Origin of the sequence: Lederbergia panacisoli, assembly GCF_024626525.1 — a bacterium.
GTDB lineage: Bacteria > Bacillota > Bacilli > Bacillales > Bacillaceae_C > Lederbergia > Lederbergia panacisoli.
This window is the reverse complement of the sequence record NZ_JANJGU010000001.1, coordinates 519,043-576,713: the sequence shown is the minus strand read 5'-3', so window position 1 is coordinate 576,713 and position 57,671 is coordinate 519,043. Positions and strand designations below refer to the sequence as shown.

Genomic DNA, 57,671 nt, shown 5'->3' with positions numbered 1-57,671 from the left:
CGCCGAAAGTAATAGGTCCGATTTTTAAAAATGTCAAAAAGATTTGCAAGACTAATTTCCAGTTTGGACTCATATGTCTATCACCTTATGTTTTTTCATTAGTTATATATTAACACACTTTTGTCCATTTTGGTAAAAAGTATTATTATAATAGAAAATGAGATAAGGAGTTTAAAATGAAACCAAATATTTTAATGATTATGGTAGATCAAATGCGATTTGATTGTTTGAGCTCGGCAGGACATCCAATTGTTGAAACACCTAATATTGATCAGTTGGCTCATGAAGGTGTTACGTTTACAAATGCATACTCAGCAACGCCTACATGCATTCCCGCACGTGCAGCGGTTTTAACGGGAATGTCGCAAAAATCACACGGAAGAGTAGGGTATCAGGATCGAGTTTCATGGGATTATCCTCATATGCTTCCCGAAGAAATGAGTAAAGCAGGCTACCATACTCAATGTGTGGGGAAAATGCATGTTTATCCTTCAAGGAATTTATGCGGTTTTCATAATGTAGTACTTCACGATGGATACTTACATCATAGTCGCTTTAAAAACACGCCTTATCAAGAGTCATTTGAACAAACCGATGATTATTTACCGTGGCTCCGTGAGCGCCTTGGCGGACACAAAGATTTAACGGATATTGGATTGGATTGTAATGCGTCGGCCATGAGTCGTCCATGGCATTTGCCTGAGGAATATCACCCGACAAATTGGGTTGTCACTCAATCTATCGACTTTTTAAGACGCCGTGATCCTAGGAAACCATTTTTCTTAAAAATGTCATTCGTGAGGCCGCATCCACCATTCGATCCACCGAAAACATATTTTGATTATTATATGAGTATGGAAATGGACGAGCCAGTTATAGGAGATTGGGTTAAAAAGGATGATAATGGAGATGGATTGCTCCCAACATCAAGAAGGGGAATTGTTCCTAAACAACGACTAAGAAGAGCAAGAGCTGCGTATTATGCATTAATTGCCCATATTGACGATCAAATTGGCAGATTCATTCAGTCTTTAATTGAATATCAACTTTATCATAATACCGTCATTTTATTTGTTTCAGATCATGGTGAACTTCTTGGAGACCATAACTTTCTAGCAAAATCACTTGCTTATGAAGGCAGTGCAAAAGTGCCTTTCATTCTGTCTGATCCAGGTAATCTTCTTGGCATAAAAAAAGGAACAACTTGTGACAAAGTTGTGGAACTTAGAGATATTATGCCAACATTACTAAATGCCGCGGATTCAGAAATTCCTGAAACGGTAGAAGGGAAAAGTGTGATTCCATTAGCTAAAGGTCAGGATGCCGGCTGGAGAGAATATATACATGGAGAACATACATATGGGGATTTATCACATCATTTTATCGTCAATGGAAAAGAAAAATATATTTGGTATTCTCAAACAGGAGAAGAGCAGTTTTTTGATCTTGAAGAGGATCCGCAGGAACTGAATAATGTGATTCATAATAATAAAAGAATTTCACGTTTACGAAGAATACTTATAAAAGAACTAGCGGGGCGTGAAGAAGGATATTCAGATGGTACAGAATTGATTGTAGGATGTAAATCAAAATCAATACTAGAATCTAATTAAAACAAAAATTCGCCGATAAAAGTTATTTAAACATTTATCGGTGAATCGCTTTCGTAAGTCCTAGGGCAGATTCGAACTTCTGAACGAGACTAAGTGGCACAAGTCAAAAGCGTGGTATTTGCGGTCATTGAAATACCTTAGAGTTGATCAATTTCCGAACTTTAGACCATTTCGACCGATTTCATTATTTCGCTCATAACATCAATGGAAGGATTTTATTTGTTGGCACGTTATCGAAGCGTACTCAAGACACTATTGTCAACTCCATTAACTGCCCCACATTTAATTAAGCTCCTAATCTCTGCGGCTCCTTCGAGTAAGGACTTTCGGTTACCGACTCGAATAACTGCCCGATCTTTTTGTTTTGCGATAGGAGTTGCTCGTACCTGTTAAATGGGTTAACGACGTTCATACCTAGTTAAAGCCATCTTACCTCGTGTCTCCGCCTCTAGTGCTGGCTCGTTTGCCACATTGATTAGCAGCGTCTGTGTCATTGAAAAAGACGGAGCTATTGCCCCGCCTTATTATAGTAGCCCTTCTCGGAGTCTAACGGCAACAATATGAGAACGCATGACCCCGTCGAGTTTCAATAGTACCTTCCATACCAAGCCGAGCCGTTTGCCGTAGTGACACGGATTGTAGCACTTTTTTACTTAACAATCCCTAAATTAATAGCCAATAAGAAAGTTATTGAATGATAAAATATCTACTCAAATGGAAGGATCCCGTTTTCTCTTGCAAGCTTAATCGAAACCCTTCTTGAATTGCTATCTTTAGGTTGATTATTCATACTAAAGTATTTCTCAAATTGGGAAGTACCAACTTCTATTGCTTTTTTGAAATCACTGTTTCCTAGACAAGTCGCTTCAATATATATCCACATACTTGTTACATTAACTGCCAAAAACGCGTGTCCTGGTATCAATACTAATTCTACTTCATGTTTACATGCTTCGTAAGTACTAGCTAATAATAATGACAAGTCAATGCAATTCCCTGATTTCAATCTCAGTGTCGTGCTAGGTAAACTAACTCTTTGGGTGTCATTCATGTTTTCTAACGAGAAATTGAAAGATCTAGTTACATATGACATATCTTTTGATAATACATTATATATAGCTTCTAATTCTTTCATTATTTTGTCAAAGTTATTTGATAATGTACCCATAATATTTCCAACTAACTTTGATGCTTCTGATATTATCCTTTCAATCTCTCTAGTGTGAGGTGTACAGTAACATGCTAACAATTGATAAAGGTAAGTCTTAAAAGAATAACCCCTGTCTTGGAAATTATAGATGAAACTTTCAACTGGATGTACAATTATTTCATGTGTTTCTGAATAAACTCTATTATGGTTTTCATAAATATTAATTTCTAAGCTTTCTGTTGTTATTTCATTAATTTCTACTATCTTCTTGTCATCTAATGTAGGAAGAATAGGAAGACACTTATATTCATGAGGTCGTAAATTTAGATTTAGTTCATACTTTTTAGAAAGCCCTTGTATTTTAGCTATTAATTTTACCTTTCGAACTTTATTTGATGAATTTATTAAGTTAACGTATGCAGGTGCATATTTGCCTTCATACAATCTTTTCATTGATTTATATAGACCAGTCATTAATGGAAACTTTGAAACTTTTGAATTTACAACAAATCCATTATCTACTTTTAATATTAAATTATGATGAAATATACAATATCTATCGTAGTGGAACTTACTATCCACTCCTAAAAGATCATTTTCATAATACCCTCCGCCCTCAATAAAGTTCATATTACTTTCGAGCGGTATTACAAATAACTGTTCATCTCTCATTTTTTTTGGAATAATCAATGTGTATTTCGAATCTTCTTCTACAATTAAATCATCCCATAATATAAGTTTATAATCTAAATAATTGACTAATTTAAAAGGAAAATATAATCCAAACGGGATTTTAACCTGTTGCTTCTTCCTATCAATTATTAAGTTACTATAACTAATATTTAATGTTAATTTATAATCCTTATTTATAATAAGCTCAGTCCATATAGTGTCGTTTTTGCCAAAGAACCCTTCACCTTCAACTACTCTACCAATAATTACATCTTCCTGAAACTCTTCTTTTTCTTTGACATTAATATAATCATTTTTAGCAAACGAAAATGGTTGCCAAGTTCTAAAGTGATAGGATGATATATCGTACCTCATAAATGGGTGATTATCTATGCTGAATGAGTTATGGATAACATTTGATGAGCCGTGTTCAAATGTATAAATTTGAAGAATCGGAACCAGACCTCTTAAATTATCACCATTTTCGGCAATTTTCCATTCGTCTTTCAAATACTCTTCCTTATTTACTTTTGTAAATTCTTTGATTTTAAAAATTAAATCGACTTCTATATGATTTGGCTCAAATACATTAACTTGACAAAGAGAAACTTCGCAATATAACTGATTAAAAATATTTGGTAAAAACATATCTTCGACAAACTTATGTGTATGTCCATCATAAACGCGGGTGAGTTCTAATCCTTTTATAAGCGGAGCATGAGATGCCTCTTTAGGAAAGTTCACACAGTTAGTATCACATAAATCCCAAGACCGTAATTTCTTACAGCAATCTATACAAAAAGCACCATTTGAATTCCGTTGCAAACAGTATGGTATAGATTCTTTAATCTTACAAGCTGTGCATTCCATTCTTTTCCTCCTCATACATTTCAAGCTACAGTTTGATTTTATAAAATAAGAGTCATTACTATAATACCATTAAGAAACGCCGACCTTAGTATTCTCGACGTATAAAAATTATATAAAAATACGTAGATTCCCCGCTACTTTTTCCTTATCCAAGTGATAAGTTACTGTGTCCGAGTGCCTTAGATATCTCCGTTATATTGGCTCCCAACTCTTTAATATGGTATCCAAAGATCATTGTATAAAAAACTATAATGTCTAGTTAGTTGCAACATCAGAGGAGCATACAGAAAGACTCTTCCTTGTGGACAATGACTAAAATACAACATAAAAAAACTAGGTCCGTCATTTAATATAATACTTCCAAAACAAGGACTAAAGATGTTAAGCGTGCTGGGGGTGGGTGCTGCATTTTATAAATCTCATGAATTTGAAGGTTATAATAATATAAATGTTTATACAACATCTCAGGGTAAAGTGCCAGGGGCTAAAATTAGCTATACCACAACATGGCTATGTTTGATGATTTGAAAAAAAGGCAAGAATGGTCTTGATAGGAGAAATAGTTGATAAAGATTTCCTTTCCTTCATTTGTCGTTTGTATAACTATGATGAAGTTGAAGATGGTCCGCAAGAAGATGCAAAAAAGAAGTAGCTACCTATAAAGAGATCGTTTAGCCACTGGTCAACCATTACCACCTCCACCTGTGTTAAAGGGATCTACTGTCATTGGTAGGGTTGGTTTTGCTGATATAAGAGATATTTGCTCAGTTGGTTTGATATTTTAAACGGAAAGCGTTACAGGATACAACATACCTTTATTCATCATATGACTATAAAAATTCATGAGATTAATCCAGAGCTTTTAATATTGCCAAACAATAAGGATTGTGCACAATCGTTTTATGATAAAACTATCAACCGGATAGAGTCGACAACTGGTACATTGAACAATTAAAAACGTTTCACATTAAGAAAATCGCATTTGAACTCGAATATAGCTTGTTGGAAATGAATTACGTTAAACGAGATATACTTTTGAATATTGGGGATATAGCTGTGTCAATCGCATTAGAAATAGTATGTTTTAGTTGGAGGTTGACATGTTGAGTTGAAGGCGAGTCATGCAACTGAGTTAGCGTATTCAGAAGGATATTATTAAAATAATATAGTCATATCGACCTTGATTAACTATAATTACACTTTGGGGTGATATGATTGAAATGGAATCTATTTAAAAGGAATAAAAGATGTACAAGTTCTATAAGCTATGAACGTTTTGCATTGCATTTTGGAGTAGTATGTGGTTGTATTACTATCCTAGGTTTAGGGTTAGCTATTATCACTTATTTTCATACACTTAAACCACATTTGATTTTTGCTAACTTAAAAAAAGAAACAATCCTATTACAAGAAAAAAACAAAAATCTGGAAAATAAAAATCTGAGTTTGGCAGAAGAAAAAGCTTTTTATTTGAAAGAAATCTCTGAATTGGAAAAACAAAGAAATAATCTGATGGATGATTATCAGGAAACAAAATCTAATTTAGCGAAAATGGATGTTGAATTATTAGATGCAAATGCTGCAAAAATTATGATGCCATTAGTAAATGCCATTATTTATAAACAAGCATTTTTTAATGAACCTATAGACGTTAAAAGTTTAGCTAACTCTGCAATAGATAATTATGTTAAAGATAGTTCAAGTTTGAGTGAAAATGAAAAAGTAGTTGTGGAGAAATTGAAGCAGTTTATAGATGAGAAAATTAACTCTAGTTCTGATTCTATTGATTTGCTGGAATATATGACCTATATCCATGGTATTGAATAGAAGTTTTATTACAGTAGTTTAAGAAGTAGATAACATTATTGTCCGAGAAACACTTCTTCAGTCAATATGACTTTCTTATAAAAGTCATATCCGAATGGACAGAGCTTATTAGCGCACCGTTTAGAGTTGAGCTAAACAGTGTAGCTAGTGAGCCTTTTGTATATACTGTGGACTCTGGTGAAGAGCGTGCCAAACATGTCAAAAAAGAAATTCGAGTTGTTAATAAAGACATAGGCAGTTATTTTCGTTATCAAACAAATTGACAACATTGATAATACAGAAGGACAGAAAACTATGATAACGTGTATCCCCGCATGGTAAGACGAGTTAAACAAGAACTTTGTCCCGGACAAACGCTATATAAACAAAAAGGTTCAACTTGAATTAATTAATGCCTTGAAATAGATTGGAAGAGTAGTATAAATTTAGTGGAAAACTTAGTAAAAATCAATCCGACCCCAAACTGCCCTCGTAAACAATTTTTCCTTACTATACTAAAGTGTATATGAAAAAAATAAAAAAGCCAATCCTATATGTATCTTTAGGTTTGGCGATTTATCATGTACGTCCCAGGAGAGATTCGAACTCCCGACCGTACGCTTAGAAGGCGTATGCTCTATCCAGCTGAGCTACCTTATATATCGCTATTCATCCACGTTCATGTATAACGGTCACTTTTCGAACTTAGACCGATTGACTTATTTCCTATTATAATAGTACATGCTTTTCAATTCAATAATATAATTTACGCTGTGACTATTCATGAATTAATGGCTTTTCCCTCCCAGATAGAACGGCGTATACCATTCATAAATAAAGTGCTATCAAGCTAAAATAAGCCCTTCAACCATTGGTATTATTACGTTCATGGCTAAAAGGCATATTTATTTATGCTGCTGCGTGTGTAATGAGGGGAAAACTCGAATAAATATAGCATCCTTATTTTAAAGTTTGAATCATGATTTTTTGAATAACTAATCCAATTAATAGACCTGGAATCAAAAATAACATTGGCAACCATACAGGACCGAATAACACACCAAATAGCTTTAATCTTGATGAATAAATCAATCCTGTAGTCACAAAGTATGCTCCAAATACAAAGGGAAGAAACGAATAGTGTTTTTTTGCTCCCCCCGCATCTTTAAAAGCATCCCATATAGAAAAAAAGTAAAGACAAGGATAAAACATAAGCCATTCATAATTAACATGGTTAATAGCTGATTGAATATCACCTTGAAAGCTATAAATAATCACTTTGTTAAAATTTGATTGAACGTTGATTAAAAATTCTAATCCAATTAAAAGTAGTCCTTTTAGAAACTTACCATTTAAAAGTTGTCCGAATCCAGGTAACGCAATACTCCAAAGGACTTTTTCAATTCGTCTTTCTTTTGACATTATATTCACATCTTTTTGGCTAATTCATCTCGGTGTTTTTGAACTCCTTACTATTCAGGAGAACTTGTATTATTAAAGTAATCTCATCTTGATTATTTAGTTAATTTGTTCCTATCCTGCATTGAAGGAGGTTCTTCAAGCCAACCATTTTTCGCCATGATTTTACCACCGTCCTGCCCATAAGTTAATATGTCTTTTGCTTCACTAACCATTTTTAATGGGAGGTCACTTCGTAAACTAAATGCTGTTCCAAGAGCACTGCTTCCTAAACCAAAACTGCAAAATAGACTGGTACAGTACAACATTAATTTATCTGAAAAAGGAGCTACCTTTGAGTCTGTTGCATTTGCCCCCCACGTTGAAGGTGGTTGAATATCACTCTGAAGAAATAATTGAGTATTGTCAGTTACAATTTTTTTTGCCAATTCCTTTCCTTTTATGAAGTATTTTTTTACTTCAGGTTCATTTGCCACTTGTGCGAACCCCGTTATCAATTGCATTCCAATAATATTTGATTCAATTGAATGGTATAGATGTGCTACTTCAACTGTATTCAATGCTCGCTTTTCAGAAAACAAGTTAAAACCACTCATATAATTAGTTCCATCAGCAAACTCAACTGTTTTTGGCATAGTTAAAGCAGGAGGGCGTGGTAAAACATCTTTCTCTTGCAAATAGTCCACGCATTCATCGTAAACATTTTGAGTAAATGAAGTTAATTCCTTATAAAGAAGCACGATATCTTTGCGATAGGCCATATTTATATGGAGAGTATGTAATCCCATACTTATTTCTTTGAGAAGACGAAGAAACATAATATCAAACATATTGTCATACAGCTTAGGCACACCAATATTAACATCTTGCTCTGTGTATCCGATTGGAATAACAGCACCTTCATTTTTGAGGATGTTTTTTATATCTTCAAGATAGTTAATAATTTTCTTATGAGTATTTTGCATAATCTCTTTAGCTCGATTATCCTCTGCTTGTTCAATAAAATATTCAAGCATTCTCTGTATCATTGTTTTTTGCTGATAGGTCATCCACAATGTCCCTAATTCACTAGAACTTAAAGCCTGTTGCTGAGTCATGATATAAGCCTCCATTTTTTGTATTTACTACAAATAATAGTAATTGAAAGTAATACCTCTAATGCTTAGTTATTCTTTCCAAATAACCGTATATTATGCTAGAAGCTAGGGGTATTCTCCCTAGCTCTTTTTATATTCTCTCGGACTAGAGGGAGCGGCTCATACTAATTTTTCTATACAACGCTATAACGGTCCTATTTTGGCTCTCCCATGATTCGTTTCTCAAAATTGGTACCTTGTATGTCCTTTCCATTTCATCCATCAAGTCGGCTAATTTGCGGCTTTTGAGCGGCTCTTTTGATACACCGTGAATGATTTCCTCATATGCTTGGTTTATTTCTGAAAGTGACCGCATATTAGAGCCCCTCCTTGTTCAAGTTGTGCGATTCCTTTCCTTATTGCTGCGGCTAATCGTTCTTTCCTGTCTCTATCCCCGAAAACATTAAACCGTAGTAAATAATCAAGGTCTCTTTCGTCTGCGACTTCCCATGAAAACGTAATAACTGGAATGGCCACAATAAAACTATCTGAATAAATATCCTTAGTAACGTACATAATCGCTTCTGTTTCGTTATCAAATACTGAATGTTTGATGTCGATTGCTATTGTTTTCATGCTTCGTCCTCCTATAATACAAATTCATTCAAACTGTCTTCGATTTCTTCCTGAGTGATACCGATATACCGCTTCGTGATTTCTGGCTTTGAGTGATTCAGGATTTCTTGCAGCTTAGCAATGTCTTTCGTCTGCTTATAAAACCAGTAACCGAATGTTTTACGCATGGTATGGGTTCCAATGCCATCCTCCATATCAACCATCTTCCCAGCCTTTACAAGTTGCCTGTATGCCTGCGTGGTTGTTATATGACTATTTCCTTGGCGGCTGGGGAAAAGCCATTCTGCGCCTTCCAATGTCTTTATATAAGCCTGTATTTCATCATAGATATTTGTAAGCTGTATCACTCTTGGCTTTTTGGTCTTTCCTTCTTTAACCGTAATTTTCTTCTTTCCCTTTATCTGCTTTATTTTGAGTTTCACAAGGTCACCAACCCGCAACCCTGTATTGATGCCAATTAGAAAGAGAATGTAATCCCGCTGGCCGCACCATTTCTTTAAGCTCCATTTCATATCTTCCAGTTTTTCTTTGCTTCTGATGGGTTGAACATCATATACCTCTGCTTTTGTTGTCATTTTTTCTCCCATCTCCTTTCAAGTCAGTAAAATCAATAAAATGAGTGTATGATTTTTTTATATAAAAATGAGATAGCACCAAAAAGGGCACTATCCCAGTAATACCAAGTAAATGGGTGTATGATTTTGGCTATTTTCTTACACTGAAATAAACCTAATAGGAGACTTACCATTCAGGTAGTCCCCCAGCATTTTCTTATAGGTATCCTTTTTCTTTTAAACTGATGTATTTCTCTGCTCCTATCACAAGGTGGTCCAAAATTTCTATACCCACTATTTTTCCTACCTCTGCAAGGCGCTTAGTCACTTCTATATCTTCCCTTGAAGGTGCAGGCTGCCCTGATGGATGATTATGAGCAACGATGGCACTTGCACAACATCTTTTAATCAACGGTATGAAAGTCTCACGAGGATGCACAATTGAAGCATTTAAGGAACCTTTGAACACCGTTTGCCTAAACATAATTTCATTTTTGGTGTTAAGTCCTAACACTACAAATTCCTCACGTGCAAGGTACTGCATGTCCCTAAGATAATCGTAGGCATCCTGTGGGCTTCTAATTACAAATCTTTCTTCTGCCGTACTAGGGTTTAATCTGGCTAACTTCAATGCTGCTATAATTTGCTGAGCTTTTACTTTTCCGATTCCTTTGATTGATAGCAACTCTTCCTCTGTAACATCCAATAATTCCTGAAAAGAAGCGAAACGGCTGAAAATTTCACTTACAATGTAGCTGTCGTCCTTTTCACGGATAGTAGTAGATAATAATTGTTTAAAAGTTAATTTATCAAATGTTTTCATTAGTAATTCCTCCAATTAATTGAAATAAAAAAAGGAGAGACGAATGTATGTCTCTCCCATTGATTGATTTCATATTTTTTTGTATGATGTACCTACTTAGTTTTTTTGTGATGAGTCCGTTCCAGCGGCTCATCTTTTTTTGCACAAAAATAGCCCTCAAATGCAAAACGCACTCTAAGGGCTTCATTCCAGTATGCTTTTTTTAGCTAACATATACTTTCCTCCATTATCAGATATCCTTCACATGCCTTTCACATTGAATTCACCTCCTTTAAATAGCTGCATTTCCTTAAGTTTGGATAAGCATCACCTCCTTTCATTATTCATTAAAAATATATAGTCAAAAAACTTCTAAAAAGTAGAAAAAACCCTTTACAGTCCTGTATTAAGTGGTTACGTTATTTCTGTAAGCGAGGTAATGCCCTTCCCTCTCCTAGCCGCTCTTAACTGGGCGGCAACTCCTTAAAAATAAACTGTAAAGCAAAGGATATGATAAATGTGTATGCTAATGAAGCAATGCAAGAATTAGAGTTGTTAAACCTCCTAAAACAGCCGATTATTGATGCTGCAAGTCTCCCAATTCACCGACAATTAAAGGTAAAGCGAGTTCATGACAACTTCACACAAACAGAACTAGCAGCCATTATCGGTATGGGCGTAAGTACGATATCTGAGATTGAGAACGGCAAACGCAGAGTGCCTTACAAGTACCTTGAGCGTGTTAAACAGTACCTGTATTGCGAAATGTACCACGATAAGGAATTCATTGGTCCTGTTAGCCAAGATTGGTAGAAAGGATGATTGTATATGGCTGATTGGAGAAATCTTCATAGTGGCAATATAGCTGGTGCTGAATCCATGAATAAGGCAATGAGTAAATTCATGAAAGGGAATCTAATGTTCGCCGCCATTGATGTACCTATGAATATGGCTGCTGGTGATGACTTTTCAACTGCTGCATTAAGAAGCGGTGCTTCTGCTGCTTTATGGGCTACTGCACCATGGGTTATGGGTACTCATTTGGCTGCTACTACTCTACCAATGGTAGCAGCGGCGATTAAAAACACTCATAAACAAAAGGTCAATGAATGGAATCGGCAACATATGCAGGGAATCGTGGGCGGTAACTACCAAGACACCCGCCAAGCCCTTACAATGCGTCAGGCTGCCGTTCAAGCCATTCAAGGCTCTAAACTGAATGCTCGTAGTGCATTAGGCGGGGAAGCCCGAATTCTTGCCCAAGGCTGGCATAAATAAAGAAAGGATGATTAAACATGATGGATTGGAAAGATATTGTTTCAAGATTTGAACGTCAACTAGATAACCCAGACCTTTCGAATGGTGAAAGAGAATGCTTAGAACACAGGATAAAGTGGCTTATGTTGCTTAACAGGGATAAACCTACCTATCACCCTTCAAACGGTACAGACTTACTTCTAGAAGCCCACAAAGACCCCAATTATAGATGTACTCCCCGTTCCCTTTTACAAGGATGATTTCACCTTATAGCTTACCGACACTTTTTAAGGTGAAGGGTTTCCCCTTTTGAGGTTTGGCTCTGAGGTCGGGTTTGGGCAGCGCCCAAGGTCTTGAAGGGGTAAGGTGGGCACTGCGGCGACCTCATTCCCCTCACACCTATTAGACTAGAAAAGCGGCGAGAAGCCCTATTCATGCCCTTTTGAGTATGTGGTCGTCGGTAAGATTACCGCAATGGGTGGTGAGTGGCTTTGTCAATGGCTCGGTTTTTTCAGTGAAGCGTTTTGAAAAAACTTGTGAAGCGAAGCGGAACAACCATTTACTAAGACATGGTCGAAGCTTCTCTTTTGGGTTCTATGGTGTTGGCGTGTGTACTACATAAGCGGATACCCACCACATATGGAGCATGGTAGGCAGCCGAAGGACATCCGAAGGTTTTTAACCTTCTCACAGGTACCCCCTGGGCATGAAACTCCATCGGAACCCTTCACAGCTATATTATTGCTCACAGATATTGGGAGTATTTTTTAGCTCCTATGGTGAAATTACTTCTACTTTCAGTACGAGACTTGGCTTCTCCACAGTAGCCTACCATGTTTGTAGAAAGTCGATTGACTAACTGTATATGGCGAATGGCTATCTGATTGGAAGATGTGTCCTACTCCATTTAAAGGTACTTAAAGATGCCTTTAATGATGAATAACTGGCGAGGAATAGAGTATGTCCTCCCTATTTTTATCTATTTGTTTTGAACAGACCTTCCCAATAATAATCCATTGGGTTTCTAATTGTAGTGACTCTTTCATTCTCTAGGTATCTTTATGCTAAGAAGTAACTCTCCAATGCCTAATTAATATCAAACAATTAACTAAGCCTTTAAAAGTAACTATGAGAGGTACAGCTACCTAAATCGGTAGATTACTTGTTTAGTTGCTCTGTACCATATAATGTTACATCGTAGTGAAAAGCTATCTTCACTTATTAGATAGTTGCACAATTGAATAAATGGTTGCACTTATTTTAAGAAACATGAAATTTATTTCTTAAGTAGTTAACCCCTCTGGATACTCCAGACTTCACTGTTCCTTCCTTTGTTGCGCATTCAACAGCTATCTCTCGGTGTGTCTTACCCTCGTAATAATGTTTGTTCATGTACTCAGCATATTGTGTATTATTTTCTTTCACAATCTGAATCAATGTATCATATGTTTGTTCTGCTAGCGGCCCACCATATTTATCTGCCAGTGTGCTTGTTGGAATCATGCTTGTTTTCATCTGATGCTTTTTATAATCCAAAGATAATATTTTTACCTTTTCATACCTTTTTTGCTTCTCAACCACTTTTCTTCTGTATTTAAAATGCTTTATTTTGGTCAAATACCAATGCCGCATCATTCTAGGTAGCATCTTCTTTATATGCATGATAAATTTCCAAAATAATTCATTATCGGTTTCTTTTACTGCGCTTCCTTCCTTTAAAAATGGCTTTATTAGCTCATTAACCATGAAAAAAGCCTCTTGGAACGCATCTTCCTTATACTGATTGAAATCTCCATCATAAACCCCATTCAGATTGCTGACAATGGCATTATGAATACAGTATTGAACCGCAATGTTATCATATACGGATTCAGGACTTGGTTTATTGATTCTTCCTGTATATGAAGTATCAAAAAGGTAACTTAATTGAAGCAATTCCTTTTTTGCAAGCTCATCAGCAGCATTCTGCAAGCCATATTCCAATGAAACTTTATCAAGGCGATGTTGAACTACTTGTTGTTGCATTAATAGTAGACTATCCGTTGACCCTATTTTCAGAATGCCTGAAGTTCCATTTCTTTCAATATTAAGGTGTACCCTCATTAGTTGCTTTATAAAGATAGTCATTCCTTTGCAAAAGTTTTCAACAGCTTTCATGAATTTTTCATCTTCAGTTTTCATATTAACCCCTCTTTATATAAGGTACTTTATAACAATATTATAAAACACTTGCCTTTTATGTCAATTAATATTATTCTTTATTTAGAGGTGATGGATATGTCATTAAATGAAGGAAGAACGATTGCAAACGAGGAGCTGAAGCTTCTTTCTGCAATGAATAATGCTCAAAGGTTAAAGTATATTCGATTGGAATTAAACAAACTGTTCCCAAAGGAGTTTTCCAAAAAACGTGTAGTGGAAAATAGTGAGGTTCTATCCTATCAAGGGCTTCATTATTTAGAGGAAAAACAACCAGAACCAACAATGAATACCCTTAAAGGCTTAGCAAATTTTTATGGTGTTCCAGTCGAAGTCTTTTCCGATGATTATTATGCTAATAATCCTGTACCCTTTTTCATTGGAAAAAGTATGGTGGAAATATCAGATACTACTTTCCACCACCCTGATTACGAACTTACTATTGATATTAATGTTCGAAGGGAAGGAAAAGAACTTATAGACTTCCAAGACTTTTCAGTACCAGAAACAATACACCTTAAACTCAGCTATCCTGAATTATACGGATTAGTAAAACTTATTGAGTATCAAACTCATATTATCAACGACAAGATTAGTATGGGCAAAAGGGCGCAGTTGGCATTACAACAACTTGCGAGAAAGGAGTAGAGGAAAAATGAAGGAATTAACCATTTATTTAGACGGTGCCTGTTCTGGGAACCCTGGACCAGGAGGATGGGCAGCAATCATTGTTAATAAGGAAGATGGGAAAGAGGTCGCCTTATCTTCCTATATTAAGGAAAGTACCAATAACAGAATGCATCTATTTGCATGTATTGAAGTCCTAAAGAAGCTTAAAGAGGAGCATAAAATAACATTGTTTTGTTGTTCAAAATACATTGTTGATTGCTTTGTAAACAGTTGGCATGTTAGGTGGATTCAAAAAGGTTGGAAGAATGCCAAGGGGAAAAGGATAGAAAATCAGGACTTATGGATGGAACTACTTGAACTGATACAGCACCATGAAATCCAGTTTTTATTTATAGGTGCTGACGGCAACAATCCATATATTGAGGAATGTGACAGATTGGCCAAACTCGCAATTCAACAGCAATGTGATTTAAATATTGATGTGCATAGCATGGCTAAACTTTTTTAACTTACAACAGTAGAGTATACAAATACAAACAACTTAGTAGCGGGGAAAATATATGATTGATTTAATAAAAGGCGTACCCATTTCATCCCATCACATTATTGATGCAATAACATCGGAATCTCCTCAGTTCATCGCTGAGAAAGATAATAAGATTGAATTTGCCCGTAGCTTTCCTAATATGATGTACACATTATGGGGCTATATTTGCACTTATAGGACATTTCCTTCTCAACACACATTTGTTTCCTATTATTTCCTTGTACATTTTGAAGCATTAAAAGGATATGATGAGACAGCCGTTACAGCCCGCCTGTTCCGCTCTTATCCTTCCCTAGCAAGAGAGATTCACTTTTTTCAATTAGTAAGGGAATCCAATATTTTTGATGATGTTTCCTACTGTTCTTATGATGATGTAAATTGTGGAATTGATTTTAAAGTAATGCTTGGCGGCAACGAATACAACATTTTATGTTATGTGGAGACTCAACGCTCTTTATGGTTTCGTAAAAAGAAAGACTTTCGACACAAGAATCCAATCATGAATGCGATTGAAATGCCGCTAGACCTATCAAAGGGTAAAAAGATTGGTAATTGGATTGTATATGATAATGCACAAGTTGAACTCCTTCTGAACAAGGTAATCAACTATGCATGGATTCATTACGAGCAGCATCCATTGGAACTACTGTCCAGTTAGACATAAAAGCCCACTCCTTACAAATGGAAAAGCCACCTGATGCATTTAACACTTCTCAGATGGCTTTCCTATCTTATCTTTTATAACGCTAGTGGCGGGCTAATTAATCATTTTCATCGTCCCCTAAATATGAACGAAGGTTATTTGCCACTTCATCAACATCCAAGTGCAGGTATTTTGTAGTTACAGATAAATCACTATGCCCCAATGCCTTAGATATCATTGCAATGTTTGCCCCTTTATCAAGCAATGATTTCGCAAATCCCCTTCTTAAAGCATGAGGATTGATATTTTTTAAACCATACATCTTGGAATATTTATTTAGCCGCTTCTGGATATTATTATGAGTTGGGGAGGTTGAAATAACATCACCGTATTTTGTAATAAATACCAAGCTATTTTTCTTACCATATGCATTTCTAATCACGGCATTCTGTTTTATAAGTATACCTAACAGTTGTTTCAGTAAGTCATTAAAAGGCAATTTAATTTGCTGATGATTTTTCATTATGCTACCTTCTAAATTTAGCACATTGTTGTTGAAGTCTATATGACGTTCTTCAAGTTGAGTCAATGTACCAATTCGAATACCTGTTTTATACATCACTAGGACGGCCACAGCATCCCTTAATTGAATGAAATTACTAAGGTCTAGTAAAGAGAGCAATACATTAACTTCACGCTCTGTGGCGCCTTCTTTAACCTTTTGGTCAATCTTAATATTAATGGTCTTCCAAAACTTTATTTGAATCCAACCATTATCAAAACAGCGGGAAAGGAAAGCCTTTAGACATTTCAATCGAATTAATTTTGTCTGATTACTAACGTTCATACTATCTAACCATTTATATATGGCGGCGGCGGTAATATCCTCAACATATTTTACATTTGTTATGCTTTGAAAATGCTCTACATGAAGAACATAATCACTTATGGTTCGGCTCCTATTGCCACTTACCTTCATTTGCCTTTTAATGGTATCAAGAGCATCAGAAATCAACATGGCGCCGTTATTTACCTCATGCTGTTTTGTTTTTGCTTTCGCTTTTTTAGCGGGTGAACTAGTTTCAGTTAATCCACCTAATAATCCTCTTACATCAACTTCAACATCTAATAATCCTTTTCTTTTGGTCACAACAAAAAACCTCCTATATCGAAAGTGATATAAGTCAATAACGGGTGTAATTTCTTAGGTGACCGTTGTACTGACCGTTTCACTATGCGATGTAAAAGGTTGATTTGGCGGGCTTTATCGCCCTTTTCATTAGCGTCCCAGGAGAGATTCGAACTCCCGACCCACAGCTTAGAAGGCTGTTGCTCTATCCTGCTGAGCTACTGGGACAATTAATTAAGACATTTTTCATTATAGGAAGGATGCGAAATAAAGTCAATAGAAAAATTAAAAAAAGAAGTAATTTGTTTTCTTTTCCATGATTTGTTAAACTATTTTCAATTATTTATGATGGGCGGTACTATCATGAAACGAGATCAAAGTGATCACGAAACAGGTAAAGTTATACCATTCCCGGGTTTAAAACAAAGATATTATGAAAAAGGGATTGCTTGTTTAGAAGCGCATAATTTTGATGAAGCGGTACAATTACTCCGTCGGGCCAAGGAAATGAGTGATCCAGATCCTCATATCAATTCAGCTTTTCTTGCAGCCTTATACGAAAACGGAGATTACGCGGAAGCGAGAATTGTAGCTGAGGAAGTTTTGCGAGAAGGAATCGGTAATTATTTTGAAATCATTGATGTCTATTTAATGATTTTAATTCAATTAAATGAGCATCAATACGTAATTGATACGATAGAGGCTTTATTTGATGAAAAAGAAGTGCCAGCACATAAGGCTGAGCATTTTTTAACTCTTTTACAATTAAGTAAAAAAGTTGTTGAAAATGGTAAACATGATTATTCCGATGAATTTTCAATGGACCCAGGTATTTTTAATAGTACTGACTTGTATGAGCAAACAATCCAATTGGGTAGTCTCGCTGATAAAAATATTCATCCTTATTTAGATTCATTAATTAATATGCTTTCAGACAATAGTACACACCCTTTTCTAAAAACGATTGTGCTAAATGTATTACGTGAAAATAAAATTGAAAAAGTCGTGTATGTAAAAAAACTAACATTTGAAGGTGAATTTATTCCGGCTAATCTTTTACAAGTTCATGATATTCCTTTATTTGTAGAAATAAATAAAAACCTTGAATACCACTTGGGAGATCACAATCCAGTATTGTTAGAACAGCTAAAAGAAATGAATGACAGGCACGCTTTTATTCTTTATCCATTTGAATTAGGTAAGACTGATCCAAAATTATGGGCTGCAGCTTATCGTTGTATGGGATATGAGTTGTATGGAGAACAATGGAATAAAGAAAAAATAGCGAATAATTTCGGGGTGAATAGTGAAGAAATGGTTAATGCTTTTTCCTATTTATTAACTTTAGAAGAAATTTCTTCGCCTATTCTATGACTACAATTGTTGAAAGGATTCAAGCTGTGGTATAATATAATGGTTATGCCGAACTGTGGATACATAATCCGAAAGTGGTTTTACATACGGCAGTTTCTATAAAATAGAAAATTAAGAAACGATTATATATTGTTGGAGGTAATGAATATGAGCGCAAAATGGGAAAAGCTTGAAGGAAATAAAGGTGTTTTAACAGTAGAAGTAGATGTTGAAACAGTAACAAATGGTCTAGAGGTTGCATTTAAAAAAGTGTCCAAGCAAGTAAATATTCCAGGATTTCGTAAAGGTAGAATTCCAAGATCAATGTTTGAAAAACGCTTTGGAGTGGAAAGTCTATACCAAGATGCACTAGATGCAATTTTGCCGGATGCATACATAGCGGCTATTGAAGACACAGGCATTGAGCCAATTGATCGCCCTGACATCGAGATTGAGCAAATGGAAAAAGGGAAAGAACTTATTTTTAAAGCGACTGTTCAAGTAAAGCCTGAAGTGAAGCTAGGTGAATATAAAGGTCTTGAAGCGGAAAAAATGAACACTGACGTTACAGATGAAGATGTTGACGCTGAATTAACAAGACTCCAAGAACGCCAAGCTGAGCTAGTCGTAAAAGAAGAAGGCGAAGTTGCTCAAGGAGATACGGTTGTCATTGACTTTGATGGTTATGTTGATGGGGAACCATTTGAAGGAGGTAAATCTGAAAATTACTCTCTAGAAATTGGATCAGGTTCATTTATCCCAGGCTTTGAAGATCAATTGGTTGGCTTAAAGGCTGGCGAAGAGAAAGATGTAGAAGTAACATTCCCTGAAGAGTACCATGCAGAGGAATTAGCTGGAAAACCAGCCGTATTTAAGGTTAAAGTTCATGAAATTAAATCGAAAGAGCTGCCTGAACTTGATGATGAATTTGCGAAAGATGTGGATGAAGAAGCAGAAACTCTTGATGATTTGAAAGCATCCATTAAAAATCGCTTAACTGAGAGCAAGAAAAACGAAGCAGAGCAAAAACTCCGCGACGAGCTTGTAGAGAAAGCAACTGAAAATGCTGAAGTTGAAATTCCAGAAATCATGGTGGAAACTGAAGTTGACAGAATGATGCAGGAGTTTGAACAACGTTTACAAATGCAAGGAATGAATCTTGATCTTTACTTCCAGTTCTCAGGCCAAGACAAAGATGCTCTACGCGCTCAAATGAAAGAAGATGCAGAAAAACGCGTGCGTACAAACTTAACGTTAGAAGCTATCGCTAAGGCAGAAAATATTGAAGTTGGCGAAGAATCCGTTAACGAAGAAATGAATAAAATGGCTGAAGCTTACCAAATGGATCTTGAAGAAATTAAGAAACTTCTTAGCGGAAACTTGGAAAACGTCAAAGCAGACTTAAAAGTTCAAAAAGCAGTTGAATTTCTTGTTGAAAACAGCAAAACTGGTGCATAATAATAACTAACACTAACATAAGATATAAGACTCAAGATAAACAAGGCACGGTAATGTTCGTGCCTTGTTTTATCCAAAGCGAATACATAACTGGAATAAATATGGATGTTTTTTGAATGTTTTTTACGGGTTTTAATCGGAATAATATGTTACAATGCATTACATAACTATTGACATTTCGATGAATGTAGTAGTTGTAGCTTTTAAAAGGGGTGAGATTCAATGTTTAAGTTTAATGAGGAAAAAGGGCAACTTAAATGTTCCTTTTGTGGAAAAACACAAGAACAGGTCCGCAAATTAGTTGCTGGCCCTGGTGTATATATATGTGACGAATGTATTGAACTATGTACTGAAATAGTTGAGGAAGAGCTTGGAACTGAAGAAGAAGTAGAATTTAAGGATGTACCGAAACCTCTGGAAATACGTGAAATATTAAAGGAATACGTAATTGGCCAAGATCAAGCAAAAAAATCTCTCGCCGTAGCTGTTTATAATCATTATAAAAGGATTAATTCCAACAGTAAGATTGATGATGTAGAGCTTGCGAAAAGTAATATTTGTTTAATTGGTCCTACAGGGAGCGGGAAAACACTTCTTGCCCAAACATTGGCACGAATTCTTAATGTGCCGTTTGCCATTGCTGATGCGACTTCCTTAACAGAAGCAGGGTATGTTGGTGAGGATGTAGAAAATATTCTGCTTAAGTTAATTCAAGCAGCAGATTATGACGTTGAAAAGGCTGAAAGAGGGATTATTTATATCGATGAAATCGATAAGATTGCCCGTAAATCTGAAAATCCTTCCATTACACGTGATGTGTCAGGCGAAGGAGTTCAGCAAGCCTTATTGAAAATATTAGAGGGAACTGTGGCGAGCGTACCTCCACAAGGCGGCCGCAAACATCCTCATCAGGAATTTATCCAAATTGATACAACTAATATTTTGTTCATTTGTGGTGGTGCCTTTGATGGTGTAGAACAAATTATTAAACGTAGATTGGGCCAAAAGGTCATTGGATTTGGATCGGATGTTAAGCAGGAAGAAGTAAGCAGTAAAGGATTGCTTACGAAAGTCCTTCCTGAAGATTTACTTCGATTTGGCTTAATTCCGGAATTTATCGGACGTTTGCCGGTAATTGCAAGTTTGGAGCAATTAGATGAAGAAGCGTTGATTGAAATTTTAACTAAGCCTAAAAATGCGCTTGTTAAACAATATCAAAAGATGCTTGAACTTGATAATGTAGAACTTGAGTTTGAAGACGAGGCCCTTCATGAAATTGCGAAAAAGGCAATCGAAAGAAAAACTGGTGCACGCGGTCTTCGCTCCATTATCGAGACAATAATGCTTGATGTAATGTTTGAGTTGCTATCACGTGATGATATTACAAAATGTATCATTACAAAAGATTCAGTAGTCAATAACAAACCGCCAAAACTTGTTCTTGAAGATGGAACAATCATAAAAGGTACAGAAAAAACATCTGCATAATAAATGTGGAAATTCTGGATTTTTTCACAAATAAAGAGGATGCCTCAAAAGTATTACTTTTAGGGGCATCCCTTTTTTTGTATTATTTTTTGAAAAATGTCCGCTGATTTTCGTTCCAGTTGCTTCGCTTTCCGTTGGGGTTAAGCGATTTTCGTCTCGATTCGAACCCAATCAGGACTGAAATCATTGGATAAATGTTTTTGAGTCTCGATTCGAACCCAATCGGGACTGAAATCATTGGAAAACCGTTTTTGAGCCTCGATTCAAACCTCATCAAGACCAAAACTACGGGAAAAACTGCTTTTTAATAGTACTCTCACAGTACCCGTGCTAAGGCTTCAGCCGGGTCTCACCGTTTGGGTTTTTTTAGAAGTGGAAAAAACTCGGTTTATTCCCATTCCGTGACGGAAATACTAATCACTATGTGAATCAGTGTTTCTAGGAGGCAATGCGATGAATTGGACAGTGCTTGTTTTGATGATACAGCTATTTTTTGGAATCGTAATCGGGATGTATTTTTTTAATCTACTTAAGAATCAGCGCTCCCAAAAAGTGACCATTGATAAAGAATCAAAAAAGGAAATGGAACAATTAAGAAAAATGCGGGGTATTCGTTTGTCTGAGCCATTAGCGGAAAGGGTTCGTCCAGCGAGCTTTTCCGATATTGTTGGACAGCAAGATGGAATAAAGGCGTTAAAGGCTGCGCTTTGTGGTCCGAACCCACAGCATGTCATTATTTATGGACCTCCAGGGGTTGGAAAAACAGCTGCGGCAAGATTGGTCCTGGAGGAGGCAAAAAGGAATCAACGTTCTCCTTTTCGGCCCGACTCTGTCTTTGTAGAATTAGACGCGACAACCGCAAGATTTGATGAAAGAGGGATAGCTGATCCGTTAATCGGTTCGGTCCATGATCCTATTTATCAAGGAGCAGGAGCGATGGGGCAGGCGGGGATTCCGCAGCCAAAGCAAGGAGCGGTGACGAATGCGCATGGAGGGGTTCTTTTCATCGATGAAATTGGGGAATTGCATCCTATCCAAATGAATAAATTATTAAAAGTCCTAGAAGATCGAAAAGTTTTCTTGGAAAGTGCTTATTATAGTGAAGAAAACTCACAAATCCCTGCTCATATTCATGATATTTTTAAACGGGGGCTGCCAGCAGACTTTCGTCTTATTGGCGCTACAACGAGAACACCTAATGAAATACCGCCAGCTATCAGATCCCGTTGCATGGAAGTATTTTTCAAAGAATTGGAACAGCAAGAAGTTATCGCAATAGCCAAAAATGCAACGAATAAAATACAATTAGATATTAAAGACACTGGTCTTTCCATATTATCCTCTTATGCTAGAAATGGAAGGGAAGCCGTCAATATGATGCAAATTGCTGCTGGACTGGCAATCACTGAAGATAGGGAATATATACGGGATGAAGATATTGAGTGGGTTATTCGTTCTAGTCAGATGACGCCACGATATGAAAAGATGATTTCACAAAATCCAGAGGTTGGTATTGTGAATGGGCTGGCAGTTTCTGGACCTAATAGTGGTATGCTGCTTGACATTGAAGTAACGGTTTTTCCGTCCGATAACGGATCTATAAATATAAACGGAATTATAGAGGAAGAAAGCATTAATGGACAAGGAAAATCTGTGAAGAGAAAAAGTATGGCAAAAGGCTCCGTGGAAAATGTCATTACAGTCCTAAAAACGATGGGGGTACCGGCCAATCAATATGATATACATATTAATTTCCCGGGAGGTATACCGATTGATGGTCCTTCGGCTGGAATCGCTATGGCAGTAGGCATTTATTCAGCCATTTATAAAATACCAGTGAAAAATACGATTGCCATGACAGGAGAACTCGGACTACATGGCGATGTCAAACCTGTTGGTGGTGTGTTCTCGAAAGTAAAAGCCGCTAAAAATGCTGGTGCAAAAACGGTCATCATTCCTTTTGATAATAATCAATCGAGCTTAAAAGAAATTGAAGATATTATTGTTATTCCTGTCAAAAAACTTGAGACTGTTTTGGAAGAAGCATTATTGAAGCATCCGAATCATCACGAAATGATGTCACCAAGTATACTTAGTCCACAAAATAAAAAAAGCGTTTGATGTTATACAAAGCCTCTTTCTCGACATTGTACATCTCAATAGGCTAAAATTGAAAAAAGACTCTAAGGAAATGTGAATTTTTTATTTCGCTTGAGCGCTTCCAGTGTACTTCTTAGGTCACATACAACAAGATTAATTATGCTGATGTAACCGAAGTAAACTGCTTCGCTCAGGCTTTTTCAATTATGGAGGTGTAGATTTGAAGAAACAAACTGAGCCGCTTGTTCCTCTTCTGCCATTAAGAGGGATGCTTGTATACCCGACGATGGTGCTTCATTTAGATGTTGGACGTGCGCAATCTGTACAAGCATTGGAGCAAGCAATGCTTAATGATCATTTGATTTTCTTAGCAACGCAAAAAGATGTGTCCATAGATGAACCAGAAGAAGACGATATTTATAAAATGGGGACATTAACAAAGGTTAAGCAAATGTTAAAGCTCCCCAACGGTACAATTCGAGTATTGGTAGAAGGGCTAACACGTGCAAAGTTTACTTCATTAAGTAACCAAGGAACATATTATGCAGCAACATTAGAGCTTTTTGACAATGAAATTGAGCCGGACATTGAAATCCAAGCGTTAATGAGGACGATGCTTGAGTATTTTGAGCAATATATAAAACTTTCCAAAAAGATTACGGCTGAAACATTAGCAACTGTTGCAGATATTGAGGAGCCAGGAAGAATGGCCGATATTATCGCTTCCCATCTACCTTTAAAGCTCCAAGATAAACAACAAATTCTAGAAACTATTGACGTAAAACAACGCCTTAGCAATATTATTAAAATCATTCATAACGAAAGAGAAGTCCTAAATTTAGAAAAGAAAATTGGTCAGCGTGTTAAGCAATCGATGGAAAGAACACAAAAAGAATACTATTTGCGTGAGCAAATGAAAGCCATTCAAAAGGAACTTGGAGATAAAGAAGGAAAAACGGGCGAAATTGCTGATTTAACTGAAAAAATTGAAGCAGCGAATATGCCTGAACATGCAAAAAAGACAGCTTATAAAGAGCTTGATCGATACGAAAAAATTCCTTCCACATCTGCGGAAAGCTCCGTAATTCGCACTTACATTGACTGGCTCGTATCTTTGCCTTGGACAAAAGCTACAAAAGATGATTTGAGTATTCAAAAAGCAGAAAAAATTCTTGAACGTGATCATTTTGGACTTGAAAAGGTAAAAGAGCGGGTACTTGAATATTTAGCGGTTCAGCAGCTGACAAAATCGTTAAGAAGTCCAATTCTTTGTTTAGTCGGTCCTCCTGGAGTAGGGAAGACAAGTTTGGCTAGATCTATTGCCGAGTCGATGGGACGGAATTTTGTCCGAGTATCTTTGGGCGGCGTTAGGGATGAATCTGAAATTCGTGGACATAGAAGAACGTATGTAGGTGCCATGCCAGGAAGAATCATTCAAGGTATGAAAAAATCAGGCACAATTAATCCGGTGTTTTTATTGGATGAAATTGATAAAATGTCGAATGATTTTCGTGGTGACCCTTCATCCGCTATGTTAGAGGTTCTTGATCCAGCCCAAAATAGTACATTTAGCGACCACTATATTGAAGAAACATATGATCTTTCTAAAGTAATGTTTTTAGCAACGGCCAATGATTTAGCAACTATTCCAGGACCTTTACGTGATCGAATGGAAATCATTACAATAGCCGGGTATACGGAGTTGGAAAAAATTCATATCGCGAAGGAACATCTACTTCCTAGGCAGGTCATTGAGCATGGATTAACAAAAAACCAGCTGCAAATGAGAGATGAAGCCGTCAAACATTTAGTTCGTTATTATACACGTGAGGCTGGTGTGCGCGAGCTAGAACGACAACTTGCCTCCATTTGCCGAAAAGCTGCCAAAATAATCGTATCTGGTGAACGAAAAAGAGTAATTGTCACAAGTGCCTATTTGGAAGAAATGCTTGGGAAAAAGAAATACACATACGGACAGGCGGAATTGGAAGACCAAGTTGGAGTTGCAACAGGACTTGCCTATACCGCTGTTGGGGGAGATACATTGCAAATTGAAGTATCCCTTGCCCCCGGTAAAGGAAAACTTGTTCTCACTGGAAAATTGGGAGATGTCATGAAGGAATCTGCTCAAGCTGCATTTAGCTATGTTCGCTCAAAAGCAGAGGAGTTAAAACTAGAAAAAGACTTCCACGAAACATGTGACATTCATATCCATGTTCCAGAAGGGGCTGTTCCTAAGGATGGTCCGTCGGCAGGGATTACAATCGCTACAGCATTAGTCTCTGCCCTTACAGGACGCCCAATTCGAAAAGAAGTTGGGATGACTGGAGAAATTACGCTTCGGGGCAGAGTGTTGCCTATCGGTGGGTTAAAAGAAAAAACATTAAGTGCACACAGAGCAGGATTGACGACCATCATTTTGCCGAAAGAAAACGAAAAGGATATTGATGATATTCCAGAAAGTGTTCGTGGTGATTTGAAATTTGTTCCTGTATCACATATGGATGAAGTGCTCAATACAGCACTTGCAGGAGAGTAAAAATGAAAGTAAATCAAGTAGAACTAGTCATTAGTGCAGTAAAACCTGAGCAATATCCTAGTGAGGGCCTTCCGGAATTTGCCCTTGCTGGAAGATCGAACGTCGGAAAGTCGTCATTTATAAATAAAATGATTAATAGAAAAAGCATGGCAAGAACCTCATCAAAGCCTGGAAAAACACAAACGCTAAATTTTTACAAAATAGAAGAATCTCTATATTTTGTCGATGTTCCGGGCTACGGGTATGCTAAGGTTTCAAAAAAAGAGCGGGAAGCATGGGGGCAGATGATTGAAACATATTTTACATCAAGGGAAGAGTTGTTGGCTGTTCTTTTGATTGTTGATCTGCGCCACCCTCCAACAAATGATGATGTGATGATGTATGACTTTCTAAAACATTATGAGCTCAAATGTTTAGTTGTTGCAACAAAAGCGGATAAAATTCCCCGCGGCAAATGGGATAAACATAAAAAAATAGTGAAAGAAACACTTGACCTTGATCCAAACGATGAGATTGTTGTTTTTTCCTCTGAAACTGGACTTGGTAAAGACGAGACATGGAATATATTAAGTAATATTTCTAAAAGATAAAAAAACGGGCATTTAGAGAATTTTCTCTAATGCCCGTTCTATTTTTTCTTTTTCATAAATAAAAAATAGGCTCCTACAATTATAAAAAAATATGGCTGAAAGTTGCTAATATTAGTGATATTATGTCCTTTACTCACTGCCCAATCTACTAATCTCTCGAAAAAAAGTAATACAACGGATACGGAAAGGAAAAGTAAGCCTTGGAAAAGACCCGTTCCTGTTTTAACATATTTTAGTAATAATCCTACCGCAATTAAAAGTAGAAAAATACCGACATGATCCGGCCAGGCTTCGAGTTTATTGGCTATATGAAAATGAAGCCCTAATCCCGTTAAAATTACTCCAGGGAGTATCGATTCATAATCTTTTCCAAAATATCCATTGGCAAGAAAGCCAATTCCTACGATGACGAGCAGCGTCGGCCATGTGTAAAATCCTTGAAAAGGGGAAAAATTATATTGCTGAAATAGAAAATAGATGCCAAATCCGATTAATGTGACTCCTGAAAGATAAGATTGTTTTTTCATAATATTGACACCAATCCTGTAAACTTGTATTTCTTCAACCCATTTGTTATGTTACATAAGAATAAATCAATTATGTTTTTAATATAACACACCTTTCAAGATCTGTTCACATCTTTTTAGAATTCTTCTAATCTGACGTGGTATAATAGACGATAAGAGCAATAAATCTGGAGGTGCAAGAATTTAATGCACATCATTGAAGTAGGACTCAATTATAAAACGGCTCCAGTTGAAATAAGGGAAAGGCTTGCTTTTTCTGAAACGGACTTGCCTTTAGCCATGACAACGTTAAAAAGAAAAAAAAGTATTTTGGAAAATATGATTGTTTCCACTTGTAATCGTACGGAAGTATATGCGGTTGTGGACCAATTGCATACTGGACGCTACTATATAAAACAATTTTTATCAGAATGGTTTAATGTGGATCAAGAGGAATTTGTAGACCACTTATATATTCATGAACATGAATCTGCTGTAGAGCACCTTTTTAATGTGACTTGTGGTTTGAATTCAATGGTTCTTGGGGAGACGCAAATACTTGGCCAAATTAGAAATAGTTTCCTCATCGCCCAAGAAAAAGGTGTTACTGGCACTATTTTTAATCATTTAGCAAAGCAGGCGATAACGGTTGCTAAGCGTGCACATTCGGAGACGGATATAGGTGCCAATGCTGTTTCTGTTAGTTACGCCGCAGTAGAACTGGCTAAAAAGGTGTTTGGTAATTTAAAGGATAAACATGTCCTTGTTATTGGTGCAGGTAAAATGGGCGAGCTTGCGATAAAAAATCTTTATTCCAATGGTGCTACAAAGGTGACTGTTGTAAATAGGACATTCGAAAAAGCACAGTCGCTAGCCGAACAGTTTTCTGGTAAGGCTAAAAAGCTTACTGAGCTGCAATGTGCGCTGATAGAAGCGGATATAGTCATAAGCTCCACTGGTGCGAATGGCTATGTAATCGATAAAAACATGCTTGCCAATATGGAGAAAATTCGAAGAGGGCGTCCTTTATTTCTTATGGATATTGCTGTCCCTAGAGATATTGATCCAGCTGTTTCCGAATTGGATAGTGCCTTTTTATATGATATAGATGATCTTGAAGGAATTGTTGAAGCCAATATGGTGGAAAGAAAAAAAGCCGCTGAAAAAATCTCGTCCATGATTGATTCAGAAATAACTTCCTTTAATGAGTGGGTTAATACACTTGGGGTCGTTCCTGTCATCTCAGCACTGCGTGAAAAAGCGAATGCCATCCAACTAAATACGATGGAAAGTATTGAGCGAAAATTACCGGATTTAACTGACCGCGAGCGGAAAATAATTAATAAACATACAAAAAGCATTATTAATCAGCTGTTAAAGGATCCTATTTTACAAGTGAAGGAATTTTCAGGGGAACCTATGGCGGCTGAAAAAATCGCTTTATTTAAACAAATATTTGATTTAGAAGCTTCTAGTAGTGGACAAGCAGAACAACGAGAGAAGCATCCAGTGTCTTTCCCGCTTCCTACTTTCCAATCCTAAGAGGACGTGTGAAATGATAGAGCTAATGATGTTGAGATTGCCGGAAATTGTTATTGTTATATATGCTTTATCTATTTTATTGTACTTTTTTGATTTTCTTGAACACAATCGGAAGGCAAATCGACTTGCCTTCCTGCTTCTTTCGATTGTTTGGATTCTTCAAACAATTTTTTTATGTCTATATATGTTGGAAACAGGAAGATTTCCTGTGCTTACATTATTTGAAGGTCTTTATTTTTATTCTTGGGTGCTCATAACACTCTCCCTTATGATCCATCGAATATTAAAGGTGGATTTCACAGTATTTTTTACGAATGTTCTCGGGTTTACGATTATGGCCATCCATGCGTTTGCTCCGATCCAACGGCCGGCAATGGCAGAACTGCTTATTTCGGAATTATTATTTATTCATATTACAATGGCTATATTATCATACGGTGCATTTACATTATCCTTTGTCTTTTCGGCACTCTATTTGCTTCAGTATAAATTGCTAAAAGGAAAGATATGGATACAACGTCTTTGGCGCTTGAGTGATTTGGCTAATTTAGAGAAAATATCTTATGTATTAAACTTAATTGGGATACCTATGCTTCTTTTAAGCCTTATTCTTGGTTTGCAATGGGCTTTTATGAAACTTTCATTCTTTCAATGGTATGATCCAAAAATCATTGGTTCCTTTTTCGTGTTATTGATTTACAGTTTAGTCTTATATTTGTATAGAAAAAAGCAAATGTACGGAAAAACGCTCGCTTTATGGAACACAGCAGCGTTTCTTATTGTATTGGTTAATTTTATTTTCATAAGTCGATTATCAAATTTTCATATATGGTATGAGTAATTTATAAAAAGGCAGGAGATCATTTCATGCGAAAAATCATCATTGGCTCAAGAAGAAGTAAACTGGCATTAACACAGACAAACTGGGTTCGTGAACAACTGGAAAAGCTAGGGGCTCCTTTTGAATTTGAGGTAAAAGAAATTGTGACGAAAGGTGATCGCATTCTTGACGTAACCCTATCAAAGGTGGGAGGAAAGGGTCTTTTCGTTAAAGAAATAGAACAAGCCATGATTGATGGTGAAATTGATATGGCCGTTCATAGCATGAAGGATATGCCTGCTGTTCTTCCAGATGGACTAGTCATCGGTTGTATTCCTGAAAGAGAAGACCCGCGTGACGTGTTGATCTCAAAGGACCATATTAAGCTTAAAGATCTTCCAGCAGGTGCAAAAATAGGTACGAGCAGTTTAAGAAGAAGTGCTCAAATTTTGGCAATACGTCCTGATTTGGAAATTAAATGGATTCGTGGAAATATAGAAACCCGTTTAAGTAAGCTTGAAACAGAGGATTACGATGCTATTATCTTAGCTGCTGCTGGACTTTCCCGTATGGGGTGGAGTACAGACATAGCAACCGAATTTTTGGAGCCTGAAAATTGTCTGCCTGCTATTGGACAAGGGGCGCTTGGGATCGAATGCCGATCGAATGATCTAGAGTTGCTTGAGCATTTGGCGAAACTAACATCTGATATTACTGCTCGTGCTGTTGAAGCTGAACGTGTCTTTTTGCATGAAATGGAAGGAAGTTGCCAAGTGCCAATAGCGGGATACGGAAGAATTCTGGATAATAATGAGATTGAGCTTACCACTCTCGTCGCATCTCCTGATGGAAAAATAGTGTACAAAGAAAAAGTCACTGGGTGGGAACCACGGTTAGTTGGCGAAAAAGCTTCCAAACTTTTAATTGATCAAGGAGCAAAGGATTTGATTGATCAAGTAAAGGACGAATTGGAAAAATGAAAAGTAAAGAGCTTCCGTTAAAAGGCAAGCATGTTCTCATCACACGTGGTGGTGACCAAGGCGATAAGTTTTGTATGGATGTTGCATCAATGGGAGGGATACCTCACATGGTCCCTCTAATTGATTTTCGTGCACATCATGATCAAAATGCAGCTATTTTTATTAAAAATATGAATCAATATGAATGGATTATTTTCACGAGTAAAAATGGCGTTCATTATTTTTTTCAACAAATAAATGGCAAAGCCAATGAACACATATTTCATAAAGGCAATATCCAATTTGCAGTTGTTGGTGAAAAAACGAGGGAAGCTCTTAGTCGTTATCGGCTTCCTTCCCGTTTTATGCCGAATGTGTATACTGCTGAAGATTTTGCCCGTGAGTTTTTTAATCAAGGATTAACTGGGAAGAAAGTTTTGATTCCAAAAGGGAATCTTGCAAGTAATATTATTGCGGAAAGTTTCAGGACAAGGGGATTTACCGCAGATGAATGGATTGTATATGAAACGTATTATCCAACGAAAGAAACGGATAAGCTGCTCCATTTTTTGGAAGATGATTTGCTTGATGTAGCTGCTTTTACAAGTCCGTCTACATTCAATCATTTTATAAAAATTGTGGGTCAGCATCATCTTGAGCCGCATGCCAAAAAGCTGTTATTTGCTGCAATTGGCACTGTAACAAAAAGAACGATTGAACAAGCAGGTTACTCTACACATATTTGTCCCAAAAATTTTACGATTGACGATATGTTCCATGAGATATGTATATTTTTTCAACAAGCAAGTCTAGGAAAGGAATGATAAGCAATGGGAAAACTTGAATTTAAAAGGCATCGGAGATTACGACATTCCGCAAATATTAGATCGATGGTACGCGAAACACATTTACATGTGGAGGACTTTATTTATCCGCTCTTTATTGTAGAAGGAGTAAATGAAAAAAATGAAGTTTCTTCCATGCCGGGCGTTTTTCAAATTTCCTTGGATCTATTAAAGGAGGAACTAGATGAGATTGTTAACCTCGGCATAAAATCGGTTATTTTATTCGGGGTTCCGAAAGAAAAGGATGACTGTGGAACAGGAGCGTTCCATGATCATGGGATTGTCCAGGAAGCAACGAGGGAAGTAAAAAAACATTATCCTGAGCTGCTTGTCGTAGCGGATACGTGTTTATGCGAATATACCGATCATGGACATTGTGGGGTTGTTGAGAACGGATATGTTTTAAATGACGAAAGTCTTGGATTACTTGTAAAAACCGCGATAAGTCAAGCGAAAGCTGGAGCAGATATCATTGCTCCTTCCAATATGATGGATGGGTTTGTTGCGGCAATTAGACAAGGATTGGACGAGGAAGGCTTTGAACATATTCCGATCATGTCTTACGCTGTCAAATATTCTTCTGCTTTTTATGGTCCATTTAGGGACGCGGCAAATAGTACACCACAATTTGGCGACCGGAAAACATATCAAATGGATCCTGCCAATAGGATGGAAGCTTTAAGAGAAGCACAGTCTGATATTGAGGAAGGGGCAGATTTTCTAATTGTGAAGCCGGCACTTTCCTATATGGATATTATTAGAGATGTAAAAAACAACTTCAATGCTCCTATCGTTGCATATAATGTTAGTGGTGAATATTCCATGATTAAAGCAGCGGCTGCAAATGGATGGATAAATGAAGAAGCGATTGTGATGGAAATGCTCACAGGTTTAAAACGTGCAGGAACTGATATCATTATTACTTATTTTGCAAAAGATGTTGCTAAGTGGTTGAAAGAAGCAAGGAACTAAAGCGAAAGCGCCTGTTCATCGACATACAAACTTCAGGTCCTAAGACTTGCGATAAAGAAAACACGGTGAGGAACGAGCTAGTGAAATTGGCACCTCAAATTTCACCTGATGTTGACTTATCGTAAGGAGGGGGATAAGAAGTTTGCTAGTCGATAGGCACTGACGCTAGATAGGAACAAATAAGTTGGAGGTTTTTTCGATGCGTTCTTACGAGAAATCAAAGCAGGCTTTTGAAGAAGCGATCAATTTAATGCCGGGTGGTGTTAATAGTCCAGTCCGTGCATTTAAATCCGTGGACATGGACCCAATCTTCATGGAGAGAGGAAAAGGGTCTCGAATCTATGATATTGATGGTAATGAGTATATTGACTATGTTTTATCTTGGGGTCCATTAATTCTTGGACATGCAAATGATCAAGTAGTAGAAGCGATAAAAAAGGTTGCGGAAAATGGGACGAGCTTTGGTGCCCCAACCGTTATAGAAAACAAACTTGCTAAGCTTGTTACAGACCGAGTTCCATCCATCGAGATCATTCGGATGGTTTCCTCTGGAACGGAAGCAACGATGAGTGCTTTGCGTCTTGCTAGGGGCTATACTGGTCGAAATAAAATTTTGAAATTCGAGGGCTGCTATCACGGTCATGGGGATTCTCTTTTAATCAAAGCTGGTTCAGGTGTTGCCACACTCGGATTGCCTGATAGCCCTGGAGTACCTGAAAGTGTCGCTAAAAATACGATTACCGTTCCGTATAATGATTTAGAAAGTGTTCAGTACGCCTTTAAAGAGTTTGGTGAAGACATCGCTTGTATTATCGTCGAGCCAGTAGCTGGAAATATGGGTGTAGTTCCCCCTCTTCCAGGATTTTTAGAAGGACTCCGGGAAGTTACAAATGAGTTTGGGGCACTATTAATTTTTGATGAGGTCATGACGGGTTTCCGTGTCGGCTATAATTGCGCTCAAGGGTATTTTGGGATTACACCTGACTTGACTTGTTTAGGAAAAGTAATTGGCGGTGGCCTCCCTGTTGGTGCATATGGCGGCAGGGCAGAAATTATGGCGCATATTGCTCCAAGCGGGCCAATCTACCAAGCGGGTACACTTTCTGGGAATCCCCTTGCAATGACAGCTGGATATGAGACACTTTCCCAGCTGAATCCTGGAACGTATGAGGAATTCAACCGAAAGGCTGATCAATTGGAAGCAGGCTTGAAAGAGGCGGCAGAAATGTATGATATTCCCCATACAATTAATCGTGCCGGTTCTATGATTGGCATTTTCTTCACGAATGAAAAAGTAATTAATTATGAAAGTGCTAAGAAATCAGATTTGGCATTATTTGCGAGCTATTACAAGGAAATGGCAAATAACGGTGTGTTTTTACCGCCGTCACAATTTGAAGGCCTATTCCTTTCGACTGCTCATACAGACGAAGATATTGCAAAAACAATTACAGCCCTTAAAACTACATTTAGTGAGATTAAAAAGTGAAAATGTCAGGAGTGATGGTTACAGCCATTACTCCTATTTTTTTTTCATAAAATTAACTATTCTCTCATAGGCTGTAGTGACCGATATTATTTGCATTGGAAATGAAAGGAGGAATCAATCTTGCCCGATCGCCAACAAACATCATTAAAATTCCCATTGGAAGAAACTGTATGGTTTCAAAAAGGACAGGAAGTAGATGAACTTATTTCTATATCATTAGATCCAAATATATCGATTATAGATGAAGATGATTATGTTGTACTAAAAGGAACTCTCGAATTAAGCGGTGAATTTAAATCTGCCCTAGGAAACGATGCGATGGGAGATTTTCCTGTAGCCGGAAGGACGTATATCGAAGCCGTAAATATCCGTAATGAAGGAGATAGCATCTTTTCTCATCAATTCCCAGTCGATATTACAATTCCAAAAAGAAGAATTGTCAATGTAGATGATATGGAAATTGAAATCCATACGTTTGATTACGAGTTAGAAGAAAACAGTAGGTTAAAGCTTATTGCAGATATTTATGTACACGGTATTTATGAGGAAGCAATGGAAATACGTGATTCTTTCGAAGAGAATTTGGACGATGAAGATCAGCTTAATGATCTTTATGAAGATGAAGAACAAGAGGAAATCGAAGTAGATGATGAGGATGCTCCTGTAGAGGTAGAGTTATTAGCACGTTCATCTAAGGATGATGAGAATCAAGAAGATGAAGAGTTGTTTGAACCTTTTTCGGTTGAAGCAAGGGTTCTTCCACAAGATGGATTTGAAAGTAATGAGAAAATTCATTTTCATCCTTCCATTCCTAAAATACCAGAACTTTCATTGGAAACGTTGGCACAACGTACACTAGACTTTTTTCCTTTTCAAGATCGTGTTGAATCTCATCAGCACTATAACGCGGAATCACCAACTGAATACTATGAATCCTCTTATGAGTCATCAAGCAGCATTGAATCAAGTCCTGAAGAGGAAAATACGGTTGTAAAGAAAAAGAAAGATAAATATAAATCCATGTCTTTTGCGGACTTCTTTGCCAGGAAAGAAGATGAATCACATACAAAAATGAGAGTTCGACTCGTTCAACAAGGAGACTCGATTCAACAACTTGCAGACAAATATGAAGTTAGTGTCCAACAAATATTACGGGCGAACCGCTTGGAAGCTAGTCATGAGGTGTATGAAGGGCAGGTTTTATATATTCCGGCGAAAGTCAATTCTCCTCTTAAGAAAAATAGATGAATACCCTAATGAAGGAGGACTCCTGCACGGCAGTTTGTCCTCTTTTTTAATAAAGCAGGTGGGATCTAATGACAAGCTTTACAAATGAGGAAATAGGCAGGTTGGTTCATTATTATGGATTAACAATGAACTTTGTTGAAAAACATGGCCGCGTATATAAAATTTATACGGATAAAGGGGAATTTGCCTTGAAACAAATAGAGGCAAAAAAAGGGCTTGATTTCCTTCGCTATGTTCAACATTTGTATCAGCGGGGTTATAACAGGATTGTTCCAATTTATCCGTCTTTAGATGGAAGATATGGGATTTTGGAAGGAAATTGGCTTTTTTATTTAATGCCTTGGCTGGAAAACAAAGAAAGAGAAGGGCGACTACAAAAGCATAAAGATTTATTTCGCGAACTCGCCCGTCTCCACACTTTATCCGTTCGTGAAGTTCCTATTACGAAAGAAATGAGGGAAGAACACTATGAACAAACTACGGCACGCTGGGAAAACGAACGGGAAGCATTAGCATCCTTTGTAGAACGAAGTGAAAGAACGGTGTATATGTCTCCTTTTCAGCTTCTTTTTTGTACGTTTTTCAGCGAAATAAATGGTGCAGAGCGCTTCGCTTTAAATAAAATAAAAGAATGGCAAGAAGCTACGAATGAAGAAACAAAAGCAAGAAGTGTCATCATCCATGGGAAATTATCAAATGAGCATTTTCTTTATGACGAAAATGGCACTGGTTATTTCACGAATTTCGAACAATCACAAATAGCATCACCCATTCATGATTTACTTCCTTTTTTAGATCGGACATTAAGTACTCATCCGAAGAGGTTTGATGAAAGTATAGAGTGGCTGGACACATACTTTCGCCATTTCCCCTTTAAAGCGGAAGAAATGCTTTTATTTCTTAGTTATCTAGCCCATCCCGGTGCGATTTTCAGAGTAGTCGAAAGGTATTTTTCATCAGGTAAAGAAAAAAACGAAATGAAATTTGTAAACCAATTACAGCATCAATATTGGCGCATGAAAAACACGGAATATGTGGTGGTAAAGCTTGAGGAAAGAGAAAGAATGAAAAAAGAGCAACAGCAGACACCCCCCTCCAACTAACTCCTGGAAGGGGATTATTCATATCCAATCATAGTGGTACGCGAGTGAAAGGGCAATAAAAATCGCCAATAATAATACATCTATCGTACTAGGGAATATAAAAGTCCGGATTGCCTGGAAAATGGTAAAAGGAATGATAAGTTGCTTACAAACCGCTTTAAAATTCCTAAACCAATTTTGAAACGTGTATTGATTAAACTTCCTTTTCACTTATTTTACCTCCTCTCCAAAAGCCCCTATTATAAAATATGCTTTTTTGGGTATCATGTGATTAGAAAAGCGGAAGCGCCTGTTCATCGACGTAAAAACTTCAGGGCCCCTGACTGAGATATAGGAAACACGGCGAGGTTGGAAAAGCGGAAGTCGCCTGATCAGCCCCGACAAGCAAATGTTCTGAGACAAAAAAAGTCCGTATTTTGACTTTTATTGACTCAGGTTATTTGACCTCGAGGGGCTGGCGACTGCAGCTAGACAAGACGAGCCGATGTTGACTTATCGTAGGGAAGTGGTCAAGAAGTTTTCTAGTCGATAGGTGCTGTAGCTAGACAAAGAAAAGCGGAAGCGCCTGTTCATCGACGTAAAAACTTCAGGCCACTGACTGAGATATAGGAAACACGGCGAGGGACGAGCCGATGTTGACTTATCGTAGGGAAGTGGTCAAGAAGTTTTCTAGTCGATAGGCGCTGTAGCTAGACAAAGAAAAGCGGAAGCGCCTGTTCATCGACGTAAAAACTTCAGGCCACTGACTGAGATATAGGAAACTCGGCGAGGTTGGAAAAGCGGAAGTCGCCTGATCAGCCCCGACAAGCAAATGTTCTGAGACAAAAAAAGTCCGTATTTTGACTTTTATTGACTCAGGTTATTTGACCTCGAGGGGCTGGCGACTGCAGCTAGACAAGACGAGCCGATGTTGACTTATCGTAGGGAAGTGGTCAAGAAGTTTTCTAGTCGATAGGCGCTGTAGCTAGACAAAGAAAAGCGGAAGCGCCTGTTCATCGACGTAAAAACTTCAGGCCACTGACTGAGATATAGGAAACACGGCGAGGGACGAGCCGATGTTGACTTATTGTAGGGAAGTGGTCAAGAAGTTTTCTAGTCGATAGGCTCTGTAGCTAGACAAAGAAAAGCGGAAGCGCCTGTTCATCGACGTAAAAACTTCAGGGCCCCTGACTGAGATATAGGAAACACGTGGAGGGACGAGCCGATGTTGACTTATCGTAGGGAAGTGGTCAAGAAGTTTTCTAGTCGATAGGCGCTGTAGCTAGACATAGATGGCCCATTTTTAAAAATTGCAATGAAATGATTGATTTATGAACGGAATTTCGCTACTATAATGAATAATAGTGAGAACGAAAAAATGCATGGACAGGGAAGAGTACATGTGAGGATTGTTTTTTAGAGAGGGAATCAGTGGTGAAAGATTCCTAAACAGTTCCTATGGAAGGTCGCCCTCGAGCAGCTTCTATGAAACGTAAGTAGTAGAAGCCGGTTAAAAACCGTTATGAATATAAGTGCCGGATCATGAGGTTTTTTGATCTGTGAAAAAAGGTGGTACCGCGAACCCGCTCCCTTCGTCCTTTTAACGAAGGGGGCTTTTTTATTTTCTATAACTAGTTAGGAGGAAAAACGTATGGAAGAAATAAAGATGCCAACGAAATACGAACCGCAAAGTATCGAAAAAGGCAGATATGAATGGTGGCTTAAGGGTAAGTTTTTTGAAGCGAAAAGTGACTTGGAGAAAGAACCATATACGATAGTAATTCCGCCGCCTAATGTAACTGGGAAGCTGCATCTTGGCCATGCATGGGATACGACACTTCAAGACATTTTGACGCGGATGAAAAGAATGCAAGGGTACGATGTATTATGGCTCCCTGGGATGGACCATGCAGGAATCGCTACTCAAGCAAAGGTGGAAGAAAAATTACGAGAAGAAGGCAAAACACGCTATGATTTAGGCCGCGAAAAGTTTCTTGAAGAAACGTGGAAATGGAAAGAAGAATATGCGGATTTCATTCGCCAGCAATGGGCTAAGCTTGGCTTAGGACTGGATTACTCAAGGGAACGCTTTACTCTTGACGAAGGACTTTCAAATGCAGTTCGTGAAGTGTTTGTTTCCCTCTATAATGAAGGTTTAATTTACCGCGGAGAATACATCATTAACTGGGACCCAGCTACGAAAACAGCCCTTTCCGATATTGAAGTTATTTATAAAGATGTTCAAGGTGCATTCTACCATATGAATTATCCGCTTGCAGACGGAAGTGGCAGTATTGAAGTTGCAACGACACGTCCGGAAACAATGCTTGGTGATACTGGGGTTGCAGTACATCCTGAAGATGAGCGCTATAAACATTTGATTGGAAAAACAGTTATCCTTCCAATCATTAGCCGTGAAATCCCGATTGTTGCGGATGATTATGTTGATATGGAATTTGGTTCTGGTGCCGTAAAAATCACTCCAGCGCATGATCCTAATGATTTTGAAATTGGCAATCGTCATAATCTTGAACGTGTCCTTGTTATGAACGAAGACGGCACGATGAATAAAAACGCAGGGAAATACGATGGTATGGATCGTTTTGAATGCAGGAAGCAAATAGTGAAAGATCTTCAAGACGAAGGTGTTCTTTTCAAAATAGAAGAGCATTTACATTCTGTTGGGCATTCAGAGCGTAGTGGTGCAGTAGTAGAACCGTATTTATCAACCCAATGGTTTGTTAAAATGCGGGTCTTAGCTGATCGCGCGATTGAATTGCAGAAGAGTGAAGAAAAGGTTAACTTTGTCCCGGATCGTTTTGAAAAAATCTACATGCATTGGATTGAAAATATTCGTGATTGGTGTATTTCTCGTCAGCTTTGGTGGGGACACCGAATTCCAGCTTGGTATCATAAAGAAACCGGCGAAATATATGTAGGGCACGAAGCACCAGCTGACGAGGAAAACTGGGAACAAGATAAAGATGTTCTTGATACGTGGTTCAGTTCGGCATTATGGCCATTTTCAACAATGGGTTGGCCGAATGAAGAGGAAAATGATTTCAAACGCTACTATCCTAATAATTGTCTCGTAACGGGATATGATATCATTACTTTCTGGGTATCAAGAATGATTTTCCAAGGTCTTAAATTTACTGACCAAAGCCCGTTTCGCGATGTATTAATTCATGGACTTGTTCGAGATGCTGAAGGACGGAAAATGAGTAAATCACTTGGAAATGGTGTTGACCCAATGGAGGTCATTGACAAATACGGAGCAGATTCACTTCGCTACTTCTTATCAACTGGAAGCTCACCAGGTCAGGATTTACGTTTTAGCATGGAAAAGATTGAAGCAGTGTGGAATTTCGCTAATAAAATTTGGAATGCTTCAAGGTTTGCTCTTATGAACATGGGCGGGCTCACTTACAATGAAATTGATTTGTCAGGAGAAAAATCTGTAGCTGACAAGTGGATCTTGACACGTCTAAATGACACAATTGATACAGTAACAAAACTAGCTGACAAATATGAGTTCGGAGAAGTTGGCCGTGCGCTTTATAACTTCATCTGGGATGATCTTTGCGATTGGTATATCGAGATGGCGAAGTTGCCATTATATGGTGAGGATGAAAAAGCAAAATTAACGACTCGCTCGGTGTTGGCTTATGTTTTAGATAATACGATGCGTTTGTTGCATCCATTTATGCCATTTATTTCAGAGGAAATTTGGCAAAACCTTCCGCACGAGGGTGAATCCATCACTGTAGCAGCGTGGCCGCAAGTTGATTCTAGCTTATCAGATGAAACAGCAGCAGGTGAAATGAAACTATTGATGGATATCATCCATTCTGTCCGTACGATAAGGGCGGAAGTGAATACGCCGATGAGCAAAAAAATCAAGATGATATTGAAAGCTAAAGACGAAAAGGTGTTGGCTGAGCTCGAAAAAAACAAGCATTTCATCGAAAGATTTTGTAATCCAGAGGAGCTCGAGATCGCTATTAATATTACAGCGCCAGAAAAATCGATGTCTGCAGTTGTAACAGGTGCGGAACTCTTTTTACCACTTGCTGGACTCATTAATATCGACGAGGAAATCGCTCGATTAGAAAAAGAGTGGGATAAGTGGAATAAAGAAGTCGAACGCGTTCAGAAGAAACTTTCGAACGAAAAATTCATTGGTAAAGCGCCACAAGCAATTGTTGATGAAGAACGGGCGAAAGAGAAAGATTATACAGAGAAACGGGCAACGGTTGAAGAGCGAATGAAAGAATTAAAATCAGAGTAATGACATTTGAAGCGAATCCACAAACGGATTCGCTTCGATATTGAATTCAGAGGTGCAGAAAAATGTTGCAATCATATGAAGAAGCACTGGGGTGGATTCATTCCCGACTAAGACTAGGGATTAAACCGGGACTTAAACGAATGGAATGGATGCTTGAAAGATTAGGAAACCCAGAGAAAGGGCTTAAAGCCATTCATGTTGGCGGGACAAATGGGAAAGGCTCTACCGTGGCATACCTTCGTTCCGTTTTGAATGAAGCGGGTTATAAAGTAGGTACTTTTACCTCCCCGTATATCGAACAATTTAACGAAAGAATTAGTGTTAATGGGCTGCCAATTCAGGATAATGAAATCACGCAATTGACCAATGTCATTAAACCACTATCAGATGAATTGGAAGAAACTGACCTTGGCTCACCAACGGAATTTGAAGTCATTACCGCAATGGCTCTCTATTATTTTGGCAAAATGAATCCAATGGACATTACGGTTATTGAAGTAGGGCTAGGTGGAAGATTTGATTCAACGAATGTGATAGAACCTATTGCTTCGATTATTACAAATATTGGAATGGATCATACGCAAATACTAGGTGACACGATTAGTAAAATTGCTTTTGAAAAAGCAGGGATTATTAAACAAAATACACCTATTTTTACATGTGTGAAAAATGATGAAGCTTTAGCTGTTTTGAAAGAAGCAGCAAATGAGAAAAATTCAATGATGACTCAAATCGGCAAGGACTTCTTTGTTTCTGATTACCGTTCCTTAGAAGAATGTGAACAATTTACATATACATCAAAATGGGGTGATTTGAAAGAATTGCAGCTTTCACTCCTAGGGAAGCATCAAACAGATAATGCTGCAGGCGCAATAGCAGCATTGGAGTATTTAAATAAAAATGGATTTATTCAAGTAGATGAAAATAAAATAAGATCCGGTTTAAAGAAAGCCTATTGGCCAGGGAGAATGGAAATATTACAACAGCTTCCAACCGTGTTAATTGATGGTGCCCATAATCCTGAAGGTGTTCAAGCTTTTGCAAATGCCATAGGACAGCGTTACAAAGGTAGGAAAGTTAAAATTATCTTTTCAGCCTTGAAGGATAAAGACTTGACTGTGATGTTTAAAATCTTTAAGCAGATGGATGTGGAACTTTATTTAACCGAGTTTGATTTTCCAAGGGCAGCTTCAGCGGAAGAATTAATGGTGCTTAGCAATAACCCAATGGCTCATGCAAATTCTAATTGGCAAGAACTCATGAGATCGCTGATTTCTTCAATGAGAGACGACGAGGTATTGGCTATCACTGGATCTCTTTATTTTATATCAACAATTAAGCCATTTTTGAAGGCAGTTATAGGGGAATGATTTGTTATGTTGTGTGGAATTTCCACAATTGAGCTCTTAAGTTCCACATTTTATGTACGAAGAAACATATTTAAAACCTTAACAGGAAAATTCCTCTATTATAATTCTAAAAAAGTCAATCAAAAACATAAAAGCAGATGAAATACGATTTCAGCTGCTTTTTGTATTTGATCCTAAAATGCAATACATATAAGGATAATAGAAACTTGATAAATTATTTATACTCTATTTCTTCATCGGGTGGCGTTATTTCAGTTGGTGGGTTTTCAGGAATTTCTGATTTAATATCTTTGCCTAATACATAGATGGTTCCTTCAGGTTGGTTTTTCGGGCAAACATCTTTATCTGTTATTACGGGTTGATTAGTTCCCAAAAAGGCTTTTCCTTCCACACAAATTTTCCCTGTAACATTATGCCAACGCGTACTAAATAGATTTCCTTTTATGTGTAAGATGGAACCCTGTCCAATACTAATGTGTGTAAAACTTGCACTTTTCTCAATTGTAATCATTACATTCTTTTCGATTGTTGCGCCTTCGCTCATCATAAAATTTCCAGAAACTAGTAATGTTGAATTTTGATCAAATGTTGCTGCTGGAATTTTAGCATCACCCTTGATTATTGTATTGGAATAATTATTAAAACGTATATTTTTACCGGAGTAAAGCGCCCCCCCAATGTTCACTTCCGACCGCTCACCTATATTTATTGCATTATTAAACAATGCATTTCCACCAATGTTTATTTTTGTATCTTGCTGGAAATCAGCATTAAGATCAAAGATAGCGTTATTTCCAATATTTAGTGAGGAGTACGGCTGAAATCTAGTACTATCTTTGAAAATAGCGTTATTTCCAACTTGCAGATTTGTACCTCCAAATACTAAATTATACTCAAAAAGTACATTATCCTTAACTGTTATGCTTGTTCCTGGACCTAGTGTTAGGGGATTAGAAAACCTTTTACTATCTCCTGTTTCTTCATAAGCAAAAACTAGTCTCGAAGGGTTATCTATTTTCTTAAAATCATTGCTATCTTCAAATGCCGGGTTGCTATTACCGCCTTCGCCACCACTTCCTCCGTCATTTCCGCCCCCAATGCTTCCTATTAATTCATACTTCGCGGTAAGCAATCTTCCTTTTGATTCATCACTTTTTTTCCCAATACTGTTAACAGTGACTGTAATTTTATTCGTATTTTTATCTAAAGTAACTGGAGGAACGGTTAGGGTGTATGAATGTGTATTATCCGTTATCTTCCAAGATTTATTATTTAGTTTGGTTAATGTTTCAGATAAACGATTTTTTAAATCTTCTAATGTAGCATTCCGATCTTTACTTATCTCTTCATTTATTTGTACTAATGCCTTATTCAAGTTCTCTTTAAAAAAAGTAATCCCCATTTCCGCGACTTCAGTTTCTTGTATATACGTTTCACTTTTTTTTACTTCAGCCCGGGAATTGAATGTATATATCATTAAAGTTGCAGCAAAAAGGAATATTAAAACGATAATGCCTAAAGTGATGATCAATGCATGACCTTTTTCATTTTTTATCATTTAATATCCCTCACAATTTACTTAGGATTGTTGAAACTGAGATTTCTTTACCGTATTCTCGATCCTTAATGGTTAATTTGACTTTAATATTTTTAGGGTTGTTATTTATTTTGCTCACTAATAATTCATAGTCATAGTTTTTTGAAAAGGAGAATTCTCGTTCATTTGTAATAATGGTTAATGAACCATCTTCAGTTTTAAATGAGAATTGTGAATTTTTTTCATGGATCACTGTTAATGTATGTAGAATTAAATTTACTTCCTGTTGCAGTTCAGACTCAACCTTGGTCATTTTCATAGAGTTTGTTGCAAAATGTAATATGCCGAATAGAAGTGCAAAAACGATTGATGCAATTGCCCCGGCAAGTAATACCTCAACAAGTGTCAGTCCACGATTATTTTTAAAATAAGCTTTCATTCTAGCAGCCCCTTTACTTTTATATATCCATTCGATTGGGTTAAGGGCTTTTTATAGTCTATATCATTTTTTGCATATATAGTAATGGACACTGTCCGAAGTTGATATTTCACTTCATCGTCATTAGTGGGTAAAATGGTTGCCCTTGGAAGAAACTTACCATAATCATCCTCTGGATGGATCATGTTGAATGTATATGGTAATGTATTTTTCTTAACAGCATCCTTTATTTCTTGATTATAATCTCCTTGTTGAACATGAAAGAGAGCGGTCCTAGCAATTTGTTGTGCTTCTAATTTTTGTTTGTTTAGCGAAGAAAATAGGTTATATTGCGTAAGGACTGTTATGAAACTAGTTAAAATGATCGTTATAATTGCCATGGATATGACAATTTCCAGCAATGTCACACCTTTTTCATCATTAATAAAATATTTTCGCTGCATACCGCCACCATCTTTCAAATTCCTCTCCACTATTATACAATATTCATAGAATGAAGTGATAGATGCAGGAGAAAAGTCCTGTATCGAAAGGTGAGGATGAAAATTGACTGTAGGAAAATTGAAGATTTTGTTTCTTATACTGGTTTCTTCCAGTTTTATCGTTGGTTGCTCACAAGTTAAATATCAATTTTCTAATAATCCTCAAGCTTCAGTAGAAGCCGCTGCCAATGTAGAAGAAGAAAATCCAGATCAGGAAAGCCAAGTAGTAGATACATATGTCGAATCTATTATTAGTGAAGTGAATAAAAAAATTTTACATATTACCCCCAACTTTCAATTACTTTTGGATTCCATTCAAGATATTGAGATTTCTGGAAAATCCCAATTTTCATTATTACATCACATAAACAATTTAAAACTTTCAACTATAGACGGTAAAACAGCAAGCGATGTTGCATCCATTCTATATGAGCTTGTGCTCCAATCAAATCTTATTATTATGGAAAGAAACATAAGCACAACACTGGATAGAAGCAATGATTTAGGCATTGAAGCCAAGATGGACCATGAAAGTCAGCAAGATTTCAGCTTTTACAATCCAAACAATGAGCCCATTAAAATAACATGGGAACAAACAGGCAAGGGTGTAATCGCAAGATTGCTAGGCCCAACACAAGATGAACACTACCAAATTCGTTTCGAGGATAAAAAATCATATCCACCAAAAATCATAAAACAATACAGTCCAGCCCTTAAGAATAATGAAGTTCAAATAAAGGAAAAAGGAAAAGACGGCAGCTCTATCATTGTCATAAAAGAAACGATTAATTCTAGTAATGAAGTGATTGCTCAGGAGGTTGTAGCAAAAGACTTTTACCTACCTGTTCACAGGATTGAGATTCATAGTTTAGTAAAAGTCAACCCTAATAATGAGATAGCGCAAACTGAAGAAAGAACAGATTTCGAGAATGCAGAAAACGTCGACAATCCTGACAATGCAATGAATTCAAATAGACAGGATCCAAATGAAGAGGAAGAAAATGATTTCATTTGGACAGATCCAGGAGATATTGTGAAATAAACCAAAGTGGTGATATAAATGGTTAAAACTAGAAAACGTCTAGGGGATTTGTTAATTGAGTCCGGCATTATTACGGATAATCAGCTAAAAGAAGCGTTAATGGAGCAAAAAGGGAATCAAAGACTAGGCGATACTTTGGTTCAAAAAGGGTATATAACTGAGCAACAATTAATAGAAGTATTAGAGTTTCAGCTTGGCATACCCCATATTAGCCTTTACAGATATCCTTTTGATACTAAGTTGTTTTCAATTATTTCGAGGGACGTCGCAAAAAGAAATCTCATTATTCCTTTGAAAAAGGAAGGCGATAAACTTTTTGTTGCCATGGCAGATCCAATGGATTTTTATACTATAGAGGATCTAAGGCTATCCACCGGATTTCATGTAGAAACGGCAATTGCGTCTAAGGATGAGATTATAAGAGCGATCAATAAATATTATGACATGAGTGATCATTTCGATGATATGCCTGACCAAATTCCAGTAGTTGCGGAAGTTACGGAACAAAATGAGATTACGGACCAAGATTCGCCAATCGTAAAACTTGTCAATCAAATTATTACAAATGCATTTGTACAAAGAGCAAGTGATATTCATATTGATCCACAAGAGACAAAGATTGCGATTCGTTACCGTGTTGACGGTTTGCTGCGAACAGAGCGAATGCTTCCGAAGCATATGCAAAGCGTACTTACAGCTAGAATTAAAATTATGGCAAATCTTGATATTACTGAATACCGAATTCCCCAAGATGGCAGGATTAAAACGAATGTTGATTTTCGTCACGTAGATGTTCGTGTATCCACACTTCCAACTGTTTTTGGTGAAAAAATTGTGTTAAGGATTATGGATTTAAGCAGCAGGTTGAATGACTTAAATCAATTAGGTTTTAATAGCAAAAACTTCAATCGACTATTAAATATGATTGAAAAACCTCATGGAATTGTATTGATTACAGGTCCTACTGGTTCAGGGAAATCTTCAACATTGTACGCCGCCCTTAACCATTTGAATGATGAACAGGTTAATATTATTACAGTTGAGGATCCAGTTGAATATCAATTAGAAGGAATTAATCAAATACAAATTAATCCTAATGTTGGTTTAACGTTTGCGACGGGATTGCGTTCCATCTTACGCCAAGACCCAAATATTATTATGGTTGGGGAAATCCGTGATAAAGAAACGGTCGAAATTGCGATTCGGGCGTCTCTTACCGGACATCTAGTTTTATCAACAATCCATACTAACGACTCCTTAAGTACAGTCACACGGCTTTTTGATATGGGCGTCGAGCCATTTTTGATTGCAAACTCCATAACAGGAATTGTGGCACAGCGGCTTGTCAGAAAGGTATGCCGGGATTGTGCAGAAGAACATAACCCAACGGAGCGTGAGATTGAAATTTTCGCAAAAAGAGGACTGGAAATCGATCGGGTTATCCGTGGGCGAGGTTGTGCCTCTTGTAATATGACTGGATATCGTGGACGGATTGCCATACAAGAAGTGCTTGAAATGAATGAAGAATTGCGAAAAGCAATGATGAATAATGAACCATTTTCAAGATTAAGAGAACTTGCAATTGAAAATGATACGATTTTCCTAATTGATGATGGATTATTAAAAGTACAACAAGGCATGACAACGACAGAAGAAGTATTGCGAATTGCGATAGTGGAGTAGGTGAAGGGATGGAGAATCAAAGTAATAGTTTATTAACTTCCGCGTTTGAATTAGGAGCATCTGATCTTCATTTAACAGTTGGCGTTCCTCCAATTATGCGAATAAATGGAGCGTTAAAACGATATAGCCGTGAAGAGCTAACACCTAATGATACAGAGCGAATCGCTAAGTCACTTATCCCTACAAATCTTTGGGATTCTTTTAAAGAAAAAGGGGAAATTGATTTTTCTTACGGAATCCCTGGCATTTCACGATTTCGTATAAACGCATTTCACCAACGTTCATGCGTGGCGCTTGCAATCCGGGTGATTCCGACCCATATTCCAACGATGGAAGAATTAAAGCTGCCGCCGATTTTAAAAAAGCTTTGTGAAAAGCCACAAGGGTTAATTCTTGTGACAGGTCCGACCGGAAGTGGTAAATCGACTACACTAGCTGCCATGATTGATTATATGAATAAGACAATGAGCAAGCATATTATTACATTGGAAGATCCGATTGAATATTTGCATAAGCATGGGATGTCAATTATTGATCAAAGGGAAGTAGGATTTGATACACAGAGCTTTGACCAAGGATTGAGAAGCTCCTTAAGGCAAGATCCCGATGTCATTCTTGTTGGTGAGATGCGTGACCTCGAAACAATTCAAACAGCGATTACAGCGGCAGAAACAGGACATCTTGTGTTAGCGACGTTGCATACTTCGAGTGCTCCTTCAACGATAGATAGAATTATTGATGTATTCCCACCTGCCCAACAAACGCAAATAAGGATTCAACTTGCATCTGTATTAACGGGAATTATCTCACAACGTCTATTCCCAACAGTGGATAGGAAAGGAAGAGTTGCCGCAACAGAAATGCTTGTCCATAATGCCGCAATCGCCAATCTAATACGAAGTGAGAAAATTCACCAAATCTCAAATGTGCTGCAAACGTCAAGAAGTGAAGGGATGCATTTACTTGAGACAAGCATTAGGGATCTCGTGGCATCAGAGCAGGTTTCAAAAGAAATAGCACATCCGTATCTAAAAGGAAATGACTTATAATGGCGCGATTTAAATATAAAGGGCGAAATCGACAAGGGATTGTAACTGGAAAAATAAATGCCAACTCAAGAAGAGAAGCGATGGAAAAAGTGAATTACGAAGGGGTCCGAATTATCGATATTGAAGAAATTCCGGAATCCTTTTTAACGAAAGATATCTCACTTGGTGGAAGCGTTAAGCTTCATCATATCGTGGTCTTTTTAAGGCAATTTTCTACATTACTTAAAGCTGGGGTAACGGTAGTAGAAGCAATAAGGATATTATCAGCTCAAACTGACAGTAAAATGCTTAGTAAAGTGTTGAAACAAGTTGAGGGAGAGCTGAGAGAAGGACAACCGCTATCCGATGCATTCGGAAAACATCCAAAAATCTTTGATTCTCTTTTTATTAATCTAGTAAAGGCTGGAGAAATTTCGGGAACGTTAGACGAGACGTTGGAACGTTTAGGAGAACATTATGAAAAGCAGCATCGAACGAGGCAAAAGGTTATATCCGCTCTATCTTATCCACTTGTCGTAGGATGTATCGCGTTAGGTGTTGTCACTTTTTTACTTATCGCAGTTGTTCCGACTTTCGTGTCCATGTTCGATGGAGTGGGTGGGGAACTCCCAGGAATAACGAAATTTGTATTAAACGTTAGTAATTTCGCCAAGGACTTTTGGTATATTATTTTCCTTTTTATCATCCTTTTTATCCTAGGTATATTGGCTCTTAATAAAAATAAAAAAACAAAGTATTATATGGATTTAATTGTCCTCAAGATTCCAGTTATTGGAATGATAATGCAAAAGGCGATTATCGCAAGGATGACAAGGACATTAAGCTCAATGCTAGCAAGCTCTGTACCGATTTTACAAGCTTTATCATTGGTGGAAAAAGTAGTTGGAAATAATGTGATGGCTGATGTCATCAGGAATTCTAGAGTATCTCTTGAGGAAGGGAAATCTTTAGCAGGTCCAATCGAACAGCACTGGGCTTTTCCGCCGCTCGTCTCACAAATGATTGTAATTGGCGAAGAATCGGGTTCATTAGATGAAATGTTAGCGAAAGTAGCTGACTTTTATGAACATGAAGTCGACGCTGCTACAGATCGGATGAAAGCACTGCTAGAACCATTAATGATTGTAGTATTAGCAGGTCTTGTCGGCATCATAGTGACAGCCATTGTCATCCCAATGTTTGAGATTTTCGACAATATCCAAAACTACTAAAAAAATTGTTGTCAAAATATGCTTACTGTGAGATATTATGGGTATAACAGACTAGAAATATGCTAGTTTCTGTAAAAAAGAGGAGGAAGAAAAATGTTGAAAAAGATTAGTAAACTGTTAAAAAACCAACGTGGTCTTACATTAGTAGAATTACTTGCTGTTGTTGTTATATTGGGGATTATTTCGGCGATTGCTGTGCCGAGTATTGGAGGGTTAATTGAAAATTCCAAGAGGGATGCACATATTGCGAATGCGCAGATGATGGTAAATGCGGCTAAGTTGGCAATGTCTTCCGAAGAATTTGGGGGAAAAACAGAAATTACATTAGAGGAATTAGAGCAAAATGGATATTTAGAGGAAGTTAAAAATCCATCTAATAAAGATAGCGGGTACGACAAGAAAAATAGTCATGTTGTTATTGCTGATTATAAAGTTGTACTAAAAAGTACAGATACTACTTATCTAGATGGTTTAAAAGATCCGTTTGATATGAAAAGAAGTGAGGTTGACTTGAAGAAAGATACAACTACAGATCCGGGTCCAGACGGCGAATAAGTGGAATTTATGGAAATAATTATTCTGCTTTACTCCCTACTCCTCGGCTCCTTCTTCAACGTCGTGGGGCTTAGGGTTCCATTAAAGCAATCAATCGTTAAGCCACGGTCAGCTTGTCCGGGTTGTGGTCATACATTAAAAGCTATTGAGTTAATACCCGTTTTATCTTATCTCATCCAAGGGGGAAAATGCCGCCAATGTAAAAGGCGGATTTCTCCTCTTTATCCGATTATGGAGCTTTCAACGGCTTTGTTATTCCTGTTTGCTTATTGGCAAATTGGGTGGACGTTCGAGGTCATCTTTGCGTGGACTCTGATCTCTTTATTCATCATCATTTTCATAACTGATATTAAATACATGCTCATCCCCAATCGTATTCTCCTATTTTTTATCCCTCTTTTCCTTATTGAACGAATCATTTTGCCGCTTGAGCCTTGGTGGGATTCCCTTCTTGGTGCTGCAATTGGTTTCTCGCTTTTACTCATGATTGCCGTTATTAGTAAAGGTGGGATGGGAGGAGGTGACATTAAGCTTTTCGGAGTGATTGGCTTTGCCCTTGGCTCCAAGTTAGTTTTGTTATCTTTTTTTGCTGCTTCCGTATTTGGTGGTATATTCGGCGTTATTGGGATGGCACTTGGGTATTTCAAAAAAGGTGAGTCGATTCCATTCGGTCCTTTTATTGGAATTGGAACGTTAGTTGTTTATTTCTATCACCAACACATCTTAGATTGGTATTTTTCATTTTTTTAAACAGCAAAGGGAGTTTTTGCGATGTCTTTCCAACTATTTAAGCGTAGTCTCAAAACAGCGAATATCATTTTCACGGATAGGGCTATTCGCTTTTTAGAAACAGTTCAGAAAAGTGGACTTGAAATCCTGCAAATGAAAGAACATCAACTTACCCCCGGAATAATCAAGGATGGCAAAATTGTTGATCCGGAATTGCTAAGGCTTGCATTGGATGAATGTGTAGATGATTGGAAAATTAAACGACGTGAAGTGCGTTTTCTCATCCCAGATCCGTTTATTATTGTTCGGCAAATGAAAGTTCCTGCAGATATTCAAGAGGACGAATTAAATGGGTATCTATTTCTTGAAACAGGGACAACGATTCACTTGCCATTTGAAGACCCTGTTATTGATTCAGTCATATTGTTTAAAGATGAAAATAAACAGGACATCTTACTTGTAGCTGCCCCGCGTGATATCGTAGATTCGTATATAAATGTGCTTGAAGATGTTAAATTAAAGCCAGTGATAGCTGAAATATCTCCACTATCACTTTATAGATTATATAAAATGTCTGACATAACAAGGGAAGACGATCACATATTGTTGTTACATTTTGATGAGGATTTATTAATGATGTCCATTTTTCATGGCGACATTCCGATTTTTGTCCGGCCGATTACAAGTGATTCCTTGCTTCAAAGCGCAATGGAAATGATCGGTGAGGACGGTTCTTATTATATAGAAGATGCTTTGATGGAAATTGAAAAGGTGATAGATTTTTATCGATATACATTGAATCAGGGAAGAGTTGAGATTAATAGAGTTCTATTAAGTGGAGACCATGAGGACTTATCGATTATCAAGGAAAGATTGAATAATCGTCTACAAATGACGATTGAACAGCTGAATGTAAATCAATATGTAACTGTTGATGGTAGGCCAATCCTCGCTTCTCATTTTCCCGCATTAGGTTTGTCTTTAAAAGAGGTGGAGTCAAAATGATTGAAATTAATTTGATTCCCAAAAGAAAAAAGAAATCATATTTCCTTTTATATAGCCTTATGTTCATTTTTATAATTGCGATCTTTTGCTCTACCGTTTTATTTATACAAATACATTCGGAAAAAGAACGCGCTCAAACATATGAGAAACAACTCCAACAAATCCAGGCTTTAATTGAAATAGAAAATAGCAAATTAACAGATTCTGAGAAGACAAGTTCTGCGGATATATTAAATGAAACGATCAATTGGATGAATAAGGAACGGATTGATTCTGTGCCACTTTTGGGCCACCTTATTTCACTTTTGCCGGAACGAGGTTTTTTTGAATCATTCTCCTATAGTTTAAACGGCGATATGCAATTATCCGTTCAGTTTGATTCAAGCAGGGAAGCAGCTTTTTACTTAAATAAATTGGTTAAATCACAGTGGGTTAAAAGTGCAAAAATACATTCAATCACGGCAAAAGAAGAGGAGACGGAAGAAGAACAACAAATTGGAGATGCAAAGATTCTTCCGCGCTATTCAGCTTATTACCAATTATCGATTAATAAAAAGTATATAAAAGACTTGCAAGCTGAAGGAGGCAATGAGTGATGCCACTTCAATGGATAAAAAATAAATGGTTTATCATCGTATTGACAGCCTTCTTGTTTTTAGTAATGTTATTTTCAATTTATTTTTTACAATACCGACCTGTTTCGAGTCAGTCTAAAATACTTCATAATCAACTAAAAACTGAAGAAAAAATGCTTAAAGTATTACAAGAAAAAACAGCAAATGCGAATAAAGAAACTATTGAAAGCTCTTTTTCCCTTCAAAAGCAAATCCCTGTTCGGCCTTTAACGGATCAGTTGATTTTGGATATTGAAAAGGCAGAAACAGTTTCGAATGTTTTTATAAAAAATATGGATATTTCAGAAGGCAGCGGACTTTTAGCTGAAGAAGTGGAGACCGAGTCATCATTAGAAATAATAGAAAAAGAAGAAACTGAGTCATTAGACAAGCAATCAGCACTAGAAAATATAACAGTTTTCTTATCTATAGAGGCTAAAAATTATTTTGATTTTGAGGATTTTTTAACCTATCTTGAGTCACAAAATCGCATTGTGCAAGTGGAACAAATCACTGTCGCAGCACCTACAGAAATGAAAACAACAGAAGATGGACAAGAAACAATTCAATTTAATGTATCGATATCCACTTATTACATGCCTAATTTAACAGATTTAAGCGACCAAGTTCCGAAAATAGATTCACCACCACCCGCAAATAAGAAAGATCCTTTCAACAATTTTCCTACTATTAATAGAGAAAAGAAATAAAATTTGACGAAAACCTTTTTGTACTAGACGACAAAAGTTTCGTCTTTTTTTTATGCTTGTATGATAGGATAAAACAAAATTTATGTGCGGGAGGCTTAAAGATGAATGGATGATGAAAAAAAGGAGCGCAATTCAACCATTAAAATAAAATTGAATGGTAAAGAGCAGCCGTTTTCAGAGGAAACTGCCATTCATGATTGGCAATCAGCTACGAAGGAAGCTTCTGCAGCTTCATCAGAAGAAACAGTAGAAGAAGAAGAGTTTGAATGGATTTTGCCGAACGTAGAAAAAAATGAAGTGCCGGAATATAAGATTATCAATGCAACAAAGGACAATGTTAAAAAACTGCCTATGACAAATTGGAAGAGAAATATAAAACCTGGATTTTCAAGTGTGTTTATTTCTGTATTTCTTGCCATAGCTGTTGGGTTAATTCTTGGACTTATAATATATAAAATGGCGATCCAATCTGAAGACAGTCCCGTCGCATTAAATGAAGCCGATATTCCTCCGGCAGCGGAAAAAGAGGAACAAAATACTAAAATTGAATCATATTCTTTTACCCTCCCTGATCTTACAATCCCTGTTCTTCAAGGTGGTCTATATTCTTCCGAAGAAGGTGCTGTTTCTGCAGGTGAAAATGTATCTGAATATGGGATAGGGAAAACCGTCATAGAAATAGAAGGGCAATATTATTTATTTATTGGCGTCGCCGGTGATTTATCAACTGCTAAATTATGGTCAAATAAATTGAAGGATCAAGGGCTAAAAGATGAAGAAGTCTGGGCAAAGGAACTTGTGATTAGTGGAAAAACAGTAGAGTTAGCCTCAAAAGAAGAAGCAGATCTTATCACTAGTGACATTAACACCTTTCATAAGCTTGCAGAAGAATCGGCGAGCGGGTTTACGAATGGTGTAGTGAGTGAAGATGTTTTAAAAAATGCTGAAAAGGAATTAGTCGGTACTTTTGAAACTGAAATTGCCAAGGACCTTCATGGCAGCCTTGAATTGGCGCAAAAACATCTTAATAGTTTCTCAACATCAGAATCTAGTAATGATCTTTTACAAGCTCAGCAAGCTCTGCTGGAATTTGTCAAAATATATTACGGGAATAATAATTAAGGGGCTTATCACCCCTTTTTTCTATTGTTTCTTTCTCAACACTTTGATAGGATAGAGTTACGTATCTCCCTAAATCAAATGTATGAAAACTATTTTCCTTATCCAAGAAAGGAAGCCATGCCTATGAATCACCTCGTACTTGCTTCTGCTTCACCTCGAAGAAAAGAAATCCTACAGAAACTAAACATTCCTTTTACTACTTTTTCACCAAATGCCGATGAAACTCTACCAACAGGACTCCAGCCATCAGATTTTGTCGTGACACTTGCTTTACGGAAAGCAAGCCTTGCATCCGAGCATTTCCCACAAGCCGCTATTATTGGATCAGATACCGTCGTGGTATGCGATGAGCTTATTCTCGGTAAGCCAAAAAATCGTGAAGAAGCCGAGCATATGCTGAAACTACTATCAGGACGTATTCATGCCGTTTATACAGGTGTAGCCATCATCAATAAGGGCAAGACCGAAACATTTTATGAAAAAACAGATGTAGAATTTTGGGAGTTGACAGAAACTGATATTCATCAATATATAAAGAGTGGAGAGCCCTTTGACAAAGCTGGTGCATATGGTATTCAGGGGCAGGGAGCACTCCTTGTAAAATCCATTAAAGGAGATTATTATACCGTCGTAGGCCTCCCAATTTCCCGTTTATATCGCATTCTTTCAGCAATGGGACTCATCATTCCTCCCAATTAGACCTAAAGGAGGAAACTATACTTGAAAACCGAATCCCTCATGATACGTGACTTTCCTGTCGATGAGCGCCCCCGTGAACGTCTCATCAACAATGGGCCAGAAAGTTTATCGAATCATGAATTATTGGCGATTTTATTAAGAACTGGGACAAAATCAGAATCCGTCATTCAATTGGCTAATCGGCTACTAACACAGTTTGATGGTCTCATGTGGCTTAAGGATGCAGCACTCGAAGAAATGACAAATCTGAAAGGAATTGGAGAAGCGAAAGCAGTACAAATTGCAGCAGCGGTTGAACTTGGAAGAAGAATCAGCAATCTTTCTTATGATGAAAGATATGTTATTCGCAGCCCAGAAGACGGGGCGAACTATTGTATGAATGATATGCGTTTCTTAAGCCAGGAACATTTCGTATGCCTTTATTTAAATACCAAAAACCAAGTCATCCATCGACAAACAATCTTCATAGGTAGCCTCAATGCCAGTATCGTACATCCTCGCGAGGTTTTTAAAGAAGCTATTCGGCGCTCGGCTGCTTCCATTATATGTCTTCATAATCATCCTTCTGGAGATCCTGCGCCTTCAAGAGAGGATATAGAAGTGACAAAGCGATTAGTAGAGTGCGGAAAAATGATTGGAATTGAACTGCTTGATCATTTAATCATTGGTGATAAAAAATATGTCAGCATGAAAGAAAAAGGGTATATGTGACACTAGGATTTTAAAAAATGATAAGATATAATTAGACTTATGATTTTTAGTAGGCAAGTTTTTATTAATTTTTTTACTTGAAAGAAAGTTACTGATTTAAAATCGTTAAACAAAAACAGTCAATGAAAAAACGTAAAATATATTGTATTGGACAGGCTATAGAATAAATCTAAATGATTTTGAAAGTATAGGGAGCAGATGCATTAAAAATGCATTTGGTTGAGAAAGGGAGATACATACATGTTTGGATTTGGTACGAAAGATCTTGGGATAGATTTAGGAACTGCCAATACGCTTGTTTTTGTTAAAGGAAAAGGAATTGTGCTTCGTGAGCCATCAGTGGTCGCGTTACAAACTGACACAAGAAGGATCGTAGCGGTCGGAAATGATGCCAAAAACATGATTGGTCGAACTCCAGGACATATTGTTGCCCTTAGACCGATGAAGGATGGAGTCATTGCCGATTATGAAACAACTGCATCGATGATGAAATACTATATTCGCCAGGCTACGAAGAGGAAAGGTCTCTTTGGCGGAAAACCACATGTTATGGTTTGTGTTCCATCTGGAATTACAGCAGTCGAACAGAGAGCGGTCTTGGATGCGACGAAGGAAGCTGGAGCAAAAGAGGCCTATCCAATTGAGGAACCATTCGCTGCGGCCATTGGAGCCAACTTGCCAGTATGGGAACCGACTGGAAGTATGGTCGTTGATATAGGTGGTGGAACAACAGAAGTTGCTGTTATTTCCCTTGGTGGAATTGTAACGAGCATGTCAATTCGAATTGCCGGTGATAATATGGATGAATCCATTATTTCGTATATCCGGAAGTCGTATAATTTATTGATCGGTGATCGTACGGCGGAAGCCATTAAACTTGAGATTGGTTCAGCTGGAGGGTCCGAAGGAATACCTTCAATGGAAATACGTGGGAGGGATTTATTAACCGGACTCCCAAAAACAATTGAAATAACAGCCGAAGAAATATCGGGAGCCTTGCGAGATACCGTGAATTCCATCATCGAGGCAGTGAGAAGTACACTTGAAAAAACTCCTCCTGAACTTGCGGCAGATATTATGGACAGAGGGATTGTTCTGACTGGCGGAGGGGCTTTGCTGCATAATTTGGATAAGGTTGTTAGTCAAGAAACGGATATGCCAGTATTAATTGCAGATGAACCATTGGATTGTGTTGCAATTGGAACGGGTATAGCACTAGAACATATTCATCTTTTCAAAAATAAAGTGAGAGATATGCGTTAAGAGTAACTAGCGCCGTTTTTTGCGGCGCTTGCTTCTTTGACCGGCATATTAAATGAAATAGTAAATTAATGTATAGCTTAAGCGCCAATGTGCAAGGCGCGTTGCTTTTCTTACGGGGTGTAAATAATGTCACACTTTTTTTTAAACAAACGTCTTATTATTCTTCTTATTAGCATCATTATTCTTGTATCCTTGATCGGCTTTTCTTTAAAAGATAAAGAGAATATTACACGTCCAGAGCAATTTGTAAAAGACGTTGTTGGTTTTGGACAATCTCTTATTTCAATACCGGCCCAAGGTGTTGCAAACTTTTTTGGTAATATTCATGATCTGCAAAATACATATACGGAGAACAAGAAACTTAAGGCCAGATTGGAAGGACTAGCGACGCTTGAAAAGGAAATATCAGATTTAAAAAGAGATAATGAAGAATTACGGAATGTACTTAATAAAACGGAAAATCTTCGTGATTACGATGCCATTCAAGCGACTGTCATTAGTCGAGCACCGGATCGTTGGTTTGAAAAAATTACGATCAATAAAGGGAGTAAAAGTGGTGTTAAAACAAATATGGCTGTCACAACAGCGAAAGGTTTAGTTGGAAAAGTTGTCAGTACTTCACCAATGACTGCCACGGTTGAACTTCTTAGCTCTGATAATAAAAAAAATAGAGTTGCTGCTGAAATTCAAGGAGATGAAGATGTTTTTGGTCTTATTGATGGCTATGATAAAGAAAAGAAAATGTTAATCATGAAAGATATTGTCATTGATCAAGAGATTAAAAAAGGTCAGAATGTCGTCACTTCTGGTCTCGGAGGTGTCTTTCCAAAAACACTGGATATTGGAAAGGTAAAAGAGGTGGAAGTGGATCGTTTCGGATTGACACAAATAGCCTATATTGAACCTTCTGCAGATTTTTACGGATTTGAGCATGTATTAGTGATTGTGCGTACTATGGATACTATCGAAGAAACAACGAAGGAGGGGGAATGATGAGACGATTGATTCTCCCCTTCCTTTTAACGTTGTGTTTTTATTTTGAAAGTATTTTTGTAGAATTTTTGCCGACTGGTACTTTAGGAAGGGATTGGATCCTTGTTCCGCATTTTTTATTAGTATTATTAATCATGATGGGAATAAGTTTTTTTAGAAATCGCACACTTAT

General features: G+C 37.3%; 54 protein-coding genes, 1 tRNA gene and 1 other annotated feature (2 of these 56 only partly in view). Of the genes, 39 read left to right on the top strand and 16 right to left on the bottom strand.

Annotated features, from left to right (window positions below; genetic code table 11):
* Positions 1-73: the start of a chromate transporter gene (locus NQ185_RS02865; RefSeq protein ID WP_257580015.1), read on the bottom strand. The gene continues 542 nt to the left of window position 1, outside the view; the window shows 73 of its 615 coding nt (coding positions 1-73); the start codon lies at positions 71-73; its stop codon lies beyond the left edge, outside the window.
* Between the two features lie 103 nt (positions 74-176).
* Between NQ185_RS02865 and NQ185_RS02860 the strand changes: the two genes are divergently transcribed.
* Positions 177-1,613, top strand: a complete 1,437-nt coding sequence (locus NQ185_RS02860; RefSeq protein WP_257580013.1) for an arylsulfatase — start codon at positions 177-179, stop codon at positions 1,611-1,613.
* Positions 1,614-2,319: 706 nt separating this feature from the next.
* Here the strand turns inward: NQ185_RS02860 and NQ185_RS02855 are convergent.
* Positions 2,320-4,305 carry a hypothetical protein gene (locus NQ185_RS02855; RefSeq protein ID WP_257580012.1) on the bottom strand — a complete coding sequence of 662 codons (1,986 nt, stop codon included), beginning with the start codon at positions 4,303-4,305 and terminating at the stop codon, positions 2,320-2,322.
* A gap of 1,215 nt (positions 4,306-5,520) precedes the next feature.
* Here NQ185_RS02855 and NQ185_RS02850 point away from each other — a divergent pair.
* Positions 5,521-6,132: a hypothetical protein gene (locus NQ185_RS02850; protein ID WP_257580011.1), complete on the top strand. Its 612-nt coding sequence runs from the start codon at positions 5,521-5,523 to the stop codon at positions 6,130-6,132.
* A gap of 38 nt (positions 6,133-6,170) precedes the next feature.
* The gene (locus NQ185_RS02845; protein ID WP_257580010.1) at positions 6,171-6,395 is read left to right on the top strand and encodes a hypothetical protein; all 225 of its coding nucleotides are present in this window, start codon (positions 6,171-6,173) and stop codon (positions 6,393-6,395) included.
* A 676-nt stretch (positions 6,396-7,071) separates the two neighbouring features.
* Here the strand turns inward: NQ185_RS02845 and NQ185_RS02840 are convergent.
* From NQ185_RS02840 to radC (NQ185_RS02815), 6 genes are all read right to left on the bottom strand, one after another.
* Entirely contained in the window at positions 7,072-7,533 is a 462-nt protein-coding gene (locus NQ185_RS02840; RefSeq protein ID WP_257580008.1) for a hypothetical protein, read from the bottom strand.
* A 92-nt stretch (positions 7,534-7,625) separates the two neighbouring features.
* Positions 7,626-8,627 (bottom strand): DUF3231 family protein, encoded by a 1,002-nt coding sequence (locus tag NQ185_RS02835; protein ID WP_257580051.1) that lies wholly within the window; start codon positions 8,625-8,627, stop codon positions 7,626-7,628.
* A 145-nt stretch (positions 8,628-8,772) separates the two neighbouring features.
* Positions 8,773-8,982, bottom strand: a complete 210-nt coding sequence (locus NQ185_RS02830) for a hypothetical protein (RefSeq protein ID WP_257580006.1) — start codon at positions 8,980-8,982, stop codon at positions 8,773-8,775.
* A complete protein-coding gene (locus tag NQ185_RS02825; RefSeq protein ID WP_257580005.1) occupies positions 8,961-9,242 on the bottom strand; it encodes a hypothetical protein in 282 nt (93 codons plus the stop codon). The genes NQ185_RS02830 and NQ185_RS02825 overlap by 22 nt, the downstream gene beginning before the upstream one ends.
* A gap of 11 nt (positions 9,243-9,253) precedes the next feature.
* Complete coding sequence (locus tag NQ185_RS02820; RefSeq protein ID WP_257580004.1) at positions 9,254-9,817, bottom strand: tyrosine-type recombinase/integrase; 564 nt, start codon at positions 9,815-9,817, stop codon at positions 9,254-9,256.
* A 196-nt stretch (positions 9,818-10,013) separates the two neighbouring features.
* Positions 10,014-10,619 carry a RadC family protein gene (gene radC, locus NQ185_RS02815; RefSeq protein WP_257580003.1) on the bottom strand — a complete coding sequence of 202 codons (606 nt, stop codon included), beginning with the start codon at positions 10,617-10,619 and terminating at the stop codon, positions 10,014-10,016.
* A gap of 498 nt (positions 10,620-11,117) precedes the next feature.
* On the opposite strand from radC (NQ185_RS02815), the gene NQ185_RS02810 reads away from it, so the two are divergent.
* Both NQ185_RS02810 and NQ185_RS02805 read left to right on the top strand, forming a co-directional pair.
* A complete protein-coding gene (locus NQ185_RS02810; protein WP_257580002.1) occupies positions 11,118-11,411 on the top strand; it encodes a helix-turn-helix domain-containing protein in 294 nt (97 codons plus the stop codon).
* 15 nt (positions 11,412-11,426) lie between these two features.
* On the top strand, positions 11,427-11,876 hold the full coding sequence (locus tag NQ185_RS02805; RefSeq protein WP_257580001.1) for a hypothetical protein: 450 nt from the start codon (positions 11,427-11,429) through the stop codon (positions 11,874-11,876).
* 1,239 nt (positions 11,877-13,115) lie between these two features.
* On the opposite strand, the gene NQ185_RS02800 is transcribed toward NQ185_RS02805, so the two are convergent.
* A complete protein-coding gene (locus tag NQ185_RS02800) occupies positions 13,116-14,036 on the bottom strand; it encodes a sigma factor-like helix-turn-helix DNA-binding protein (RefSeq protein WP_257580000.1) in 921 nt (306 codons plus the stop codon).
* A 96-nt stretch (positions 14,037-14,132) separates the two neighbouring features.
* On the opposite strand from NQ185_RS02800, the gene NQ185_RS02795 reads away from it, so the two are divergent.
* The 3 genes from NQ185_RS02795 to NQ185_RS02785 are packed head-to-tail and all read left to right on the top strand — an operon-like array spanning position 14,133 to position 15,889.
* Positions 14,133-14,702 carry a hypothetical protein gene (locus NQ185_RS02795; RefSeq protein WP_257579999.1) on the top strand — a complete coding sequence of 190 codons (570 nt, stop codon included), beginning with the start codon at positions 14,133-14,135 and terminating at the stop codon, positions 14,700-14,702.
* A 7-nt stretch (positions 14,703-14,709) separates the two neighbouring features.
* Positions 14,710-15,192, top strand: a complete 483-nt coding sequence (locus NQ185_RS02790; RefSeq protein WP_257579998.1) for a ribonuclease H family protein — start codon at positions 14,710-14,712, stop codon at positions 15,190-15,192.
* Positions 15,193-15,244: 52 nt separating this feature from the next.
* Complete coding sequence (locus NQ185_RS02785; protein WP_257579997.1) at positions 15,245-15,889, top strand: hypothetical protein; 645 nt, start codon at positions 15,245-15,247, stop codon at positions 15,887-15,889.
* Positions 15,890-15,992: 103 nt separating this feature from the next.
* Here NQ185_RS02785 and NQ185_RS02780 read toward each other — a convergent pair whose 3' ends face one another.
* Both NQ185_RS02780 and NQ185_RS02775 read right to left on the bottom strand, forming a co-directional pair.
* Positions 15,993-17,024 (bottom strand): tyrosine-type recombinase/integrase, encoded by a 1,032-nt coding sequence (locus NQ185_RS02780; protein ID WP_257579996.1) that lies wholly within the window; start codon positions 17,022-17,024, stop codon positions 15,993-15,995.
* Between the two features lie 133 nt (positions 17,025-17,157).
* Positions 17,158-17,231: transfer RNA gene (locus tag NQ185_RS02775), tRNA-Arg, on the bottom strand.
* A gap of 135 nt (positions 17,232-17,366) precedes the next feature.
* On the opposite strand from NQ185_RS02775, the gene NQ185_RS02770 reads away from it, so the two are divergent.
* The 6 genes from NQ185_RS02770 to yihA all read left to right on the top strand — a co-directional run bounded on the left by NQ185_RS02770 (position 17,367) and on the right by yihA (position 26,531).
* Positions 17,367-18,377, top strand: coding sequence for a tetratricopeptide repeat protein (locus NQ185_RS02770; protein ID WP_257579995.1), 1,011 nt, complete (start codon positions 17,367-17,369; stop codon positions 18,375-18,377).
* 147 nt (positions 18,378-18,524) lie between these two features.
* The gene (gene tig / locus NQ185_RS02765; RefSeq protein ID WP_257579994.1) at positions 18,525-19,814 is read left to right on the top strand and encodes a trigger factor; all 1,290 of its coding nucleotides are present in this window, start codon (positions 18,525-18,527) and stop codon (positions 19,812-19,814) included.
* A 222-nt stretch (positions 19,815-20,036) separates the two neighbouring features.
* A complete protein-coding gene (gene clpX, locus NQ185_RS02760) occupies positions 20,037-21,302 on the top strand; it encodes an ATP-dependent protease ATP-binding subunit ClpX (RefSeq protein ID WP_257579992.1) in 1,266 nt (421 codons plus the stop codon).
* Positions 21,303-21,755: 453 nt separating this feature from the next.
* Positions 21,756-23,423: an ATP-dependent protease LonB gene (gene lonB / locus NQ185_RS02755; protein WP_257579991.1), complete on the top strand. Its 1,668-nt coding sequence runs from the start codon at positions 21,756-21,758 to the stop codon at positions 23,421-23,423.
* Positions 23,424-23,670: 247 nt separating this feature from the next.
* A complete protein-coding gene (gene lon / locus NQ185_RS02750) occupies positions 23,671-25,941 on the top strand; it encodes an endopeptidase La (protein WP_373370765.1) in 2,271 nt (756 codons plus the stop codon).
* Positions 25,942-25,943: 2 nt separating this feature from the next.
* Complete coding sequence (gene yihA, locus NQ185_RS02745) at positions 25,944-26,531, top strand: ribosome biogenesis GTP-binding protein YihA/YsxC (RefSeq protein ID WP_257579989.1); 588 nt, start codon at positions 25,944-25,946, stop codon at positions 26,529-26,531.
* A gap of 38 nt (positions 26,532-26,569) precedes the next feature.
* On the opposite strand, the gene NQ185_RS02740 is transcribed toward yihA, so the two are convergent.
* Entirely contained in the window at positions 26,570-27,058 is a 489-nt protein-coding gene (locus NQ185_RS02740; protein ID WP_257579988.1) for a LiaI-LiaF-like domain-containing protein, read from the bottom strand.
* A gap of 186 nt (positions 27,059-27,244) precedes the next feature.
* Here NQ185_RS02740 and hemA point away from each other — a divergent pair, with 186 nt between their 5' ends.
* From hemA to ysxE, 8 genes are all read left to right on the top strand, one after another.
* Entirely contained in the window at positions 27,245-28,579 is a 1,335-nt protein-coding gene (gene hemA, locus NQ185_RS02735) for a glutamyl-tRNA reductase (protein ID WP_257579986.1), read from the top strand.
* 13 nt (positions 28,580-28,592) lie between these two features.
* Positions 28,593-29,420, top strand: coding sequence for a cytochrome c biogenesis protein (locus NQ185_RS02730; protein WP_257579985.1), 828 nt, complete (start codon positions 28,593-28,595; stop codon positions 29,418-29,420).
* Between the two features lie 26 nt (positions 29,421-29,446).
* The gene (gene hemC / locus NQ185_RS02725; RefSeq protein ID WP_257579984.1) at positions 29,447-30,379 is read left to right on the top strand and encodes a hydroxymethylbilane synthase; all 933 of its coding nucleotides are present in this window, start codon (positions 29,447-29,449) and stop codon (positions 30,377-30,379) included.
* Positions 30,376-31,182, top strand: coding sequence for a uroporphyrinogen-III synthase (locus NQ185_RS02720; protein ID WP_257579983.1), 807 nt, complete (start codon positions 30,376-30,378; stop codon positions 31,180-31,182). Before hemC ends, NQ185_RS02720 begins: the two co-directional genes overlap by 4 nt.
* Positions 31,183-31,188: 6 nt before the next feature.
* A complete protein-coding gene (hemB, locus tag NQ185_RS02715; protein ID WP_257579981.1) occupies positions 31,189-32,175 on the top strand; it encodes a porphobilinogen synthase in 987 nt (328 codons plus the stop codon).
* Between the two features lie 199 nt (positions 32,176-32,374).
* Positions 32,375-33,664 (top strand): glutamate-1-semialdehyde 2,1-aminomutase, encoded by a 1,290-nt coding sequence (gene hemL, locus NQ185_RS02710; protein WP_257579980.1) that lies wholly within the window; start codon positions 32,375-32,377, stop codon positions 33,662-33,664.
* Between the two features lie 120 nt (positions 33,665-33,784).
* Complete coding sequence (gene spoVID / locus NQ185_RS02705; protein ID WP_257579979.1) at positions 33,785-34,912, top strand: stage VI sporulation protein D; 1,128 nt, start codon at positions 33,785-33,787, stop codon at positions 34,910-34,912.
* A gap of 68 nt (positions 34,913-34,980) precedes the next feature.
* Positions 34,981-36,015, top strand: coding sequence for a spore coat protein YsxE (gene ysxE, locus NQ185_RS02700; protein WP_257579978.1), 1,035 nt, complete (start codon positions 34,981-34,983; stop codon positions 36,013-36,015).
* An 18-nt stretch (positions 36,016-36,033) separates the two neighbouring features.
* Here the strand turns inward: ysxE and NQ185_RS02695 are convergent, their stop codons facing one another.
* Positions 36,034-36,225: a YszA family small membrane protein gene (locus NQ185_RS02695; protein WP_257579977.1), complete on the bottom strand. Its 192-nt coding sequence runs from the start codon at positions 36,223-36,225 to the stop codon at positions 36,034-36,036.
* 1,143 nt (positions 36,226-37,368) lie between these two features.
* Positions 37,369-37,597 (top strand) — a binding site (T-box leader).
* Between the two features lie 48 nt (positions 37,598-37,645).
* Here NQ185_RS02695 and NQ185_RS02690 point away from each other — a divergent pair.
* A complete protein-coding gene (locus tag NQ185_RS02690; RefSeq protein ID WP_257579976.1) occupies positions 37,646-40,285 on the top strand; it encodes a valine--tRNA ligase in 2,640 nt (879 codons plus the stop codon).
* A gap of 62 nt (positions 40,286-40,347) precedes the next feature.
* Positions 40,348-41,655, top strand: coding sequence for a bifunctional folylpolyglutamate synthase/dihydrofolate synthase (locus tag NQ185_RS02685; protein ID WP_257579975.1), 1,308 nt, complete (start codon positions 40,348-40,350; stop codon positions 41,653-41,655).
* A gap of 214 nt (positions 41,656-41,869) precedes the next feature.
* Here NQ185_RS02685 and NQ185_RS02680 read toward each other — a convergent pair whose 3' ends face one another.
* From NQ185_RS02680 to NQ185_RS02670, 3 genes are read right to left on the bottom strand one after another with little or no spacing between them, the layout of a single operon-like run.
* Positions 41,870-43,213 (bottom strand): hypothetical protein, encoded by a 1,344-nt coding sequence (locus tag NQ185_RS02680; protein ID WP_257579974.1) that lies wholly within the window; start codon positions 43,211-43,213, stop codon positions 41,870-41,872.
* Between the two features lie 10 nt (positions 43,214-43,223).
* Positions 43,224-43,631 (bottom strand): PulJ/GspJ family protein, encoded by a 408-nt coding sequence (locus NQ185_RS02675; protein ID WP_257579973.1) that lies wholly within the window; start codon positions 43,629-43,631, stop codon positions 43,224-43,226.
* The gene (locus NQ185_RS02670) at positions 43,628-44,092 is read right to left on the bottom strand and encodes a type IV pilus modification PilV family protein (RefSeq protein WP_257579972.1); all 465 of its coding nucleotides are present in this window, start codon (positions 44,090-44,092) and stop codon (positions 43,628-43,630) included. The genes NQ185_RS02675 and NQ185_RS02670 overlap by 4 nt, the downstream gene beginning before the upstream one ends.
* A gap of 85 nt (positions 44,093-44,177) precedes the next feature.
* Here NQ185_RS02670 and NQ185_RS02665 point away from each other — a divergent pair, with 85 nt between their 5' ends.
* From NQ185_RS02665 to mreD, 15 genes are all read left to right on the top strand, one after another.
* On the top strand, positions 44,178-45,155 hold the full coding sequence (locus NQ185_RS02665) for a VanW family protein (RefSeq protein WP_257579971.1): 978 nt from the start codon (positions 44,178-44,180) through the stop codon (positions 45,153-45,155).
* Between the two features lie 18 nt (positions 45,156-45,173).
* A complete protein-coding gene (locus tag NQ185_RS02660; RefSeq protein ID WP_257579970.1) occupies positions 45,174-46,838 on the top strand; it encodes a GspE/PulE family protein in 1,665 nt (554 codons plus the stop codon).
* A gap of 8 nt (positions 46,839-46,846) precedes the next feature.
* Entirely contained in the window at positions 46,847-47,887 is a 1,041-nt protein-coding gene (locus tag NQ185_RS02655; RefSeq protein WP_257579968.1) for a type IV pilus twitching motility protein PilT, read from the top strand.
* Complete coding sequence (locus tag NQ185_RS02650; protein WP_257579967.1) at positions 47,887-49,098, top strand: type II secretion system F family protein; 1,212 nt, start codon at positions 47,887-47,889, stop codon at positions 49,096-49,098. The genes NQ185_RS02655 and NQ185_RS02650 overlap by 1 nt, the downstream gene beginning before the upstream one ends.
* Before the next feature lie 93 nt (positions 49,099-49,191).
* Entirely contained in the window at positions 49,192-49,653 is a 462-nt protein-coding gene (locus NQ185_RS02645; protein WP_257579966.1) for a competence type IV pilus major pilin ComGC, read from the top strand.
* Positions 49,654-49,662: 9 nt separating this feature from the next.
* On the top strand, positions 49,663-50,403 hold the full coding sequence (locus tag NQ185_RS02640; protein ID WP_257579965.1) for a prepilin peptidase: 741 nt from the start codon (positions 49,663-49,665) through the stop codon (positions 50,401-50,403).
* 21 nt (positions 50,404-50,424) lie between these two features.
* Complete coding sequence (gene pilM, locus NQ185_RS02635; RefSeq protein WP_257579964.1) at positions 50,425-51,387, top strand: type IV pilus biogenesis protein PilM; 963 nt, start codon at positions 50,425-50,427, stop codon at positions 51,385-51,387.
* Positions 51,384-51,983, top strand: a complete 600-nt coding sequence (locus NQ185_RS02630) for a PilN domain-containing protein (RefSeq protein ID WP_257579963.1) — start codon at positions 51,384-51,386, stop codon at positions 51,981-51,983. Before pilM ends, NQ185_RS02630 begins: the two co-directional genes overlap by 4 nt.
* Positions 51,983-52,711 (top strand): hypothetical protein, encoded by a 729-nt coding sequence (locus tag NQ185_RS02625; protein WP_257579962.1) that lies wholly within the window; start codon positions 51,983-51,985, stop codon positions 52,709-52,711. Before NQ185_RS02630 ends, NQ185_RS02625 begins: the two co-directional genes overlap by 1 nt.
* 105 nt (positions 52,712-52,816) lie before the next feature.
* Complete coding sequence (locus NQ185_RS02620; protein WP_257579960.1) at positions 52,817-53,833, top strand: hypothetical protein; 1,017 nt, start codon at positions 52,817-52,819, stop codon at positions 53,831-53,833.
* Positions 53,834-53,956: 123 nt separating this feature from the next.
* Positions 53,957-54,532: a Maf family protein gene (locus NQ185_RS02615; RefSeq protein ID WP_257579959.1), complete on the top strand. Its 576-nt coding sequence runs from the start codon at positions 53,957-53,959 to the stop codon at positions 54,530-54,532.
* A gap of 21 nt (positions 54,533-54,553) precedes the next feature.
* Entirely contained in the window at positions 54,554-55,243 is a 690-nt protein-coding gene (gene radC, locus NQ185_RS02610) for a RadC family protein (RefSeq protein WP_306999850.1), read from the top strand.
* Between the two features lie 240 nt (positions 55,244-55,483).
* Entirely contained in the window at positions 55,484-56,506 is a 1,023-nt protein-coding gene (locus tag NQ185_RS02605; RefSeq protein ID WP_257579958.1) for a rod shape-determining protein, read from the top strand.
* Between the two features lie 126 nt (positions 56,507-56,632).
* The gene (mreC, locus tag NQ185_RS02600; RefSeq protein WP_257579957.1) at positions 56,633-57,499 is read left to right on the top strand and encodes a rod shape-determining protein MreC; all 867 of its coding nucleotides are present in this window, start codon (positions 56,633-56,635) and stop codon (positions 57,497-57,499) included.
* Positions 57,499-57,671 carry the 5' portion of a rod shape-determining protein MreD gene (mreD, locus tag NQ185_RS02595; RefSeq protein ID WP_257579956.1) on the top strand. It continues 346 nt past the right edge of the window, so only the first 173 of its 519 coding nucleotides appear in the window; the start codon lies at positions 57,499-57,501; its stop codon lies off the right edge, out of view. The genes mreC and mreD overlap by 1 nt, the downstream gene beginning before the upstream one ends.

Excerpts from the sequence above, each read along its gene's own strand:
- NQ185_RS02620 (WP_257579960.1), top strand. The coding sequence starts at position 52,817 with ATGGATGATGAAAAAAAGGAGCGCAATTCAACCATTAAAATAAAATTG.
- NQ185_RS02860 (WP_257580013.1), top strand. The coding sequence starts at position 177 with ATGAAACCAAATATTTTAATGATTATGGTAGATCAAATGCGATTTGAT.
- NQ185_RS02825 (WP_257580005.1), bottom strand. The coding sequence starts at position 9,242 with ATGAAAACAATAGCAATCGACATCAAACATTCAGTATTTGATAACGAA.
- NQ185_RS02800 (WP_257580000.1), bottom strand. The coding sequence starts at position 14,036 with ATGAAAACTGAAGATGAAAAATTCATGAAAGCTGTTGAAAACTTTTGC.
- hemC (WP_257579984.1), top strand. The coding sequence starts at position 29,447 with ATGCGAAAAATCATCATTGGCTCAAGAAGAAGTAAACTGGCATTAACA.
- pilM (WP_257579964.1), top strand. The coding sequence starts at position 50,425 with ATGTCTTTCCAACTATTTAAGCGTAGTCTCAAAACAGCGAATATCATT.
- ysxE (WP_257579978.1), top strand. The coding sequence starts at position 34,981 with ATGACAAGCTTTACAAATGAGGAAATAGGCAGGTTGGTTCATTATTAT.
- NQ185_RS02655 (WP_257579968.1), top strand. The coding sequence starts at position 46,847 with ATGGAGAATCAAAGTAATAGTTTATTAACTTCCGCGTTTGAATTAGGA.
- NQ185_RS02830 (WP_257580006.1), bottom strand. The coding sequence starts at position 8,982 with ATGCGGTCACTTTCAGAAATAAACCAAGCATATGAGGAAATCATTCAC.
- NQ185_RS02795 (WP_257579999.1), top strand. The coding sequence starts at position 14,133 with ATGTCATTAAATGAAGGAAGAACGATTGCAAACGAGGAGCTGAAGCTT.
- NQ185_RS02770 (WP_257579995.1), top strand. The coding sequence starts at position 17,367 with ATGAAACGAGATCAAAGTGATCACGAAACAGGTAAAGTTATACCATTC.
- NQ185_RS02675 (WP_257579973.1), bottom strand. The coding sequence starts at position 43,631 with ATGAAAGCTTATTTTAAAAATAATCGTGGACTGACACTTGTTGAGGTA.
- NQ185_RS02630 (WP_257579963.1), top strand. The coding sequence starts at position 51,384 with ATGATTGAAATTAATTTGATTCCCAAAAGAAAAAAGAAATCATATTTC.
- yihA (WP_257579989.1), top strand. The coding sequence starts at position 25,944 with ATGAAAGTAAATCAAGTAGAACTAGTCATTAGTGCAGTAAAACCTGAG.
- NQ185_RS02650 (WP_257579967.1), top strand. The coding sequence starts at position 47,887 with ATGGCGCGATTTAAATATAAAGGGCGAAATCGACAAGGGATTGTAACT.
- NQ185_RS02785 (WP_257579997.1), top strand. The coding sequence starts at position 15,245 with ATGATTGATTTAATAAAAGGCGTACCCATTTCATCCCATCACATTATT.
- NQ185_RS02625 (WP_257579962.1), top strand. The coding sequence starts at position 51,983 with ATGCCACTTCAATGGATAAAAAATAAATGGTTTATCATCGTATTGACA.
- hemL (WP_257579980.1), top strand. The coding sequence starts at position 32,375 with ATGCGTTCTTACGAGAAATCAAAGCAGGCTTTTGAAGAAGCGATCAAT.
- NQ185_RS02680 (WP_257579974.1), bottom strand. The coding sequence starts at position 43,213 with ATGATAAAAAATGAAAAAGGTCATGCATTGATCATCACTTTAGGCATT.
- NQ185_RS02730 (WP_257579985.1), top strand. The coding sequence starts at position 28,593 with ATGATAGAGCTAATGATGTTGAGATTGCCGGAAATTGTTATTGTTATA.
- NQ185_RS02605 (WP_257579958.1), top strand. The coding sequence starts at position 55,484 with ATGTTTGGATTTGGTACGAAAGATCTTGGGATAGATTTAGGAACTGCC.
- NQ185_RS02720 (WP_257579983.1), top strand. The coding sequence starts at position 30,376 with ATGAAAAGTAAAGAGCTTCCGTTAAAAGGCAAGCATGTTCTCATCACA.
- hemB (WP_257579981.1), top strand. The coding sequence starts at position 31,189 with ATGGGAAAACTTGAATTTAAAAGGCATCGGAGATTACGACATTCCGCA.
- NQ185_RS02640 (WP_257579965.1), top strand. The coding sequence starts at position 49,663 with ATGGAAATAATTATTCTGCTTTACTCCCTACTCCTCGGCTCCTTCTTC.
- NQ185_RS02645 (WP_257579966.1), top strand. The coding sequence starts at position 49,192 with ATGTTGAAAAAGATTAGTAAACTGTTAAAAAACCAACGTGGTCTTACA.
- lonB (WP_257579991.1), top strand. The coding sequence starts at position 21,756 with ATGAATTGGACAGTGCTTGTTTTGATGATACAGCTATTTTTTGGAATC.
- NQ185_RS02855 (WP_257580012.1), bottom strand. The coding sequence starts at position 4,305 with ATGGAATGCACAGCTTGTAAGATTAAAGAATCTATACCATACTGTTTG.
- radC (WP_257580003.1), bottom strand. The coding sequence starts at position 10,619 with ATGAAAACATTTGATAAATTAACTTTTAAACAATTATTATCTACTACT.
- clpX (WP_257579992.1), top strand. The coding sequence starts at position 20,037 with ATGTTTAAGTTTAATGAGGAAAAAGGGCAACTTAAATGTTCCTTTTGT.
- hemA (WP_257579986.1), top strand. The coding sequence starts at position 27,245 with ATGCACATCATTGAAGTAGGACTCAATTATAAAACGGCTCCAGTTGAA.
- NQ185_RS02840 (WP_257580008.1), bottom strand. The coding sequence starts at position 7,533 with ATGTCAAAAGAAAGACGAATTGAAAAAGTCCTTTGGAGTATTGCGTTA.
- lon (WP_373370765.1), top strand. The coding sequence starts at position 23,671 with ATGCTTGTATACCCGACGATGGTGCTTCATTTAGATGTTGGACGTGCG.
- NQ185_RS02820 (WP_257580004.1), bottom strand. The coding sequence starts at position 9,817 with ATGACAACAAAAGCAGAGGTATATGATGTTCAACCCATCAGAAGCAAA.
- NQ185_RS02615 (WP_257579959.1), top strand. The coding sequence starts at position 53,957 with ATGAATCACCTCGTACTTGCTTCTGCTTCACCTCGAAGAAAAGAAATC.
- NQ185_RS02790 (WP_257579998.1), top strand. The coding sequence starts at position 14,710 with ATGAAGGAATTAACCATTTATTTAGACGGTGCCTGTTCTGGGAACCCT.
- NQ185_RS02740 (WP_257579988.1), bottom strand. The coding sequence starts at position 27,058 with ATGAAAAAACAATCTTATCTTTCAGGAGTCACATTAATCGGATTTGGC.
- NQ185_RS02685 (WP_257579975.1), top strand. The coding sequence starts at position 40,348 with ATGTTGCAATCATATGAAGAAGCACTGGGGTGGATTCATTCCCGACTA.
- NQ185_RS02660 (WP_257579970.1), top strand. The coding sequence starts at position 45,174 with ATGGTTAAAACTAGAAAACGTCTAGGGGATTTGTTAATTGAGTCCGGC.
- mreC (WP_257579957.1), top strand. The coding sequence starts at position 56,633 with ATGTCACACTTTTTTTTAAACAAACGTCTTATTATTCTTCTTATTAGC.
- tig (WP_257579994.1), top strand. The coding sequence starts at position 18,525 with ATGAGCGCAAAATGGGAAAAGCTTGAAGGAAATAAAGGTGTTTTAACA.
- NQ185_RS02690 (WP_257579976.1), top strand. The coding sequence starts at position 37,646 with ATGGAAGAAATAAAGATGCCAACGAAATACGAACCGCAAAGTATCGAA.
- NQ185_RS02835 (WP_257580051.1), bottom strand. The coding sequence starts at position 8,627 with ATGACTCAGCAACAGGCTTTAAGTTCTAGTGAATTAGGGACATTGTGG.
- NQ185_RS02805 (WP_257580001.1), top strand. The coding sequence starts at position 11,427 with ATGGCTGATTGGAGAAATCTTCATAGTGGCAATATAGCTGGTGCTGAA.